Origin of the sequence: Shewanella sp. MM_2022_3 (genome assembly GCF_022557375.1) — a bacterium.
In the GTDB taxonomy this organism is placed as follows: domain Bacteria; phylum Pseudomonadota; class Gammaproteobacteria; order Enterobacterales; family Shewanellaceae; genus Shewanella; species Shewanella xiamenensis.
Genome location: NZ_JAKZGV010000009.1, coordinates 1 through 57,671, shown reverse-complemented (window position 1 = coordinate 57,671; position 57,671 = coordinate 1). Strand labels below are relative to the sequence as shown.

Annotated in this window: 44 protein-coding genes and 1 pseudogene (1 of these 45 running past the window's edge); 34 read left to right on the top strand and 11 right to left on the bottom strand. The window is 45.2% G+C overall.

All coding sequences use genetic code 11. From position 1 onward, the window contains the following. Window positions 1-621: the 5' portion of a GGDEF domain-containing protein gene (locus MMG82_RS07660; RefSeq protein ID WP_241406693.1), read on the bottom strand. It extends 393 nt beyond the left edge of the window; the window shows 621 of its 1,014 coding nt (coding positions 1-621); the start codon lies at window positions 619-621; its stop codon lies beyond the left edge, outside the window. A gap of 153 nt (window positions 622-774) precedes the next feature. On the opposite strand from MMG82_RS07660, the gene MMG82_RS07655 reads away from it, so the two are divergent. The 4 genes from MMG82_RS07655 (at window position 775) to MMG82_RS07640 (ending at window position 5,102) form a co-directional block, all read left to right on the top strand. Next, on the top strand, window positions 775-1,335 hold the full coding sequence (locus MMG82_RS07655; RefSeq protein WP_047540875.1) for a GNAT family N-acetyltransferase: 561 nt from the start codon (window positions 775-777) through the stop codon (window positions 1,333-1,335). A 125-nt stretch (window positions 1,336-1,460) separates the two neighbouring features. Continuing rightward, a complete protein-coding gene (locus MMG82_RS07650) occupies window positions 1,461-3,473 on the top strand; it encodes an EAL domain-containing protein (RefSeq protein ID WP_241406692.1) in 2,013 nt (670 codons plus the stop codon). Then, window positions 3,463-3,807 carry a hypothetical protein gene (locus MMG82_RS07645; protein WP_169547379.1) on the top strand — a complete coding sequence of 115 codons (345 nt, stop codon included), beginning with the start codon at window positions 3,463-3,465 and terminating at the stop codon, window positions 3,805-3,807. The genes MMG82_RS07650 and MMG82_RS07645 overlap by 11 nt, the downstream gene beginning before the upstream one ends. A gap of 323 nt (window positions 3,808-4,130) precedes the next feature. Continuing rightward, window positions 4,131-5,102, top strand: coding sequence for a sensor domain-containing diguanylate cyclase (locus tag MMG82_RS07640; RefSeq protein WP_235522154.1), 972 nt, complete (start codon window positions 4,131-4,133; stop codon window positions 5,100-5,102). A 150-nt stretch (window positions 5,103-5,252) separates the two neighbouring features. Here the strand turns inward: MMG82_RS07640 and metK are convergent, their stop codons facing one another. Beyond that, window positions 5,253-6,404, bottom strand: coding sequence for a methionine adenosyltransferase (gene metK, locus MMG82_RS07635; RefSeq protein ID WP_241406691.1), 1,152 nt, complete (start codon window positions 6,402-6,404; stop codon window positions 5,253-5,255). 476 nt (window positions 6,405-6,880) lie between these two features. Here metK and tkt point away from each other — a divergent pair, with 476 nt between their 5' ends. From tkt to MMG82_RS07610, 5 genes are all read left to right on the top strand, one after another. Beyond that, a complete protein-coding gene (tkt, locus tag MMG82_RS07630) occupies window positions 6,881-8,875 on the top strand; it encodes a transketolase (RefSeq protein WP_241406690.1) in 1,995 nt (664 codons plus the stop codon). A gap of 128 nt (window positions 8,876-9,003) precedes the next feature. Then, a complete protein-coding gene (gene epd, locus MMG82_RS07625; RefSeq protein WP_172587374.1) occupies window positions 9,004-10,020 on the top strand; it encodes an erythrose-4-phosphate dehydrogenase in 1,017 nt (338 codons plus the stop codon). A gap of 132 nt (window positions 10,021-10,152) precedes the next feature. Further along, the gene (locus MMG82_RS07620) at window positions 10,153-11,328 is read left to right on the top strand and encodes a phosphoglycerate kinase (RefSeq protein WP_047539863.1); all 1,176 of its coding nucleotides are present in this window, start codon (window positions 10,153-10,155) and stop codon (window positions 11,326-11,328) included. 197 nt (window positions 11,329-11,525) lie between these two features. After that, window positions 11,526-12,593 carry a class II fructose-bisphosphate aldolase gene (fba, locus tag MMG82_RS07615; RefSeq protein ID WP_011071213.1) on the top strand — a complete coding sequence of 356 codons (1,068 nt, stop codon included), beginning with the start codon at window positions 11,526-11,528 and terminating at the stop codon, window positions 12,591-12,593. 344 nt (window positions 12,594-12,937) lie between these two features. After that, a complete protein-coding gene (locus MMG82_RS07610; protein ID WP_239642771.1) occupies window positions 12,938-14,431 on the top strand; it encodes a helix-turn-helix domain-containing protein in 1,494 nt (497 codons plus the stop codon). On the opposite strand, the gene MMG82_RS07605 is transcribed toward MMG82_RS07610, so the two are convergent. Beyond that, window positions 14,409-15,887 (bottom strand): histidine kinase N-terminal 7TM domain-containing protein, encoded by a 1,479-nt coding sequence (locus MMG82_RS07605; protein ID WP_047539859.1) that lies wholly within the window; start codon window positions 15,885-15,887, stop codon window positions 14,409-14,411. The two genes, MMG82_RS07610 and MMG82_RS07605, sit on opposite strands and share 23 nt — an antisense overlap. A gap of 388 nt (window positions 15,888-16,275) precedes the next feature. On the opposite strand from MMG82_RS07605, the gene MMG82_RS07600 reads away from it, so the two are divergent. From MMG82_RS07600 to MMG82_RS07540, 13 genes are all read left to right on the top strand, one after another. Then, window positions 16,276-17,553: a hypothetical protein gene (locus MMG82_RS07600; RefSeq protein ID WP_047539857.1), complete on the top strand. Its 1,278-nt coding sequence runs from the start codon at window positions 16,276-16,278 to the stop codon at window positions 17,551-17,553. Between the two features lie 2 nt (window positions 17,554-17,555). Then, on the top strand, window positions 17,556-20,918 hold the full coding sequence (locus MMG82_RS07595) for a DUF1566 domain-containing protein (protein WP_241406689.1): 3,363 nt from the start codon (window positions 17,556-17,558) through the stop codon (window positions 20,916-20,918). A gap of 133 nt (window positions 20,919-21,051) precedes the next feature. After that, window positions 21,052-21,594 carry a DUF1566 domain-containing protein gene (locus tag MMG82_RS07590; RefSeq protein WP_047539853.1) on the top strand — a complete coding sequence of 181 codons (543 nt, stop codon included), beginning with the start codon at window positions 21,052-21,054 and terminating at the stop codon, window positions 21,592-21,594. 57 nt (window positions 21,595-21,651) lie between these two features. Further along, entirely contained in the window at window positions 21,652-21,849 is a 198-nt protein-coding gene (locus tag MMG82_RS07585; protein WP_047539851.1) for a hypothetical protein, read from the top strand. A gap of 63 nt (window positions 21,850-21,912) precedes the next feature. Beyond that, window positions 21,913-22,623 (top strand): DUF1566 domain-containing protein, encoded by a 711-nt coding sequence (locus tag MMG82_RS07580; RefSeq protein WP_047539849.1) that lies wholly within the window; start codon window positions 21,913-21,915, stop codon window positions 22,621-22,623. 71 nt (window positions 22,624-22,694) lie between these two features. Further along, the gene (locus MMG82_RS07575) at window positions 22,695-23,768 is read left to right on the top strand and encodes a hypothetical protein (protein ID WP_241406688.1); all 1,074 of its coding nucleotides are present in this window, start codon (window positions 22,695-22,697) and stop codon (window positions 23,766-23,768) included. Window positions 23,769-23,849: 81 nt separating this feature from the next. Continuing rightward, a complete protein-coding gene (locus tag MMG82_RS07570; protein WP_047539847.1) occupies window positions 23,850-25,049 on the top strand; it encodes a hypothetical protein in 1,200 nt (399 codons plus the stop codon). A gap of 66 nt (window positions 25,050-25,115) precedes the next feature. Next, entirely contained in the window at window positions 25,116-25,682 is a 567-nt protein-coding gene (locus MMG82_RS07565) for a hypothetical protein (RefSeq protein WP_241406687.1), read from the top strand. Beyond that, the gene (locus MMG82_RS07560) at window positions 25,666-26,214 is read left to right on the top strand and encodes a hypothetical protein (protein WP_241406686.1); all 549 of its coding nucleotides are present in this window, start codon (window positions 25,666-25,668) and stop codon (window positions 26,212-26,214) included. The genes MMG82_RS07565 and MMG82_RS07560 overlap by 17 nt, the downstream gene beginning before the upstream one ends. A 379-nt stretch (window positions 26,215-26,593) precedes the next feature. Further along, a complete protein-coding gene (locus MMG82_RS07555; RefSeq protein WP_037414718.1) occupies window positions 26,594-27,331 on the top strand; it encodes a DUF481 domain-containing protein in 738 nt (245 codons plus the stop codon). 240 nt (window positions 27,332-27,571) lie between these two features. Continuing rightward, the gene (gene nhaD, locus MMG82_RS07550; protein WP_047539845.1) at window positions 27,572-29,041 is read left to right on the top strand and encodes a sodium:proton antiporter NhaD; all 1,470 of its coding nucleotides are present in this window, start codon (window positions 27,572-27,574) and stop codon (window positions 29,039-29,041) included. A 165-nt stretch (window positions 29,042-29,206) separates the two neighbouring features. After that, window positions 29,207-29,953, top strand: a complete 747-nt coding sequence (locus MMG82_RS07545) for a winged helix-turn-helix domain-containing protein (RefSeq protein WP_047539842.1) — start codon at window positions 29,207-29,209, stop codon at window positions 29,951-29,953. A gap of 1 nt (window position 29,954) precedes the next feature. After that, entirely contained in the window at window positions 29,955-30,494 is a 540-nt protein-coding gene (locus tag MMG82_RS07540; RefSeq protein WP_169547384.1) for a hypothetical protein, read from the top strand. Window positions 30,495-30,556: 62 nt separating this feature from the next. Here MMG82_RS07540 and MMG82_RS07535 read toward each other — a convergent pair whose 3' ends face one another. Beyond that, entirely contained in the window at window positions 30,557-31,081 is a 525-nt protein-coding gene (locus tag MMG82_RS07535; RefSeq protein ID WP_037430318.1) for a hypothetical protein, read from the bottom strand. A 10-nt stretch (window positions 31,082-31,091) separates the two neighbouring features. Further along, window positions 31,092-31,913, bottom strand: a complete 822-nt coding sequence (locus tag MMG82_RS07530) for a hypothetical protein (protein WP_037414755.1) — start codon at window positions 31,911-31,913, stop codon at window positions 31,092-31,094. A 443-nt stretch (window positions 31,914-32,356) separates the two neighbouring features. Between MMG82_RS07530 and MMG82_RS07525 the strand changes: the two genes are divergently transcribed. From MMG82_RS07525 to MMG82_RS07515, 3 genes are all read left to right on the top strand, one after another. Further along, window positions 32,357-33,100, top strand: coding sequence for a helix-turn-helix domain-containing protein (locus MMG82_RS07525; protein WP_037414710.1), 744 nt, complete (start codon window positions 32,357-32,359; stop codon window positions 33,098-33,100). After that, on the top strand, window positions 33,093-33,623 hold the full coding sequence (locus MMG82_RS07520) for a hypothetical protein (protein ID WP_037414709.1): 531 nt from the start codon (window positions 33,093-33,095) through the stop codon (window positions 33,621-33,623). The genes MMG82_RS07525 and MMG82_RS07520 overlap by 8 nt, the downstream gene beginning before the upstream one ends. Before the next feature lie 85 nt (window positions 33,624-33,708). Beyond that, entirely contained in the window at window positions 33,709-35,109 is a 1,401-nt protein-coding gene (locus MMG82_RS07515; RefSeq protein WP_037414753.1) for a hypothetical protein, read from the top strand. Here MMG82_RS07515 and MMG82_RS07510 read toward each other — a convergent pair. The 5 genes from MMG82_RS07510 to srmB all read right to left on the bottom strand — a co-directional run bounded on the left by MMG82_RS07510 (window position 35,090) and on the right by srmB (window position 44,311). Beyond that, a complete protein-coding gene (locus MMG82_RS07510; protein WP_241406685.1) occupies window positions 35,090-37,327 on the bottom strand; it encodes a PAS domain-containing protein in 2,238 nt (745 codons plus the stop codon). The genes MMG82_RS07515 and MMG82_RS07510 overlap by 20 nt on opposite strands. A 133-nt stretch (window positions 37,328-37,460) precedes the next feature. Then, window positions 37,461-38,165 carry a TatD family nuclease-associated radical SAM protein gene (locus MMG82_RS07505; protein ID WP_037414706.1) on the bottom strand — a complete coding sequence of 235 codons (705 nt, stop codon included), beginning with the start codon at window positions 38,163-38,165 and terminating at the stop codon, window positions 37,461-37,463. A gap of 168 nt (window positions 38,166-38,333) precedes the next feature. Further along, a complete protein-coding gene (locus MMG82_RS07500) occupies window positions 38,334-41,540 on the bottom strand; it encodes an efflux RND transporter permease subunit (RefSeq protein ID WP_173944729.1) in 3,207 nt (1,068 codons plus the stop codon). Further along, the gene (locus MMG82_RS07495) at window positions 41,540-42,751 is read right to left on the bottom strand and encodes an efflux RND transporter periplasmic adaptor subunit (RefSeq protein ID WP_037414704.1); all 1,212 of its coding nucleotides are present in this window, start codon (window positions 42,749-42,751) and stop codon (window positions 41,540-41,542) included. The genes MMG82_RS07500 and MMG82_RS07495 overlap by 1 nt, the downstream gene beginning before the upstream one ends. A gap of 297 nt (window positions 42,752-43,048) precedes the next feature. Beyond that, complete coding sequence (gene srmB, locus MMG82_RS07490) at window positions 43,049-44,311, bottom strand: ATP-dependent RNA helicase SrmB (protein WP_037414703.1); 1,263 nt, start codon at window positions 44,309-44,311, stop codon at window positions 43,049-43,051. A 401-nt stretch (window positions 44,312-44,712) separates the two neighbouring features. Between srmB and MMG82_RS07485 the strand changes: the two genes are divergently transcribed. Both MMG82_RS07485 and MMG82_RS07480 read left to right on the top strand, forming a co-directional pair. Beyond that, window positions 44,713-48,039, top strand: a complete 3,327-nt coding sequence (locus tag MMG82_RS07485; RefSeq protein ID WP_241406684.1) for an MHYT domain-containing protein — start codon at window positions 44,713-44,715, stop codon at window positions 48,037-48,039. 2 nt (window positions 48,040-48,041) lie between these two features. Then, window positions 48,042-49,037: a two-component system response regulator gene (locus MMG82_RS07480; protein WP_047535039.1), complete on the top strand. Its 996-nt coding sequence runs from the start codon at window positions 48,042-48,044 to the stop codon at window positions 49,035-49,037. A 309-nt stretch (window positions 49,038-49,346) separates the two neighbouring features. On the opposite strand, the gene MMG82_RS07475 is transcribed toward MMG82_RS07480, so the two are convergent. Then, a complete protein-coding gene (locus MMG82_RS07475) occupies window positions 49,347-50,057 on the bottom strand; it encodes a methyltransferase (RefSeq protein ID WP_047538229.1) in 711 nt (236 codons plus the stop codon). Between the two features lie 569 nt (window positions 50,058-50,626). On the opposite strand from MMG82_RS07475, the gene brnQ reads away from it, so the two are divergent. From brnQ to MMG82_RS07440, 7 genes and pseudogenes are all read left to right on the top strand, one after another. Beyond that, on the top strand, window positions 50,627-52,042 hold the full coding sequence (brnQ, locus tag MMG82_RS07470; protein WP_241406683.1) for a branched-chain amino acid transport system II carrier protein: 1,416 nt from the start codon (window positions 50,627-50,629) through the stop codon (window positions 52,040-52,042). Between the two features lie 81 nt (window positions 52,043-52,123). After that, a complete protein-coding gene (xerD, locus tag MMG82_RS07465; RefSeq protein WP_169547393.1) occupies window positions 52,124-53,026 on the top strand; it encodes a site-specific tyrosine recombinase XerD in 903 nt (300 codons plus the stop codon). Window positions 53,027-53,177: 151 nt separating this feature from the next. Continuing rightward, window positions 53,178-53,903: a bifunctional protein-disulfide isomerase/oxidoreductase DsbC gene (gene dsbC / locus MMG82_RS07460; protein WP_037414691.1), complete on the top strand. Its 726-nt coding sequence runs from the start codon at window positions 53,178-53,180 to the stop codon at window positions 53,901-53,903. Between the two features lie 98 nt (window positions 53,904-54,001). Then, complete coding sequence (recJ, locus tag MMG82_RS07455; protein WP_172587379.1) at window positions 54,002-55,726, top strand: single-stranded-DNA-specific exonuclease RecJ; 1,725 nt, start codon at window positions 54,002-54,004, stop codon at window positions 55,724-55,726. 44 nt (window positions 55,727-55,770) lie between these two features. After that, a complete protein-coding gene (locus MMG82_RS07450; RefSeq protein WP_069453429.1) occupies window positions 55,771-56,100 on the top strand; it encodes a hypothetical protein in 330 nt (109 codons plus the stop codon). A 35-nt stretch (window positions 56,101-56,135) separates the two neighbouring features. Next, complete coding sequence (locus MMG82_RS07445; protein WP_241406682.1) at window positions 56,136-56,570, top strand: GNAT family N-acetyltransferase; 435 nt, start codon at window positions 56,136-56,138, stop codon at window positions 56,568-56,570. Window positions 56,571-57,115: 545 nt separating this feature from the next. Then, window positions 57,116-57,671, top strand: a pseudogene (locus MMG82_RS07440) (IS4-like element ISUnCu8 family transposase); the annotation flags it as partial.

Here is a 57,671-nt window from a genome sequence, read left to right as displayed (position 1 = left end):
AATCAATTCGAAGAAAAGAATCCCCGCATGGGCGCCAAAGCGTCGTCCAAGATTGAGTTGCCTAGGAGCCATCATCATAAAGCCGTAATGGTTGAGCATGCCGGTCTCTTGATCGCGCATTGATAGCGATTCGATTCTATGGTTTTGACATAACAGGGATAATTCCTGCTGAAGCAGGATTTGGAAAGGTTCAAGCATGGCGCTGTTGCTTAAAGGATCGGCCATATGGGGATTTAACACGCATAGTGAACCAAATTGACTGCCATCTGGCCATGCAATGGGGCGGGACAGAATGTATTGAATTCCGTCAAAATCTCTTGGAAGTTCATCGAGCATAAAGCGGCTTAAATTGAGATAATCTCCGTCTATGTTGCTATTTTTTAATGCTTCAAAGAGCGGGAAGTTATTTGGAAAAAGCGTGCCAGAAGTAAAAAGCGGCGTTTCGCTGACAGAACTGACGATCACTTCAAAACCCGATTGCGTTATCTGTAATACAAACACGTGGGTAGCGCTGTAGTAACTTTTTATTAATTCGCATTGTTGCATCCAACGACCTAAATTGACTTGAAGTAGATCGTTGTCAAGCACACTGATTTGGGAATTGATAGTCTCTGGCAGCATAAAATGGCGAGTGAATGACCTACAATTCAATAAGTGTGGGAAACAATAGCGTTATTAGCAAATTTTTTCCTAAAAAATAAAGTCTTTAGCATTTATTTAAGTATACTGACGCGCTTAAAATCTAGTGATAAGCTCAACTTGGACATACCTCTGATGCAAACGCGATTAGCAACTAAACAAGATGTTGATATATTGGCCGCGTTAGAGCGCCAGCATCTCAATGATGAGTTAATGTCTAATGGTGTCAATTTGGAAGGGCAAGCATTTAATCGTAATGAATTAACTCAGCTAATTGATAAGCATTGGATTGTGGTCGCTGAAATTAACGGACGCATTATAGGTTATGTGATTGCGGGACGTTGGTCGTTTTTTGAGATCTGGCCAATTTATCGCAATTTGTTGAAAAGATTGAATCGAATCAATGGCGATGGTCCTCAATTAACGGTGCAAAACAGCTGCCAATACGGTCCTATCTGGGTTGATAAAGCATATCGTGGCCAAGGCGTTTTTGAGGCACTTGTTACTCGCATTTACCGAGAAGTTGCGCCTAGTTTTACTTATCTGGTGACGTTTATAGCTGATGAAAATGAGCGTTCTTTGGCGGCGCATACTCGTAAAGCTAAAATGCAAGTTGCAGATTTTTTTACTTTTTCTGATAGGGATTATTATATTATGAGCGTTGATATTCGCTCATATGCACTCGCTCATCGTTAACTCGTTTTCCCGCCATATGTTACGTTGTTCTGCTTTCAAAAATCAGTATTTTTTAGGTTGATTGTGTCCTAAAAGATTGATCGACTATGTTTTATTAAATAGTTGTCAATAATAACCCTGATATCATGTTTGAACTTCGAAATTTTCTGGACAGAAGTTTTCTTATCTCTGTACGTGAGTCCTTCATCGCGTTATTGCCGTTTATTCTTGTAAACTCACTACTATCACTGGTTATAGCGTTATTAAGTAGTTGGATCCCGGAATGGCAAACAACGGCATTTTTTTATGGCTTAACATTTTTTTCTGTGCAGCTTGCAAAGATATTTCCGTTGCTTGCGCTTATTTCTCTTTCCTTCCATTTTGCCAAATATCTTCAGCTTTCAGCGATTGTTGTGTGCTCAATCTCCTTTAGCATCTTACTGGCTTTGCATGTGCCAACCACAGAGGAAGTACTTAGCATTGATTATGTTGATGTGGTTTTAGGTGATCCTCGGGTGGTTTTATTACCGATTTTAACGGCATATCTATTGCGCATATTGGTTACTTGGCGATGGCTAGACTTAGTAAAAGGAAAAGCATTGAGTCGATACTTAAAACAGCATCTGAATATTTTTTTGCCAGTAGTTATTTGTTTTATGGTTATATTGATGCTTGTTACTGAAGCATCTGCCTTACTTAGCTGGTTTTTTTCGCCACTAATTGATACTTTGCAAACCGCTAGTATTGGGATCCAATTGTTTATCCGTATTTTATTAACCCATGTGCTCTGGAGCTTCGGAGTGCACGGTGATAATGCATATCTACTATTAATTGGTGTCGATAATGGCTTGACTGAGGTTGTACCTAATCTAACTGCTAGTCAATTTATGGATTTGTTTATTCTTTACGGTGGCAGCGGGGCAACTTTATCGCTCATTATTGCTATTTTCATTAGTTCTAAAGACAGTGCAACACGCCATATTGCTAAGATTGCAACACCCTTTGCATTTTTCAATATCAATGAAATATTAATTTATGGTTTACCTATTATTTTCAACCCTAGATTATTATTGCCATTTATACTCTCGCCCATAGTGAATTTTATATTGGCCTATAGCGCCATCAGTATAGGTATTCTAGAATTTGATGCTCATAGCTTTCCTTGGATAACACCTCCATTTATTAATGCTTATATGGCGAGTGGGCATTTTAGTGCTGTAATATTTCAATGCTTTTTGATAGCTATCGGTGTGTTGATTTATCTACCATTTGTACAGCGATTTTCTTTAATGAGTGAACACTATGAGTTCGATCGTGAGCTTATCAAAAGGATTCAATTTCAAGCAGATATTGAGCTGATGAATGAAACACATTATCTAAAAAAACAGTCAGAGTCTTTAAAGGCTGAAATTAATTTAGAGAAAACCATCAAAGAGGTGTTAGCCGGTGAATTACAGCTTCACTATCAACCTAAGATTGCTTTAATTGATGGTAAAGTGGTTGGATTTGAGGCGCTTATTCGTCTTCGGGATGAGTATGGGGCCTTAAAAGGCCCTTATTTTATTGATGCGTTTCAACGTGCGGGCTATTCCCACATTATTGATCGTTTTGTAATTAATACCGTTGCAGAAGATCTTGCTCGTTGGGCATTAGAGGGCTTTTTTCCTAAGGTCAGTATCAATATTGACCCCAATAACATCACCGATAGTCAATTATTAGCGATTATGAATGATAGATTAGGTAGTGTTGCTCATCAGGTCGAAATTGAGATGTTAGAATCGGCATTCATGTTGGATTTAAGCCGCATTGATAGCAGTATCAAACAGCTTAAGCAGTGTGGTTTCCGTTTTTGGTTGGATGATTTTGGTACTGGGTTTTCGAGTTTAAGTCTACTGAGTCGAATTAATGTCGATGGTATTAAGCTAGATCGCAGTATTCTCGCCAATGCCAGTGAGCCTAAAGGTCGTACTTTATATCTGCAAATTTGCAAACTTTGTAGTAGTTTAGGTTTTAGCTTAACAGCTGAGGGTGTTGAAACCCGTGTTGAAGCCGAGTTTGTAAAAGAAGCTGGTGTTGCTTATGTGCAAGGTTGGTTATATGCCAAGGCAATGCCAGGACCCGATGCTAAAGCCTTTTGGTTGGAGATAAATGGTGAGTAAATCCTTGGTCAATATCTTGTTGACTAACTATGCCCAGACTAGTTTATCGGCGTGGGACAACCTGCGCGTATTATTATCCGAGTGTGCCTTGCAGCAATGTGAGGCCCGAGGATTTGAAGTCGATTGCGACGATAGTCGCCCCCATTATTGGTTACAGATTGAAGATTGTTGGCTCGATTGCGGCCGCACCAATGCTTACAGTGCGGCTATAGTATGTTTAACGCCTGAGGTCGTTCAAGGTGCAAGGATAATTGGCGAACAAGAGTGTGCACTGTTATCCGCTGCGCAGATAAATCTGCTGTGTATGCAAAACGCCCATTTTGACCACTGCTAAAACATAAACAATTCTGATATTCCTTAGAATAATAAATTCTGCAGTGGCTTTGTGTTTCTTATTTCGCCAAACGAGGGATTACGACACGTCATGCACTTTGCACTGCATAACATCGCGCCTAATTGTTATAAAAGTGGAAACGTCAACACGCCCTAATAATGGTAAACTTAGTTACTTAGTGTTCTTGATAATAACTTGCTCATTTGTTCATTAGTATTAAGTTATTTAGCACCTCTTTTTGAGTATTTATTCTTGGCGTATTGGGATTTGGCTGCTTTACTTAACCTACTTATTTATCAAATTTGTATTGTTTTTAGCGCGGGATGTACACTGCCATGGTGGATGATGATTGGTGTGATGGATCGCATTTTATCGAACATGCCAAATTTCTGGCTGCTCTTCTAGATTCTCTGGAGGATCAAATTTCGGTAATTGATAGTACAGGTGTCATACAATTTACCAATCTTTCATGGAATCGGTTTGCCGAGCAAAATGGTATGCCGAAGGGCTATAATTGGATTGGGACAAACTATATGAATGTGTGTGCAGGTTCTGATGAGCCGCTTGCACTAACCGCATTTGAGGGTATTCGCCGAGTTATTCAGCATGACCAAGAGCGATTTTCTATGGAGTACCCTTGCCATAGTCCTGATATCTTAAGATATTTTCTGATGCGAGTCGTCTCAGTTCAAGGCCAAGGCGTTGAACCCGGTTATTACGTTATTTCCCATGCCAATATTACTGAGCGTAAACTACTGGAGCTAGAGATAGCGGATTTATCTGAACACGATGCATTAACTGGCTTAGCCAATAGGCGGTTATTTAGTCGTTTTTTGCACAACGAGTGGCGTCGAAGTCAGCGAGAGCAAACCCCGCTTTCCCTTCTTATGCTGGATTTGGATAATTTCAAGGCATGTAATGATCACCTTGGCCATCAGATGGGGGATGATTCGTTACAGATGGTGGGAAGAGTGTTGAAGTCTTTCTGCCAACGTCCTGCTGACTTACCTTGCCGGTTTGGGGGAGACGAGTTTGCGTTAATCCTAGGCAATACGGATAGAGAAAATGCTCAACAGATTGCTGAGAAGATCTGTCAAGCAATTAAAGCATTGGATATTGTTATCGAGGGAGATACTCGATTGAGTGCGAGTGTTGGGGTTGCGACTCTCTGTGCAGGAATTCGTGATTCTGAAACTCTGTTACTTAGTGCAGCCGATGCGGCGTTATATGTTGCTAAGCGGGCTGGTAAAGACTGTTGCCATGGTGTGCATTTAGAGCCTTGTTTTACGGAATAATAGGAAGATAGTCTCAATACTAGACTCGTCACCTAATATTCGATTGTACTTATCATTTTAAAAAGTTAAAGGTTGTAACCTTTGTCATTGGAAACAAAAAACCGCCCTTAGGCGGTTTTTTTACAAGCGAAAGCATGGGGATAATGCAGATTATAGACCTGCATCGGCGAGCAGTGCGTCAGCTTTATCCGTCGCTTCCCATGGGAACTCGCTGCGGCCAAAGTGACCATAAGCGGCAGTCGCTTGGTAAATTGGACGAGCTAAGTTCAACATTTCAGTTAGGCCGTATGGGCGCAGGTCGAAGTGTTGACGGACTAACTTGATTAAGACTTCTTCAGATACTTTACCCGTACCGAAAGTCTCAACACTGATAGAAGTCGGTTCAGCTACACCGATAGCGTAAGACACTTGGATCTCACAACGGTCTGCCAGACCCGCTGCTACGATGTTTTTCGCAACGTAACGGGCAGCGTAAGCAGCACTACGGTCTACTTTTGATGGGTCTTTACCAGAGAATGCACCACCACCGTGACGCGCCATACCGCCGTAGGTATCCACAATGATCTTACGACCGGTTAAACCACAGTCACCCATTGGACCACCGATAACGAAACGGCCAGTTGGGTTAATGAAGTATTTAGTGTCCTTGCTCAGCCATTGTGCTGGCAGAACTGGTTTGATGATGGTTTCCATCACGCCTTCAATCAAATCCGCTTGGGCGATATCAGGGCTGTGTTGGGTAGACAGTACGATCGCATCGATACCAACAATCTTGTTGTCTTCGTAAGCGAAGGTAACTTGGCTTTTCGCATCTGGGCGTAACCATGGCAGAGTGCCGTTTTTACGCACTTCAGATTGACGCTTCACTAATGCGTGGGCATAAGTAATAGGCGCTGGCATCAGAATGTCAGTTTCGTTGCTGGCATAACCAAACATTAAACCTTGGTCGCCGGCACCTTGCTCTTTTGGATCGGCGCGGTCAACACCTTGGTTGATGTCTGGAGACTGTTTACCAATCGCGTTTAATACGGCGCAAGAATCGGCATCGAAGCCCATATCAGAATGGATATAACCAATTTCACGAACCGTTTTACGGGTCAGCTCTTCAATATCAACCCAGGCAGAGGTGGTCACTTCGCCACCTACTAATACCATGCCAGTTTTGACATACGTTTCGCACGCGACACGTGCTTTAGGATCTTGGGCCAGAATCGCGTCTAGCACAGCATCAGAAATCTGATCTGCAATTTTATCGGGATGACCTTCTGAGACCGACTCAGAAGTAAACAAGTGCTTTGCCATAGTAGGAAAATCTCGTTGTTAGCAATCAAACGTGTAGAAGCATCTACATCTAGACGGCTATTTTAGTGGAATTTCATCGCCATGACACCCCCAAAGCTAAATATTTCTGTACTTAGTGAGGTAAATCTCAGCTTTAAAATTTGAACTAAAAAGCATGTTAGTCATTTAACTGATTGAAAATAATTAATTAAAAGTGTTTAAAATCCATCTAATTCCGTTAAGGATACGCGGCGGCATTTCCTCTTTTCCACCGAGACGTGCTTTGGGGGAAATTGTACAGAGTATTGTCATAGCGACTTAAACTACGAATCATTGGCTTGAATAGTTCATCCTTAAGCCATTTTTTATCGCAAAAAGTTCTATTGGCGATGGTAAGGCGAGATTGTGATGAATTTTCGTTTGCGTCGCTTCGCTATGTAGGGGAAAATATGCGTCCAAATTGCCCGCTAGACCCCACAAATTAAGCAGGAGAGAGCATGTCTTCCCGTAAAGTACTCGCCAACGCAATCCGTGCGTTAAGTATGGATGCAGTTCAAAAAGCAAACTCAGGCCACCCAGGCGCCCCAATGGGCATGGCAGATATTGCTGAAGTGCTGTGGAATGATTTCCTTAAGCACAACCCGAACAATCCGAAATGGGTCGATAGAGATCGCTTTATCCTCTCTAACGGTCACGGCTCTATGCTGATCTACTCTTTATTACACCTCACTGGCTACGACCTGCCAATGGATGAACTGAAGCAATTCCGTCAGTTACATTCTAAAACCCCAGGTCACCCTGAATACGGTTACACCCCAGGTGTTGAAACCACCACGGGTCCATTAGGTGCGGGGATCAGCAACGCTGTGGGTATGGCGATTGCAGAAAAAACCTTAGCGGCACAGTTTAACCGTGAAGGTCACGAGATTGTTGACCACTACACTTACTGCTTCCTTGGCGATGGCTGCTTGATGGAAGGTATTTCCCACGAAGCGTGTTCTCTGGCTGGTACCTTAGGCCTAGGCAAACTGATCGCATTTTGGGATGACAACGGCATCTCTATCGACGGCCATGTTGAAGGCTGGTTTACCGATGACACGCCAAAACGTTTCGAATCATACGGCTGGCACGTGATTGCTGACGTAGATGGTCACGATAGCGATGCGATTCGCGCTGCTATCGAAGCGGCTAAAGCGGTCACCGATAAACCAACCATGATCTGCTGCAAAACCATTATCGGTTTTGGTTCGCCAAACAAATCTGGCAGCCACGATTGCCACGGCGCGCCATTAGGTGATGCGGAAATCGCCGCGGCCCGTGAATTCTTAGGCTGGCCACATGCGCCATTCGAAATCCCTGCCGATGTATACGCTGGTTGGGATGCTAAAGAAGTGGGAGCCGCCCGTGAAGCGGCATGGAACGATAAGTTTGCCGCTTACGCTAAAGCATATCCAGAACTGGCGGCAGAATATGAGCGCCGTGTACTGAAAGGTGAATTACCAGCCGATTTCGAAGCCAAAGCACAAGCCTTTATCCAAGAATGCCAAGCCAAAGGCGAAGGTATTGCGAGCCGTAAAGCGTCACAAAACGCGATTGCAGCCTTTGGCGCTATGCTGCCTGAACTGTTAGGCGGCTCAGCAGACTTAGCGGGTTCTAACCTCACCTTGTGGGCAGGTTCTAAAGGGATTCAAGACGATCCAGCGGGTAACTACGTGTACTACGGTGTGCGTGAATTCGGTATGAGCGGCATCATGAACGGTGTGTCTCTGCACGGTGGTTTCATCAACTACGGCGCGACTTTCATGATGTTCATGGAATACGCACGCAACGCTGTACGTATGTCTGCACTGATGGGCATTCAAAACATCTTCGTTTACACCCATGACTCTATCGGTCAAGGTGAAGACGGCCCAACTCACCAACCCGTTGAGCAATTAGCTAACCTGCGTATGACGCCAAACATGGCGGTATGGCGCCCATGTGACGCGGCTGAAACCGCAGTAGCGTGGAAAGCGGCTATCGAACGTCGCCATGCTCCAACATCACTGATCTTCAGCCGTCAAAACCTGAAGGCTCAAGCACGTACTGCTGAGCAATTAGCCAATGTGGCAAAAGGCGCTTACGTACTGCAAGACTGTGCAGGTACACCTGAGTACATTCTGATCGCTACTGGTAGTGAAGTGCAATTGGCGGTAGAAGCTGCTGCGGCCCTGACTGAACAAGGCAAACAAGTTCGCGTGGTATCTATGCCATCAAACACTGAGTTTGATAAGCAAGATGCTGCTTACAAAGAATCTGTACTGCCAAAAGCCGTAACTAAACGTATTGCTATCGAAGCGGCCCATACTGACTTCTGGTACAAGTATGTTGGTTTCGAAGGCACAGTTGTGGGCATGACTACTTTTGGTGAGTCTGCGCCAGGCAACGTGCTGCTGAAGCACTTCGGTTTCACCGTTGAAAATGTGCTGAACGCTGCAAAATCACTAGGCTAATTGTTTAGGTGATGGGATTACCGACAAAAGGTTAAACTTTTGAAAGGTTAATCTGTATAATGCGGCCTGCAATCGTTTGCAGGCCGTTTTTGTATATGCAGTATTGTTAAGAGGAAATAAAGACCTCAATGATCCGAGTCGCAATCAATGGTTATGGTCGTATTGGCCGCTCAATCCTTCGTGCTTTATATGAGTCCGGAAAACGCCAGCAAATCCAAATTGTCGCAATCAATGAGTTGGCTAAGCCTGAAGCCATTGTCCATTTGACCCAGTACGATACTACCCACGGTCGATTTCAGCCCAGAGTCAAATTAGTCGATGATCAGATGCTGATCGGCGATGACGCCATCAAAATTCTCCATGAACCTGATCCAGCCAAGCTACCTTGGCGCGAGATGGACATCGATATCGTCTATGAAGCGACAGGTGCCATTTTAGATCGACAAAGCTGCGAGGCCCATATCCACGCGGGTGCCAAACAAGTCTTAATCAGTCATCCTTCATCGGCCGATGTCGACGGCACTATCGTTTACGGTGTGAATCAAGACTTACTGCGCGCCGAGCATACTGTGGTCTCCAATGCTTCTTGTACCACCAACTGTATCGTGCCTGTGATTGATGTACTGGATAAACACTTTGGCGTGAAAAGTGGCGCGATTACCACCATTCATTCGGCGATGAACGATCAGCAAGTGATTGATGCCTATCATGATGACTTACGCCGCACCCGAGCGGCTGGGCAGTCAATTATCCCTGTCGACACTAAACTTGCCCGCGGTATTGAGCGGATTTTGCCGCATATGAAGGACAAGTTTGAGGCGATTTCGGTGCGCGTTCCCACGATCAACGTTACCGCTATCGATCTTTCGGTAACATTAGATAAAACAGTGGATATTGCGACCGTCAATCAAGTGTTAGAATTGGCCGCCAATGGACGATTTAACGGCATCTTAGGCTATACTGACGAGCCGCTGGTATCCTGTGATTTTAACCATGATCCGCGCTCCAGTATTGTCGATGGCACCCAGACTCGGGTGAGCGCAGGGCAGTTGGTTAAACTGTTGCTGTGGTGCGATAACGAGTGGGGCTTTGCCAATCGCATGTTAGATACCAGTTTGGCGATGATTGCAGCTAAACAAAGCTGAAGATAAGAATTGATACCAATGGGTTAAAGCGTAGTGGCCAATTCGACGGGATGTCGAGTGCCGAATCGCCATCTACACTAACCGATTGATGAAAAACCAGTTTGTTTTTTGATTATAAAAGGAAGCGTTACCATGGCAATTATCAATATGTCAGATTTAGATCTCCAAGGTAAGCGAGTGCTTATTCGTGAAGATCTCAATGTGCCTGTCAGCAACGGCGTCGTCACCAGTGATGCACGTCTGCGTGCCTCACTCCCTACTATCGAGTTAGCCCTTGCTAAAGGCGCGGCGGTAATGGTGATGTCTCACTTAGGTCGTCCAACCGAAGGTGAGTACAACAGTGAATTCTCCATGCAACCTGTAGTCGATTACTTGGCCAAAGCCCTGTCTTGCACCGTCCGTTTAGCGACCGACTATTTAGACGGCGTTGAAGTTGCGGTAGGCGAAGTGGTTGTGTTTGAAAACGTTCGCTTTAACAAAGGCGAGAAGAAAAACGATGAAGTGCTGTCAAAGAAAATGGCAGCCTTATGTGATGTGTATGTGATGGATGCTTTTGGCACGGCTCACCGCGCAGAAGCCTCAACCAATGGCGTTGGTTTATACGCGCCAATCGCCTGTGCTGGTCCATTACTGGCCCAAGAGTTAGATGCTTTAGGTAAGGCGTTAGATAATCCAGCGCGTCCATTAGTGGCAATTGTTGGCGGCTCTAAAGTGTCAACTAAGCTGACTGTGCTAGAAAGTTTATCCGGTATTGTGGATCAATTAGTGGTTGGCGGTGGTATCGCCAATACCTTTATCGCTGCGGCGGGCCACAATGTAGGTAAATCCTTATACGAAGCGGATTTAATTGATGAAGCTAAGCGCTTAGTGGCGAACGCCCAAAGCCGCGGTGGCGACATTCCTGTGCCTACTGATGTGGTTGTTGCGGGTGAGTTTAGCCCTACAGCTGCTGCGACCTTAAAAGCGGTCAATGAAGTAGGCGATAGCGACATGATTTTCGACATCGGTCCCGACAGCGCCGAAGCCTTAGCGAAAATCATTGAGTCTGCTGGCACTATCGTATGGAACGGCCCTGTGGGCGTGTTCGAGTTCGACCAATTCGGTGAAGGCACTAAGCGTATCGCGCAAGCTATCGCTGATTCTAAAGCCTTCTCTATCGCTGGCGGTGGTGACACCTTAGCGGCGGTCGATAAATACGGTATCGCCGATAAAGTCTCTTACATCTCTACTGGTGGTGGTGCTTTCCTCGAGTTCCTCGAAGGTAAAGAGTTACCCGCTGTAGCTATGTTGAAAAAACGCGGTGCCTAACATTGAGTTAGGTATTGCGCTGTCGCGGCACTGCGCCGCGACAGCACAAAAATGATAAAAAATTATAAAAAAACCGCTCCTTCTCTAAAGGGATTTACACATCACTAGAGCGATTGAGCATAAAAATCCATCCAAACGATAGCGACCTCGGTGACCCAGCGTTAATGTGAAGTCACCCTATTATTGGAGTTAAAAAAATGGCGTTAATTTCCCTACGACAACTACTCGATCACGCGGCAGAGCATGGATACGGTGTGCCAGCGTTCAACGTAAACAACCTTGAGCAAATGCGCGCCATCATGCAGGCCGCAGAAGCCACCGACAGCCCTGTTATCGTGCAAGCCTCTGCGGGTGCGCGTAAATATGCGCGTCCACAATTCTTAAAATACCTGATGACGGCTGCACTTGAGCAGTATCCCGATATCCCAGTCTGTATTCACCAAGACCATGGTACTGACCCTGATATCTGTCAGCGTTCTATCCAATTAGGTATGTCATCAGTAATGATGGACGGCTCATTAATGGCCGATGGTAAAACCCCTGCTTCTTACGAGTACAACGTTGATGTAACTCGCAGAACCGTAGCATTCGCCCACGCGTGTGGTGTGTCTGTTGAGGGCGAAATCGGTTGTTTAGGCAGCTTAGAAACCGGTACAGCCGGTGAAGAAGACGGTGTGGGCGCAGAAGGAGTATTGAGCCACGATCAACTGCTGACCAGCCCAGAAGAAGCGGCACGCTTTGTTGCCGATACCCATGTTGATGCGCTAGCGATTGCAATTGGTACTAGCCACGGTGCATACAAGTTCAGCCGTAAACCAACGGGTGATGTACTGCGTATCGACCGCATCAAAGAAATCCATGCCCGCATTCCTAACACTCACTTAGTGATGCACGGTTCATCTTCAGTGCCGCAAGAATGGCTTAAAATCATCAACCAATACGGTGGTCAAATTCCTGAAACTTACGGTGTGCCATTAGAAGAAATCGTTGAAGGTATCAAACACGGCGTGCGTAAAGTGAACATCGATACCGACCTGCGCTTAGCGTCTACTGGTGCAGTACGTAAATACTTGGCCGAACACCCAAGCGAGTTCGACCCACGTAAGTTCCTGAAAGCCTCTATGGAAGCGATGGCAGACATCTGTACCGTTCGCTACGAAGCCTTTGGTTGTGCGGGTCAAGCTTCTAAGATTAAGCCTTTGTCTTTACAAGCAATGTACAAAGCGTATCAATCAGGTGCCTTAGATCCTAAGATCAATCTGTAAGCTTTAAATCACTTTTCAAAGCCCGCTGATTAGCGGGCTTTTTTATTTTACTTTAATAAGTTAGCTACTTTTTATTATAACTTGAATGCGTTTTTTTCTGATACTTATGTTGGCTTTGGGTTTTGTATGTTAAGTATCTTTGGTGGGGTTATGTGATTTTGATCGAGTCAATTGGATTGCCAATAGTCGAAAAATCTTCACAATAACCGAGCTAAATTATCGATTTGTTGAATGGAATGTCTGGAGAAGTACTGTTGTCCTCATTTTTTGGGTTTCTGTTGCTGTTAAGCATCTTGGTTTTTTGTGTTTATCTAGTCAAACTCACGATAACTTACCAAGCAAAGGTGAAGTCATTTCAGACTGAACTTACTCAGGCTAATCAAATAATACAATCGCTTAGGCAACAACGTGAATGTGAACAGCGCACCTTTAGTCAGCTATTTACTGAAATAACAAAAAATGTCACTTGGTTAGCACCCTATATTGCCAACACTCAGACCCATACTGATGAGATGAATGTACTATTGCTGCGAATCAATCAGTTACTCGAGAGTACAAAGCAGTGGAATGAGTCATCTCGCCAGATGTTATCCTCACCATTTTTGTTGCAACCTTGGCTAAAAAATCAGTTAAGTTTCGAAAAGGCAAAAAGCCAACAACCTTTACCCATTCATATCAGTGAAATCCCCGATCTGCTTGTTCAAACCCATCTCGAACTGTTAGAAAAAGTCTTTAATAAGTTTTGTCAGGACGTCAGACAATCGACAGGCTTAGCTGGCTATGTACTTGAGATAGAGTCACAGCAAGGGCTTCGCTTAACCTTAACGGGTAACGTCGAGGCTACGCGGGAAGAATATGCCGATGACAGCTACCTGCTGCTAAAAAAACAGGTGGAAGAAAATGGAGGGGAACTCTGTTGCCTGCATAGCTCACAATCAATAGCGCAATATACGCTATGCCTACCAGCGACTGTCTATGAATTACCGCTATTTACGCCGGATTTCAGATATCTAAAGCACCATATTGCCGATGAAAGCAAAGCTAAAATATTGATCGTCGAGAGCGAACCAGAGTTTATGGATTGGCTTTATTACCACTTAGCGGCGGATTTTCGGCTCACTCTTTGCCAAACATGGCAAGGAGCGCAATATGAGTTAGATGAACAGGGCGCAGAATTAATCCTGTGCGATACCCAGTTAAGTGATGGCGATGCGGCCAGTTGGTTATCAACACTCAAACATCAGCCTGAATATGCCGCTATTCCGTTTGTGATGTTAACTGCGGTTGATGATCCGCAGCAGCGCTTACAGGCATGGCAGTGTTATGCTGATGATTATGTCAGCAAAAACAGCGATCCCGCATTATTGGTGGTGAGGTTAAATGCTTTAATTGAAAATAGGCGCCTTGTGCAGCAGCAAATGTTATCGCTTTCCTTAGCCACAAATTCTGTGCAAGAACCCTCTTCTGCACCTGTGCTAAGCACAACAGAAAGCCTCGATGAACAATTCGCTAAACGTTTAAGATGGGTGATTGATCTGCACATTACCACACAGGAATTGACGGTTGAGTTTGTTGCACAGCAGTTTCATACCAGTAGCCGCTCATTGCAGCGGCGGGTACAAAGCGTATTTGGCTTGTCATATTCTCAATATTTAAAGCAAACCCAATTACAAATCGCTAAGGATGCTTTAGTCGCAGGGCACAGCGTTAAAGAAGCGGCCTACTATGCAGGTTTTACCAGTCAAAATTACTTTGGCCGCGTCTTTAGAGCGGAATATGGGGTAACGCCCAGCCAATTTAAAAAGGATGCCAGTACTAAACCGCCAAACTTGGCTTAAGTTTTTTTAATTGCATGGCCTCACCTAAGAGGCGATCAATAACTTGTCGATCGCTTTCTTCAGAGAGGTGTTGAACACAAAAAGTGCTGATAGCAAGTGAGGTCAGTTGTTTGGCTTTATCTGCTAGTTGCAGCGCGAGTTGATTGGCATCCTCTAACCAATAGCGGGGTAAAATAATAATAAAAATATCGCCAATATAACGAGTTAATATGGCATCACTGGGTAAGTGATGACTGAGGATATGGCTTAGCTGTTTTAGGCGCATATCGCCAACAGTATAGCCGTGAACTTCATTCACTTTACGAAAGCCGACAATATCCAATACAACAATAGAAAGCGGCGTTAACTGGTGGCGACTTTCAATAATTTGTTGTTTAAGTCGGCAATGTAATGCATGGCGGTTATGGCAGCCCGTTAATGAGTCGGTATTGGCGATTCTTTCCATTTCTTCGAGCAGTTGCTCTTTTTCGGTGACATCGGACAGCATAATCACACTGCCAATCGCCATGGCGGCGTCTTTTCCCATGAGTGAACGCTGTATTTGGACTCTTTTACCATCGTTTAATCTGATCACCTTAGTTTGGTTATCAGCCACTAGCGATGGGTCAATAAAACTACTTAATGGTTGACCTATTTTCCCCGTCGATAGTGCTGGCAAGAAGATTTTTGCCTTTGGGTTATAGTCAATTAAGCGCGATTGCTCATCAATCACGATATAACCTTGTTCAACTTGGTGAAATATTTGATCCCGTGCAATGGGGGTGAGTTTAATTAAGTCATAACGAAACACGCTTATCGCAAAGGCGATAGTACAAAAGATAAAACCAAAAGTACCTATATCAAGGCCGTAGGGAGTATTGCCAAAAAGCGTCCAAATATAGTTCAGCCAAGTTAAAGTAATGCCGACCAGAATGAGTAAAATCTGTGGTCTTAATACTGGATGTGTATTTTGCATGCAGCGGATAAAAATAATCACACTCACGATAACGGCCAAATGAATATAGAGCGAATAAGCTAAGTACAGCCATCCTAAATGATTGGTCGTGACAGTGATGTTATCCACTTTTTCTAGCCCGACAATATTAAAGCCTAGCCCATGCAAATCATTGGTTAATTGGCCTAATAGCACTATGGCACTGATCGAAAGCAAACTGCTCACTAACCATAAAGGTGGCGAGGTTCGGGTCTGATAACTCACCGCAAACAAGACTACACAGGTAGGAATAAAGCAGGCACCTACAAATTCAATATTGAGCCAAAATTTAATTGAATCTAGCTCATGGCTTGTCAGTTCAAAAGCATAACCAAAGGCTTGAATCGCGTAAGCCAGCAGCAGCCCAATAAACCAAATCGTGACCGCTTGATAACGGATTTTAAGTGTTGCCCCGGCAAGGATGAGGCATAGCGCGGAGATAACGAACAATACCCAACTGAAAACCGTAAAATCAGCAAACATGCTAACGCCTTCTCAATACGCCGTAACCCATACATCAATCACACGCGGCTAACTGACGCATATCCGCTCAGTATCCATTTTTCTACAAATGCGCGCCTATCTTAACGTCATCAATACAAGAAAGAAATAAGCATAAAACAAAAGGCTGACACCTAAACCGCATTATTTATTCGCACTTTTACGCCAACTATTCGGACTAATACGCCAAGGTGATTGCGTTCAATCCCCCGCTGAGTTCACATACAAGTTCTTTATTTTTCAGTCGTTAATCTGTTATCGCGAGAGACCGCTATTTCAATACTCAATGTCAATGGGCTGTTGAGTATCACGATAGCACTTGGTGGACTTTGGCTTGGCAATAACAGATAAAGCAGAAAAGGGAATAACCGTGATTCGAGCGAAAAAACCAATTACACAGGCATTTTCAATAGCCTTGTTTGCCATGTTCAGTGGCGTACTTTCTGGCTGTGGCGGAGATGACGCAGGGGCTAATCCTTCACCAGAGCAACCGGATAATGGTGGTGGCGTTACTCGGGTCACTATCAGTTCGGTCGCCTCAGAGGGCGGCTCGATACTGCCCGTACAGCTTGAACTCAACAAAGGCGGTTCAGCCAGCTTTGTGATTAGCGCCAATCCTGGCTATTCCATTGACCAGATCACTGGCTGTGATGGTGAGCGACAAGGCGATATTTACCAGGTTAAAAATGTGCAGCAAAGTTGCCAAATTACCCCCACTTTTACGCGTAATCGCTATCAAATAGATACAAAGATCACGGGCAACGGCCAGATTATTCCGACGCAATTGCAACTAGAGTATGGTCAGCAAGGGCAATTTACTCTCACCCCACAAACGGGTTTTATCATCGCCAATGTGACGGGATGTGAGGGAAACTTAAGCGGCAATACCTATACCAGCTCACCAGTGACGAGTGCTTGTACGGTTAACGCTAGCTTTACCCCTGTTGCTTATACCGTTACCGCCAGTGCGAGTGAGGGAGGGATTATTTCGCCTGAAAGCCAACTGGTAAACCATGGTCAAAGCGCATCTTTTACCCTTACGCCTAATCCAGGTTATCGAGTCGATACAGTGAGTGGCTGCGATGGCACCTTAAAGGAGAATACCTATGTTATCCAAAGTGGCTCGGCTGATTGCAGCATAAAAGCCCATTTTGCATTAGCGGCAAATTTCACCAATGTACAGATAGGTACTCAAGCCTTAAGCCCTGAGCAACAGCAACAACCCTTGTTTTTAGTAAACGATGCCTACGCCAAATCCCTCGATAACAACCTAGCCGAAGCAAGTATCGCCACGTTACCCGAGCAAAATCAATTGTTAACGCTAATTGATCACACTGGCGAGCCTTTAATGCTAGGGCTAAAACTCGCCAATCAACCAACCACTGAGGTGACGGTAGAAAGCAGCGCAGTGGTATTTGTTTTAAGCAGCAACCATTTTTACGGTGCTGATTTTACCGACCGAGCTGAACTCAACCGCCGTATACGCGCGCATCAAACCTTCCCGCAATTAGTGAGTGAGCTTAGCGAGCAGTTACAAAACGGTAATCCTTGCCCAATGGATAGAAGCTGTAGCGCAGTGGCGGCGATCATTTCTGAGCGCATTGCCAGTTCTTTAAATGTTGATGGTTTATTGGTGGCGGGAGAATAAGGATGAAAGGGTTTAAACTCAAAGTCGCAGCCAGTATCGGTATGTTTGCCATCACCATGGCAATGGGAAGTGCACAAGCGCAAACGCAGTACCGTTTAAATGACAATATTAATTTCACCTTAGATGATTCAGGCAAATTGACCGTTAATAGCGGTTACCTCACCTATTATTTATTGCGCGGTTACGATCCTAAAACCGAATACCAAACGGGGCGTCATTTAGTGAGTGCTTCTAGTCAACGTATCGACTTTGATGTGGCCGATCTTGAACTCGATGGTTTTTTTCCTAAGGTTGAGTTAAAGCTGCCGCAGCGGAAATACGAAAGCACTGAGCTTGAATTACCTAAGGTACTGCCAACGGCTAACGGTTGGCAAAATGCTGAGCTGACCCTCAAAGGCATTAGTTTAGTGGGCTTGGTGAATGAGTATAATGATAATGAAAGCATGGAAGGAGAAGACTTTGCCGATATGGTCGCGCTATTGGCATTAAATACGTTAGTGGTTGTTGATATTGCCGCCAATACCGTCACTGGGGGGCCAATATCTACAGCTAAAAAACGCAACCAGTTTCAACAATCATTGGATAGGTTTGCCCATTTTGCCGATTATGTCAGAAATGCAAGAGATCAAAAGTTTTGGAATAAATACGCTGATTTTATTGACTATGTAAAACTTTCACGGGATATCCTTAGCAACTTTGTTGATGCTGCTAATATTAATGCGGCCGATTACCCTTGGCTGGAATATACCCTACACGACAGTGAAATCATTTTCACGGGACTCGAAAAACTGGAAGTTATTACCGGTGAGGTGGATGATGACTCACCAATAAAAGGCACCTTAAAGCAGCAATACCAGCGATTATTAAAAGCCGACATTGATGCAGGTAAAGTGTCAGGTGATTCCTATGATGAGTTAATCAAATTTGGCGCTAAAAAATTCACCGAAAGCCTCAAAGGTGCTGATCCGAAGACGGCCGAAATCATTATTGCTAAATATATTATGGAGCCAGTCGGGCAAGCATTAGCCGCTTATCAAAAGGGATTACGGCAACAATTAATGATCGCGCAAGCAAAGGGGCAAAAGGAGATCATTACATCCCTTGAAGCTCAAATTAAGGACCTAAACCAAGCGCGAGTCGTGATTTTGCTTTCCTCGTTAGTACTAAATTCGAGCGATATTTATCAAGATCTTAAAGCCGAACCGCAAAAAATGATCAGCACGATTTTTGAGCTTGGCGTAGAAGCCAGCGCCGAAATGGCGGAGCAAGTTTTTGACGGGGCCGACGGTGCAACCATATTAGCTAAATACGCACTGCAACGCATGACGGGAAGTGATGGCCGAGCACATATTTATCATGTCACTGGCAAACTTAGCCAAGGGGTCTCCATTGGTAACAGCATTGCCAACAAGCTATTGCCTTTTCTTTGGGATTTAGCTTGGGCACCGGGCAAAATGTCAGTTGCTTTGGTCGACGGCAAATTAAACCCGCTAGGAGCAATGCAAAGCCGTGTGGATATCTATCGTGTGGCAAATAATGGCGCGCGTGAATTAGTTAAGCAACTCAGTAATACCAATGTGATTAAAGATACGGTTATTGCTTTAGAACACCTTGAGCAGTTGGATATTGAGGTTGCACTCTCACGCCCAAATATGTTCGATACCACTCGTTCACCTTGGTTAATGAGTGGTAATGTGCCGCCTCAATCTCTCTATGAAGCCAAGATTATTGACACCAATCAGCGTGGCTATGCCAGCCGCTTTTTATGTACTCGCACCCTATTAAACGACTTGAAATATGTCGATTACCAAATAGCCAATACATCAATGGCTGACGCCTACGATACAAGATGTGGCGCTGGCGATTGGTATGCTAATACTTGGTTTAATGGCACTAAGTCAGGTGCAACCATTTATGAAGACAATGATAAATTAGCAAATAGCCTCAAGTTAAAACCCGAGCTAAGTGATGCTCAGGCGCTGATCAGCTACCAACATATTTATCGTGAGGGCGATAAACCCGTATTGGTTCTAATTGATGGCCACTCCACTAACGCGATTACCCACAAAATTAGTTTTGTGCCAGCCGTAAGCAATGTCGGTTTTGGCACAGTGCAAATGCCCGTCGATAACGGTGGCTATGTGATTGGGTTTGATGTCTCCCAAATAGTGCAGTCCAATCTTGACCCGATTGTCACCTATCGTTGGGACTTTGGTGATGGCTCAGCGGTGTTAGAAACCAGTTCTACCTTGGTCGAACATGTCTATGCCGAAGGTAGCTTTACCGTTACCTTAACCGTTGTCACCCAAGCGGGGATTGAAACCACGGTCAGCCAAACAGTTGCGGTGGGTGAGCGCCTACGTACGCCAATGCTTGAGCAACCGCGTTATCAAATTGAAACCGATGGCAGCGCCAGCATTACCCTCAATTGGCGCAATATTGAACAGAGCAGCGCAGTCAATCTGTATCTCGCCGAAGAAAGCTTTACCGACTTAAACGATATTGCCAACTACGCCAGTTTAAAAGGGGCAAGGCGCACATCGGTAAAAGGCGCAGTTGAGTACCGCTTTACCGGTTTAACGGCAGATACCGAGTATTTTATGGTCGCCACCACCCAAGGCGCACATAAAGAAAGCCCCTTAAGTAATCAAGTGCAACTCGTTACCCGCAGAGTGGCCCAGCCCACCGGCAAACTTAATGATACTGGCATCGACTGGTGCGCCGATGGTAGCAATAACTACTTGGATTGCCCTGTACAAGGTTATGAGGGCCAAGATGCCGAGTATGGCCGCGATGCGCTTGCGCGCAACGGCCAGTTGCAAAAAGTCGGTGGTGGCGCGGCAGGCTTTGATTTTACCAAGCTCGATAACAGCGGTAACGCATTACCCGAAAGCGCCAGCGAATGGAGTTGCGTGCGCGATAACCACACAGGTTTAATTTGGGAAGTCAAACAACCCGCGGGCAGCGGCGGCCTACGCGATGCCAACTATACCTACAGCTGGTATAACCCCGATAACAGCACTAATGGTGGTAATGCTGGCACGCAAAACGGTGGCACCTGCCAAGGCAGTGATTGTGATACTCAAGCCTTTGTTAATGCGGTTAATAGCCAAGGCTTATGTGGTGCCAGCGATTGGCGTATGCCGTCGGTCAATGAGTTACTTAGCATTGTCCATAATGGGCGCATTGAACCTGCGATAGAGCAAAGCTATTTTCCACATGGGAGTTCGAGTCGGTATTGGTCGTCATCGCCCGATGCCGACAATGGTAACATCGCGTGGAGCGTCAACTTCGGCTATGGTCGCGTCGGCAACGGCATTAAGTTCTACGACTTCCACGTTCGTTTGGTGCGAGCCGGACAGTAATAGGTTTTTGGCAAATAAGGAGAGGTGATGCGTTATTTGGCTCAGTTGTCTCACGGGCGTTGCGCATCCTCTTCCATTGTGCGGCTGCTATTGCCCGCCGCCGTGAAATGTTTTGTGATAAAGGATAGATATTATGCGGACAATCAATCATTACTGGCCACGGGCTTGGGTATTATTGGCGCTGCTGCTGGGCGTGAACGCCCATGCCAGCAGCTTATGTGAAGGTCGCGAAAACACGGCTATCGCAGCCACTACGCCAAGCACGGATTTTAGCGATAACGGTGATGGTACCGTTACTCACCATACCACCGGGCTTATCTGGCAGCGCTGCAGCCTCGGGCAAAGCTGGGATGGCACCGATTGCACTGGCGAGGCAAGAACCTACACTTGGGAACAGGCCTTAGTGGCCGCCGCGCAACATAGCTTGGCAGGATTCAGAGATTGGCGCTTACCGAATAAAAATGAGCTTGCCTCGATTGTCGAATACCGCTGCGTGGCTGCGATTAATAAACAAGCGTTTCCCAATACGCCATCAGCTGAGTATTGGTCGTCTTCGCCCAGTACATACACATACAGTAGTAGCTACGCGTGGTACGTCAACTTCGCCAGTGGTGGCGTCAGCTTCAACCATAAGGGCAGCAGCAGCCTCGTCCGTTTGGTGCGAGCCGGACAGTGATTGGTTTTTGGTGCTTTTGCCCTTATCGCCAGCCACTAAAGCCCTGTGGTGATTGCTATGACTAAAACGGCAAGCTTAGCTGAGCTACTTAAGCCGCCTAAACGCTCCCCGCGCTACCTAGGTTTTACCCAAACCCAGTGGCGCGGGGCGATTAAGGCGTGGTTGCGGTTGCTGCCATCGCTGACCTTTGGGGAGATTTATGGAGTGTTTTCGCTTAGCCGCTATACCCAAACGATTTGGCGTTGCTGGTGGTAGATATTGCGGATTATTTCACCAGCTAAAAGGTAGCCAAAACCTAATTAATAACAAGGATCGCTTATGAGTAGTCAACGAACCCTGACCGTATTATTTTTCTTATCTCTGTGCGGTTTTTTGTGTTTATCAAAACCGGTGCAGGCCAGTGATTATGTTAGTTGTTTAGCCGAAAAATTGCAGGGCATTACCCATGATGCCGCCGTAAAAGCGATCACTGAGGCATGCCAAGCCCAATATGCTAATAATACTGCCCCCAAGCCTGCCAGCGCTCCAGCTAAAGCCCTTATTGATGGGCGCTATCGAGATAACGGCAATGGCACCATTACCGATACCCAAACCAACCTTATCTGGATGCGTTGCAGTCTTGGGCAGCAATGGACAGGCAGCACCTGTGCAGGTTTGTCCATGGAAATGTCTTGGAATGAGGCACTGAAAACCGCGCAAAGTTTTAGCTATGCTGGCCACAGCGACTGGCGAGTACCAACTGTCGATGAGTTGGATACTCTGGTGCAATGCCCAGCAGGGCGTAAGCCTTCTGTACGCCCCAATGGTGAGTATGTTACTGATACAAATGGCTTCTGCAATGGCAGTGAATATAACAATCCCAAAATCAATATCATTGCCTTTCCAAACACCCCTAGCCGTGTTTTCTGGTCGTCTTCGCCCTATGCAGGCTATAGTGACCGTGCGTGGTACGTTGGCTTCAGTGATGGTTACGTCTACTACAGTAAGTACAACGGCCCCCGCGTCCGTTTGGTGCGTGTTGGACAGTGATTGGCTTTGGCTGTGCGTCTTTGTAGCGCATTTTAAGGGGTAAAAAGGCAGAGTAGATGCGGATGCTGCGAGTGAAACTAACAATACAGCTTGGATTGGTGTTACTTGGCGTATTGCTGCTTGGCGCTGTGGTTTACGCGCTGAGCATGCTAGAGCGTGGTGCGGTAATAGTGGGGGATAGTGATCCACTATCTCCCATGCCAGTGCCTTATTATTTAAACCTTAAAGAGGGCGAGTACGCCCGTCTCATCCCTCGGGCGCAGAAACAGTATGCGCTGGCACTGTGCCAAGGTGAAGACTATTGGCCCTTGCCTTATCTCGCTTACGATAACCTGTTATTGCAAGAAGTGCTGCAAAATCAAAATGAGTTTTCACAGCAGGACTATCTTAAAAGTCGCCTTGCATTACTGAACGAACGCTTTCGTTTTAAGCAGGATCGGCCTTTTTTACGTGGCGAGTTGCAAACGCTATTGCAAAGCAGCACTGCAGAGCAAAGCATCACCTTCAGTGCTTGGCTGAAAAACCGGATGGCAAAACAGCTTGAGCAGTTTCAGCAGTTGGATCATCAGCTAAAAGCGAGCCAGCCTTGGTGGCCGTGGGCGGATTGGCCAAGCGATAATCACTGCTTGCAATGGGCGATGCGGGTCAAGAATGATGACTCCCTCGATGCTGTGCCGATTTACCTTACCGACAATGGTGGTGGCAAAGGCATTGTGATTGATGACTTTTTTGCTCTGCTGCTAGAGCATCAAATCGATCAATACCTTGCGCGCGGTGATGTGCAAAGTGCCGCCAAGGTGTGGCCGCAGGTGATCCGATTTGAACTGCTCGATGCCCGCATATGGCAAGACAACATCATTGCGAATATCGATGAGTATTTGGGCTTTATTACGCTGTTTGGTTTAGATAAAACCGAGGCCGTGGCGTACGCCGAAACGCGGTTGCAGCAAATCGACGATATTGATTACTACCCTGACGATAAAGCCATCATGCAGCGCAGCCTAGCCTACTTACAGCAGAAGACGCGTGAATCACAGCCAGTGCCAATTTCTGCCAAAAATCAACATCGCTTGCGCTGTTATCAAGGTAAAGCGCCTTGCCTAACACTATGGCAGTTATATGAACAAAGTGATTTGCAGCGTTAGGTTTTTCAGCGTGGTGTGCCTACATATCCTAAAAAGATGACAACTCATCACTATTAATAATCCGTTTTAAGGCGGGAACACATGTACAAAAATATCTTTTTAATTTTTACTTTGATGCTAAGTGGGTGCTCTAGTCAGCATTCAATGGACGGGGTAACACAGCAAGATAAGCAAGCTGATGTTATTAATTTGCATGAAGATATTTTGGTGAGTGATGATGTTGAAGCATTAAGTAATATTCTTTTAAAATATCCTGATTCTCATCAGGCAGAAGAAATAAAGCACCGTTTGATTCATATTTATCGACAACAAAACTCTGCAAGTGGCTACCGTAATGCCTATAAATGGTCAAGTGATGAAGCTGATTTGCATGCTGCACTTAAATTACTGGATACTGAGTCTGGGTTGGCTTTTTTTATAAAAGAATGCATAAAAGATAAAGATATAAAAATGGCTAATTTAGCCTCTGTGAAGTTGCTTGTTATGTATAGAGTTAATCCTGTGTTAATCAGTAAGGGAAAAGTAATTGATGCGAATTATGATGCTGATGCTAGTAAAGCAAGAATAATGGATCATGATATTGTTTCAATTGTATCGGGTGAAAAAGAAATGATTGATTCAATTGATAGGCTGTTTGATTCTAATCTGATTGATAATGCATATCTTCATCGTGGTGGGCTAGATTACTTTTCATATGCATACAGTTATTTTTTACTGCTACAAGAGCTTAGTGAAAGTGAAAGTAAACTTAGTGAGTTGGAAAATATTCAGCTTGCATTAGTGATTAGAATCTTCTTGAATAGCAATTTGCTTAATGGAAAATATTCTCCAATAGAAACAGAACTGGAAATAGTGCCTATGGTTGTCAATTTCTATATTAGGCGAGACGATGAAATTAGAAAAGAGCAGGCTAGACGAGAAATAAAAGAAAAGCAATTTGAATTGGCCTTTTTAATTGGTGCAGGATTAGTTAAACATTCAATTAATAGTATGAGGCAAACACTAGGCGAGATTAACAGTCAGAATGAAGCTCAACGGACTATATCGAGAAATAAGGGGCCTTGGTTTTTAAAAGAGTTGTCATATTGTTCAGATGCATATAGTGGTAATATGCATAGTTATTTTTGTGATACCGTTTGTACAAATGCTAATGGTGATACTGTCAAATTGCAGTCAATTAGTGCACACAATTTTGAAAATACTGGGTGGTCAGGGTCTGATGCAAGCGGGACATTTGGATCGACATTGCAATATTATCAAAAAGTTTGTTCAAGTTTATGATTCAATATAGTGCCAGAGTATTGGAATCATATTGACTAAGAGCCACTATATACAGGGATTTTCGGTGTGATAAAGAGGTGTAATGCACTTTGGCAGGAATTAAGGTTTGGCTTGCTCCTGCTTGTGGGCTTATATGGATTTACCTATGCCGCAAAAGCCACGGAAGATCCCTTGCCAGCCGTACAGACAGAAGCTGTTTTTCCGTCTGTGCTCGATAGAAATACGCCTACATTTAAGCATGCTTTTAGCTTATTGCAACAACAGGGTGCTAGCTTGGATATTGCGTTATTTGAGCGCCATCCAGTGGAATATCAAGCGTATTTGCTCGGCAGTTACAGTGCGCAGGCGCAGCATTACCCGTTAGCGATTGAATGGTTTAATCGAGCCTATGCGGATGTAGATAAACTGAACGAGTTCAGTCAGCAAAGTTTGCTCTATCAGTTGGGATACAGCTATGCGCAGCGTGGTCAGTTAGCAGAGAGTGAACTGTGGTATCGCCGCGCGATAGCCAAGGGTAGTGCCGATGCGTGTGTTAATTTAGGTGCGAGTTATGAGCAGCTTCAGCAATATCAACAAGCCGAGGCACAGTATTTAAGCTGCCTTCCTGACAACGAAAGTGCCTTTCTTTATTAATCTCGGTACGCTTTATTACAATGGGTTAGTTAAGCAAAATAAAAATTTAGGCGGCCGTTATTGGCAGTTATCCGCTAAGCTCGATCCCTACGATAGCGATATTCAATATAACCTTGGCGTGTATTACCTCAATACCGAGCGCGACTTAGACAAAGCCCGCTACTACTTTAGCCAATGCAGTTGGCAAGAAAGCGAATGTGCCAGCGTGTTATCACATCCCTTACTAATTGGTCGCAGTGCGGAACAAGCGCATTGGCAAGCACTGCGCCAAGGCAGCGCGGTTGAGCAACGTCATCGTTTAGAAGACAGAGCCAAGCACTTGTTGCCCGTGCCTGTGTATTTTGACGATGAAACAGCAGAGATTTTGCTGCAAGTACAATTGAGCAATAACGGGTGGCAGAGTATTACCGCCACGACTCAAAGCCGAGAGCCGTTAGAAAAAGCCTGCACTTGGTTAAATCGCCTGATTTGGGTCGATACCTTTTCGGGGGCGAATGCGCAAACTTATCTGAAGCTAAATAGTGGTACGTGAATGTTACCCTTGGAGTGGCAATATCAGGGCTTGCGTTATCAAGTCCTTGAGCAAAATGGACGGTGGCAGTGCTCAGCGTATCTCCTTAAATCTAATGAGTAATTGGTATTAATATCAAGAGAGCTGCAAATAATAGTGGCGTTGTTTTTAGACCTCAAGTTTCGATAAAAACATATGATTTTGCTTATTCTGTTAAGGTTTAATGATGATGGACATTCCATGACATATTTTTAAACTGCTTATGTGGATTTGGTGATACTTAAGGGATTTATTGATGCCTTGGCTTTAATAGAAAAATCGATGAATTTTTATTTTTCAATCGTAAATGTTAGTATTGCGCAGATTTTTAGGGGATTAAACGGAACAGGAACGGATAAACATGAAGAAAGTACTGACCGCTGCACTATTGATGACGGCGCCATTTATGGCGAATGCGGGAGCCGATTTTGTTAAAGGCGATAAAACATTCGCGGGCGAAGCCGAGCTAGGTGCAACCTTAACCACAGGCAACACAGATACCTCATCTTACAAAGGTCGCTTAAACTTCAAACACGAATTAGGTGATTGGGAAAACCAATATCTTTTAGAAGGTTTATATAAAGAGGATACTGGCGAGGTCACGGCTAAGCGCTATTTAGCGGGGGCACAAGGCAACTATAAGATGACTGACCGCAGCTATCTATTTGCCAACGCTAACTACGAAGTTGACCCTTTTACCGGTTATGACTACACAGTATCTGGCGCAACGGGTTATGGTCATAGACTCTATGACACCAGCAAGACTTTCTTAGATGTTGAAATCGGTCCCGGTTATATCTATCAACGCCTCGATTCAGAGCAAGCTCTGTTAGAAGGCACAGATTCCAATGACAGTGTGGTTGCCCACGGTGTGATTAACTTCGAAACTGAAATCACAGAAACCTCAAAATTCCAACAGCGTTTTGTGGCCGACTATGGTGATAAATTAGATGCGCGGTCGGAAACCTCACTCACTGCGAATATTATTGGCGCCTTGGCAATGAAGTTTGCCATTATCGTGCGTTATAACAGCGAGCCGCTGGACAATAAAAAGAGCACCGATACCGAAACCAACATGACCTTGCTCTATTCGTTCTAATCAATGTGATTGATATCAACATAAAAGCACCGAGAGGTGCTTTTTTATTGGCTGTTTTTAGACTAACTTGAAACAAAGTTAGTTAAATCTTTATTAGTTTCGTCTGTAGTTATACAAAAATTAATGTTCTAAGCGCCTTTGGTTATCGGGAAATGCATAGAAAGTTGCGTTTTATCAAAATTTACAGAACCCGAGCTATGGTAATTTGCGAACTGATTTCCCTTGCAGAGATGAATTTAGATGAAATTACAGCGGTGGTTTAGAAACAGTGGAATGGCATTATTTAGCTTATTCTGTGTTGCAATATTGAGCGGATTCTCACCAGCAGTTTGGGCAATGACCGAAGGAACAGAACGGCTCGATTTAACCGCTGCATCAGTGGGGTATATTGCCGTATGCGTCTTCGTGCTTGCCTATATTTTGGTGATGGCCGAAGAGGCGCTGCACCTGCGTAAATCCAAACCCGTATTGGTCGCAGCTGGCATTATTTGGGGCATGATAGGTTTTGTGTATGTGCAAAATGGCATGTCAGAGGTCTCTGAAGCAGCCTTTAAGCATAATTTATTGGAATATGCCGAGTTATTACTCTTCCTATTGGTGGCGATGACCTATATCAACGCCATGGAAGAACGTAATTTATTCGATGCCATTCGCGGTTGGTTAGTGGGACGTGGTTTTAGCTTACGAACCGTTTTTTGGTTGACAGGCTTTATGGCTTTCTTTATTTCGCCTGTGGCTGATAATTTAACCACCGCATTATTAATGTGCGCTGTGGTCATGAAAGTTGGCGCTGGACAGCGAAAATTTATTACCCTCGCTTGTATCAATATCGTGGTGGCGGCCAATGCGGGCGGCGCATTTAGTCCATTTGGTGATATCACGACCTTGATGGTATGGCAAAAAGGGTTAGTGCACTTTGCCGATTTTTTCCATCTATTTATTCCTGCATTAGTCAACTTTGTCGTGCCAGCGGCAATTATGAGTATATTTATTCCGCATTATATCCCTGAGCCTGAAAAAGAGCAGGTTTACACTAAACCTGGCGCTAAACGTATTGTTGCGCTCTTCCTACTGACGATTGCTACTGCAGTATGTGCTCACTCTTTCCTTGGTATGCCACCGGTACTGGGGATGATGACAGGTCTTGGCTTCTTGCAATTCTTTGGTTATTACCTGCGTAAAACCTTTGATCGCTCCGTTGCTCGTGAACGAGCAAAGGCGGAGTTACGTCAGGATAAACAGCGTCTTCAACAGTTAGGTAGTGTCGTGCCGTTCGATGTGTTTAATCGGATCTCCCGTGCTGAGTGGGATACATTGCTGTTTTTCTACGGGGTAGTGTTATGCGTCGGTGGTCTTGGTTTTATGGGGTATTTAAGTCTCGTTTCTGAGGCCTTGTATTCCCATTGGGATGCGACCTTTGCCAACGTAGCCATCGGTTTGTTGTCTTCAGTCGTGGATAATATTCCGGTGATGTTTGCGGTGTTGACTATGAATCCAGATATGGCCTTAGGTCAGTGGTTACTGGTGACGTTAACCGCAGGGGTGGGTGGCAGTTTATTGTCCATCGGCAGTGCGGCAGGGGTAGCATTAATGGGGCAGGCGAGGGGGATTTACACCTTCGGATCACATTTACGTTGGACTCCTGTCATTGCGTTGGGATATGTGGCGAGTATTTTAGTACATATGTGGCTCAATGCTGCAATGTTCTAAAAACAAATGAAACATAATGTATCTTCGTTTGTTTTTAGCATTAAATTTTTTATTGATGTAATTCACAGATTATTCATCTAACGGGTGGAGATGTCCTCGGATTACTGCGTTATTAAAGTTCAAATTGTATACTCGGCTTCAAGTTAAGTAATGCTAGGAGCCGAGATGCAAATTGGTGATTGTTGGTTTGATGCCCAAGAACATTTGTTAGTCGATGCCTCTGGCTGTCGCTGGATACTGAGTAGCGATGAATATCAAGTACTGAGTGTATTGGCTAAGCACCGAGGTAAGGTGGTTTCCCGCTTTGAATTAACGCAGTTATTGTCATCCTATGTTAAGGGGGCCCGTCGGTGTGATGATACTCTCGATGATGTTATCAAGCGGTTGCGTTCTATATTAGGAAAAAAGCCATATTCTTTACTCGATACGGTACGGGGCGAGGGGTTTATTTTATATCCTTCATCAGTGTCGATTAATCATAAGCTGCTTGACTCCCCAACATATCAAATCAATCCGCTACAGTTCGCACTCATCATACTTGTGACCCTGATAGCCCTATGTGGGATTGGGGCTCATATTAGCCATCCAACGCAAATTGCACCAAATTATAGCCAGCAGATCCAGAAGCCAAATGGTTTGGCGTCAGAGGTTAAGTTCTACACTGGGCAATACTACTGTACGGAGATGAAGTCTCTCGTCGAACAAATGATGGGGCAAATTGAAGCGTGTGCCGTGTTTCCTTGGCAATCTGTGGCGGCGAATATTTCTATTGATCGCAAGTTAATCAGCTTTATTTTACGGGATAACCGTGAGAATGGGCTTAAGTTTCAGACGATAAAATTAATGTCTGACAATTTTATGAGTGATACATCGCAACCTGATTGGTTAACACTTGCGGGGATATGTAGCTAAGATGGCATCCAGCATTTTTGCGTTAAGCCGTTTAAAACCATGGCAACTCCTGTTAATCATTATGCTCGGATTGGGGGGGCTGCTATATGGATATGGGCAGAGTGTTAGCCATAAAAGTTTAAACTTAGATTGTCATGCTCAGTTATTCCAGCCACCGTTTTCCGATGCATCTTCGTCATTATTGCGCCATTCTTTATCGCTTTCGGTCCAAGTGCAGGGGCAAAAGGCGGCTTTAGATTATAGTTATGGCATTGATAATAAGGAGCTTGCGTCCATCAACTATTCTGGTGAGGTTAAACATTTTGACATTGGCACTATGACCTATCAATTTGATTTAGCTCAAGCGAATATCAAAATGGATCTGCTGCAAACAGAGCTCCCTGAGCCGATTCGAGAAGATGTGCAACGCTCAAGGGCAGCATTAATCGCGCTGGGAACCATGAGCTTTAATATGCAGATTGTGGATATTAATCGTATTGATGACTATACCCTGATTAAATTTATGCCCAGTGGTAATTTATGGGCGTGTAGTAGTCGCTAATAACAAAATAGGCACCCAAACTAGAGGTGGATGCCTATTTGATTAGGAGTCGATGAAAAGGATTACAACGGAACGACTGGAACTAAGGTCAGTTCATTATTGGCTTTGGTACCATAAATTTGAATCGCGACTTTAATTTGCGCCACGGCGCCACTTGGGTCCTGTTGCTGCCAATCAAGTCCTGCTATTTCAAACTGATACTGACCATTTTTTACCTCGGTTAATTTACCGCTGCATTCACCTTTGCTTTGGCAACGATAGCTTTGAGTGACATGCCAACGTTTCCATGCTTTAGCATTTGACGACGATTTATTCTTGTCAGGAAAGCCAAAATAGTAAATATCGTAGTTTTTAGCCGCAGTGATTGCCGCTTGTGACGCATCAGCCAATGTAAATAACAACGTGCCGGTATTGGGATCAAATTGCTTTACTGCCAGATTAATTTGCGTCGCCTCGTCAATACTCACGGTTTTTTCGACGGGCGGAGGTGGTGGCGGAGGTGTGATTTCCTCTGACTTGTTATCGTCACTACCACAGCCAGCAAGGGTAAACGAAGCTAGGGTTAACGCAAGTAATGGGTATTTCATCACTGCCTCCTTAATTAAAATGTCCAGTGTGGCAAGTGGTACATTCCATATCCGTTTTAACGCTTGCTGCCGAGCCTAATGTTCCAGTGCTGCCATGACAAACTTGGCAATCCTGAGCCTCAAGTGAAGGTTTACTACCTGGTAAGGCACCGATATTCTCTCCTTGATGGGCACGGTTTAGCAGTTCGACCAGGTAATACGCCATGGAAGCTGATAGGCGATAACAGCGTTCACCTTTTTTAGCAAAGGGTAGGCCTGATGCCCTAGACCAGTTACTAATAGAAGAGTGGCACAATACGCTCATGGCTTTTGATGAACTACCAACCAGAGCCGTTTTTTCTGCGGTTGAGCCTATGCCTGCAATAAATTCAGGGGAAGATAAAGGTAACGTTGTATTTTCATAATAACGGAATGTGTTGGCAATCACTGCGCTGTTTTGACCATTAATATCATCTAAGATATTGACTAACATACCGATAGCGTTGAGGTTTCCACATAAGGTGCCTTGGCCTGTGACCCCTGCAAAACCATAACCGGCAAGCGCGGTTGGGATAGTTTTAAACTTATCAGCATCGGCACTATTAGATTGCGCTAGCATAGTGACGACAGAGTGAAATACTTGGTGCATACAGCCACCACCTGTCTCGTAGGCGAGTTTGGCGGTTGCCATGGGGTCTAGTGGTGCGTATTTGAGTTTTTCGCCGAGCGCTAATTGATATTGACCGTCGGCATTGGTCGCCGCAAAGGCTGACGTACCCATTAATGTTGCGCCCGCTGCTGCTGTGCTGATACCGATAATACGAGTTAATGCTTGGCGTCGATTAATGCTCATCATAAATTCCTCTTTAGTAATTGCTTTTATTTATCAATCAGAAAACTGGGTTGATGAAAGCCATTCTAGGGAACCAAAAGATAAATAATGTGATTTGCCAGAGAGGATATTTCCCTTATTAGTGAAGACGGTGTCGTTGAATTTTTAATTGCTTTATAAGGTTGAATTTTGGGGAATAATTCGCTTTTTTAGATTGTAATTTGTGCTGACACACATTATTTGTGATATTTATGTAAATTTTTAAGCATTTATCAGCCCAAGTTATTGTCTGCAAATACCATTTACATCTGTGAACTAAAGCAGATTTTTATTTTATACACCCAACCTGCGGCTTATCTCACGAAATGTAATTATTTGCCGCCTTGGGTTAACAGGATCACAGTAATCATTAGAAGCCTTGCATAGACTTAATTCCATGATTTTATAGGCTTGGGGTTTTCTTTATGCAAGTGGGGAGCTGTTGGTTTGACAAAGAGCGTGGTTTGCTCGTCGAACAAGCTCGGAATGAATCTTGGCACCTTCCTCGTGCTGAGTTACAGGTGTTGACCTTATTGGTTGAACATCAAGGTAAACTGGTCTCAAAGCATGAGCTTAAGACTGGTGATGGTGAGCACCCACCGCTAACAGATACTTCACTCGCTCGCGCAGTATTTATGATCCGCTCTTTTCTTGGTCCGCAGTATGAAGGGCTGATTGAAACCGTCAAAGGCCAAGGTTATTTGCTACACAATACCCAAGGGCAGCGGTTAAAAAGCTTTCATTATCCTCGATTACAGTCACTACCTTGGTGGAGTGCGCTACTGGTTTTTGGTTTTATGCTGGCGATTTCGGGTTTTTATCTTAGCCGAATTGATCATAGTGTGCCGACTGAACCCTTGTTATCGACAGAACTTCCTTTGGCATCAGGACAACATATTCGCTTGCACCTTTACGCTAATTCTAAAACGAACAATACCATATTGTTTGAGTTAGGCGATCGATTGGGCCAGGGACTAAGCCGCTGCGGACAGAGTGATTGGTCCGAGGTTTATTCTTCTCTTTCACATGATAAACAAGTGCTTAACATTACTTTGCGCGGCCATAAGCTCGGGCAGTCCGTTATTCGAAACTTAAAGATAAGTGATTTTAGACGCCCTAAAGAGTTTATTGATGCACAGTGGCTACAGGAGATTGGGATCTGTGGCTAAGTGGCTAAAGTGGACGATAAATCTCACGATTCTCACTGCGCTGATTGTGGCTTGCGGGGTGATTTATCTGCAATCAGTCTCAAATAAGGCGGTGATCCTCAATTGCAGCTCCGAACTTTTTGACCGTCATGCTCAACGGGTTGAAGATGGTAAATACTATCTTTTAGTCGATGTGCTGATCTCAGCGGGCAATGCACAGATTAATTATCGATATTTTAACCTCGATGGCTCCAGTGCAGGCACCATTCTGATGCAGGGCGAAGTGCAAAATATGGAACTCAATCGTATGGCCTACAACGTGTCGGTTAAGACCAAGACAGAATCTGAGGAGGTCGATAAAAAACATTGGCCAGAGCATATGAAGTATCTGTCTTATATTAGTAGCTTACATTTTAGTGAGTCAGGCAGACATAACCTTAGCATTGAGGTGCTTGATAGTGACCCAGACCAAGACTACGCCGTGGTATTGTTTCAGCCCAGTAATACGGTTTGTGGTTGTCGAATCGTCAATAGCCGAATTTAATCAGTGAATTTAGCGCGCTTTCGGTTTAGATTGTATTTTCGATGGTGTTAATGCTGACTCTTTGGCTCCAATCATTAAGGTTTTTGTGTTTAAGATACGTGTCAAACAAGAAGAATCCCTGTCGATTAAGTTCAGCCACCAGATGGAAAAGGGCGATAATCGTCAGCTTGACCTCTATTTCTTTTTACCTAAGGAAATGGGCATAGGTGCGCACACCTTAAACGAAGAAGAATATTATCATAGCGCCATTGTTGGCCGCCGTTCTTACTATTCCGAAGGTTTGCATTTACCGCTCGTACAAGGCCGTTTTGCTAGTATGAATCGCCGCACTGTGGAAGAGTTTAGGCTGTACTTAAACTTGTTTGCCTACCAATTTGCGGTAGCGGTTGAAAACGATGTCAAAGAACTCAATCGGATTGCTGATGTTGAGCATTTTTATCTCGCACTCGATGAGTTGTGTGAACAGATAACCCAATTGCTGAAAAAGTTTCGCCGTAATGAACCAGGCGATGCTAAATGGAAATCCTATTTTGAAAATGCGGATAACTATCTGTCTTGGTTTTGTGAGCAGCAACTGCTAAAAGTATTAGCCCACGCTACCCGTACCAGTGACTTTTCCGACATTCAAGAGCGAGTGCTGACTCTTTGTCGAAATGAATCAGCCTATCGTGATGCCAATAACTATAACTCGGCACAGACAAAACAAGATCCTAATCGAATTTCGAATAAGATGCTGTTATTACGGCGTTTGATTCAGCAAGGGGTCGTACTTAAAGAAGAGTTAAAACCGCTGGGGATCGGCCTTAAAAAGTTCACAACGGGGCTTGCCACGGCATTAGTGATGTTGGTGGTGTCGGCGCTGATTATTGAGGCACAGGGCGTTTTTAGCGGTTTTACTATTGCCCTCGTATTGACCTTAGCGGTGATATACGGATTTAGGGAAATCTTTAAGGACGATGTGCGTAATGCTCTTTGGCGCTTTATCCAGCGTGGTCGGCCGCGGTGGAGCCGTATCTTAAGGGATACCACTAGCCAGGCTGTTATTGCTAAACAATTGGTGTGGTTGGAGTTTATGCGGCCACAGGATTTACCCGAAAAGGTCAATGAAATCCTAAAACACCGGCATAGCCAGAACAAAGTCGATGCCGAGATCCTCCATTACAAAATTGCGACTCGGGTAAACCAAGGCGAGTTTCAGGCGGGCTATTCAACAATTCAAGAGCAAGTCAACTTTAGTTTTGTGCCGTTTGCCCGCTACTTAGAGCGGGGCAAAGCCAAGATTTACAAGGAGCTTGAGGGCAAAATCAGCCATGAGTCGGTCGAGCGTCGTTACCAAGTTAATCTGATTTTAGTGCTACGTGATGGCCGTGAAGAGCCGGAATATGCTCGCTATAAAATCACGATGAACCGCTCTGCGATTATCGAAATCACCCAAAGCCAACTGCCAGATTCTTTTAATCCGCCCGTTAAGACGGCTGGCGAGTAAAAGCCTGGCCGATATTCTGGTCGTTATTTTGTTTTGCTCGTTTGAGTGCAACCTCGGCATTGCTGAGGTATTGCTCCAGACTTTGTCCTTCTTGATAGCTAGCTATGCCGATGCTGATCCCTTCACCTAAACCGTTGCTGTTAAGCTTTTCTATGGTATTAAGGGCAAAGTGATGTGCCGCTGTTGCATCGGTATCTGGAAGTAATAACAACAGCTTACCCAGTTGCCAATGGAGTATTTGGTAGTGGGTTGGTATCTCAAGTAATAGCTGAATTTCCACTTCTTGCTGGCGATTTTCGAGTTGATCGATATCGCTCATGTGGCTCAGTAATCCCTCTGGATTAATGTCCATCACGAGTAGACTCGAGTGGTTGCGGCTTTGGGGCGAAAGTGAAGCAAAATAGCGTTCTAAATCTGACAGGTGCTGCAAAATCGTGCTGCGATGTGGCACAAAACTGCGGGGTTCTGCGCCACGTTGGCCATCGATAGCTTGTTCTAAGGTGCAGATGATGTAATCAATCTCACCGTCAGTCGCGACATGCCCCTTGAGGGTGGCCTGTAAACAATTGGAGTGACGTAGATTGGGTGAGCAAAGAATCTGGCCTTGCCATTGGCCTTGCATGCTGATTTGGGCAGTGATCCGTTGCCATTGATTACCTAAATCGTTAGACAGCAATGACGCTAAATCATGATTCAGATCGCCGTTGAGTTGCATGAGCTGATCAAATACAGGATTAATTTTTATCAACTTACCATTGGCATCCGTCAGTGCCGTCGCCACCGTGGTATCACACAGCAGCTCACTTAAGAATGCTTGGTTCTGACTGTTAATAATGGCGCTGATATCTTCAAGCGTGATCAACATATGGGGTAAACCTCGCCCTAATCGCGGGGCTTGTCGTACGTTGACTCTTAGTGTTGAACCCGCTTCATTGTCGAGCGACAAGTGACCAGACCATTCACCCAATCGGTGCACTTGTTCGAGGATTTGCGTGTGCGTTAGATCATCGAGATTTAAGGCACGTTGCAGACTTCGATCGGTTAGTTCATCTTGGGGAACTCGAGTCGCTTCGGCCGCTTTAGGGTTGGCACTGATAATGCGCGCCTGTTCATTGGCTAATATATAGCCTATTTCACTGTTAAACAGTGAGTTTGCAACGTCAATGCTGTATTGGCGCGAGCGATACTGTAACCGATACATGTGGCTAAGTAGAATGACCCAAGCGGCCAGTAACGTCAGAACTAAAGATGCGACGATAACGATGTTCTGCCACTGCGAAAACTTTGAGGCAATATCGTCGTTACGGATATAAGAGAGTAAAAAATATTCCCGGCGCAGCTCGGGTTGGTTAGTGAGTTCAACTTTAAGGTAAACAAACGTCGCATCTTCACCGTGAAACTGGCCAAAGTTGCTCATCGACATTTCGCGCCATAGTGCCGGATAACTTTGGCGTAAACTCGCGCCTAAGGTATCTGGAATATGGGTTAACGGTGCAAGATCGCTCACCCCTGCATAGAGTAATCCTTGGGTATCCAGTACTAACATGGGGGATTTATTGCTTGAGAAAGCAGGTTTTATCGCCTCTAACATCTGTACCATTGAATTGTAGGTAACGAGATAACCTAAAGAGCTTTGATCGGGTTTTTCTAACCAGGTCATTTGATACATGTAGGGTTCGAGCATGCCATTGAGTGGCACAAACTCTAAAGGTGAGGTGAACACTTCTTTTCCACCAAAATTACGGCTAGAGCCAAGAAGGGCTGCGGGAAGTGCATCCTGACTAAAGTTAGCCGGTGTTGCAAATTTATAATTTCCCTGAGGGTCGAAGAGGGCAATCCCTAGTAGTTCGGGAATATGCTCAACGAGTTCTTGCCAACTTGCCTGTAATTTTTGCTCTGCTGCAGGAGTTGGATTTTTAAGATATTGATTGAGTAGTTCATCCTTGGCGAACAACTGAGTGCGAAACTGCTGAAAGGCAACCTTATCTGTGATCAGCGTGCCTATCGTTTGTAATTCGCTATATCTTTGAGTTGCCCATTCTTCCTGTAACCTACGCTCACCTAAGGTAATGATTAAATTAGTTAAAATTATCATACCTATCACAAGCATCGATAACTGACTCGCAACAGCCAACAGGCGTTGGTGAGACCAATGCAGCCCTTGGGTCAATGAAAGTAATGGTGCGAGTGGATGTAGGCTTGGTTTGTTCTTCAGCATGGGCCGATTTTGAGTTGATGATCTGTTAATTTGGCTATGTTAACACGAATGAAATGTTACGACAGTGGCAAGTTGCTCGGTGATGGCGTTATCCCGAGCAAGAGATTCATCTAGTGGAGAGTCAAGGAGCTTGCTAGCCGAGTGTGCCGAGTACTCTGTGTTTAAACTCGCAGCCAGTTGCGAGCACTTGCTCACGGCAAAGGTCGATATCTACTCCATCTAATCCTTCAATCGCTGAGACTTGCACTCGCTCAATATAGTGGGGTGCGAGGGCGATAAAGGCATTTACCGCGGCATAGGAGTCTGCAAGTTTAGGTCGGCAATGTTGGTTATAGGCCGCCTCATTATCGGCATTGAGTGAGATAGATAAGCCATCAACACATTCAGCCAGTTCGGGCAGGATGTTACGTCGATGCACAAGATTACCCAATCCATCGGTATTGACCCTAACTCGACCGCCACGACGTTTAATTTCCTTGGCGACGGCAAGCAGCGTTGGAAGATTCATGGTCGGCTCGCCATAGCCACAAAACACATATTCCTCAAAGTCTTCCACATTGCCTAACAGCGGGATAATTTCCTCCGGTTTGGGCTGGTGGGTTAGTGCTAATTGATATTCATGGATTTGCTTGCTGCCATTGTGTTTCGGACAAAAGACACAACGCAGAGTACAGCGGCCAGTGATGTTTAGATAACGGCTTTTACGAATGTCGTAGACCAAGGTTTCGGTTGCGCAGGTCTCATTGGTACAGACTTCTGCGGTAGTATGGCCATTGGCTAAGGTCTCAGTGGCGATGAGCGGTTCAGGTTTGGCTCTAGCAGTGTGTGAGTTTGGCATACAACGACTTTATTTGGGTCTAAGCGATAACTTAAGGTGAGTGTAACCAATGCCCATAGGGATAACTGCCACTTAGATCGCACTACGCGTTTTAGGATGGCGCACTGCAAAAGCAAAAGAGAGCCTAAGCTCTCTTTTTATGGGATTCGCATAGATTACAGACGATAACTAATCCCGCTTATAGTCTGACTCATGTATGGCATCCAAGGAGATACTGTGGCTCTCGTTGATATGCAATGGAGTGTCCTGCGTTTTTTTCGGACGCCACCACCAATGGTAGAAGCGGCTACCAACGCGCTTTGCATCATCAAGTATGATATACAGTAGCGGCACTAGGATTAAGGTCACCACAGTTGAGAATAGAATACCGAAGGCGAGTGAGGTCGCCATGGGGATCACTATCTGCGCCTGTAAGCTGCGCTCAAGAATAATAGGCACTAGACCGACAAAGGTGGTCAATGAGGTCAAGATAATCGCCCTAAAACGATAACATCCTGAATCGACCGCTGCTTGCCTCACCGATTGACCTTGTTCACGAGCTCGGTTAACAAAGTCAACTAAGATCAGCGAATCGTTCACCACGACCCCTGCAAGTGCAACGATACCACAAAGACTCAACACACTCATGGCAAGTCCTTGGATCAAATGCCCAAACAGGGCGCCGATAATCCCAAAAGGGATCACTGACATAATGATCAGTGGCTGGCTGTAGGATTTAAGCGGCACAGCCATCAAGGCATAGATGGTAAACAGTGCAAAGAAGAAACCTTGTATCAATCCGACCATGGCATTCTGTTCATCCAAACTGCCACCATCGAGAGCCGTTTGAATCTTAGGATATTTTGCCTGAAGTTGCGGCAAGTAATCTTTCTGGATTTCATTAACGACTTTAGAAGGTTCAACCTTGTTTTTATTCGCGTTAGCGTTAATGGTTATTGCTCGTTTACCATCGACACGGGTAATAGATGCATAAGATTCACCCTTTTCGACTTCAGCAACGGTGGAGAAAGGTACCGACTTACCTTGCGGCGTTCGGATCAACATATTCTCCAGATAGCCAACGGTACGGCGCTGTTCTAAGGGATAGCGAACCATGACTTTGATTTCTTCTTTATTACGTAAAATACGTTGTGCTTCATAACCGTAGAAGCCGTAACGGACTTGGCGTGCTAAATCGGATAAGGTTAAACCTAATGCTTCCGCCTCGGGGCGGATTTTTAAACGGATCTCATGGCTGCCCGAGGAAAAGTTATCGGCGATATCATACACTCCCTCGTAGGTCGCTAGCTTTTGCTTAAGTTCGCGAGCCGCAGCTGATAATTCTTCTAAATCGCTTGAGGTTAATCTAAAAGAAATATCGCCACCACCGCCGCCACCGTTACCTCTAGCGTTAAAGTCGAGTTTCTTGACTGACAATAACTCGGGCAATTGTTCACGCCACTCGGTAGCAATGGTTTCACCGTCGACATTCCGATCTTCACCCTTAGTCAGTTCGGCAAAAATAAAGGCAGAGGTGCGTGAGCTCATGTTGATAAAGCTGTGTTTCACTACTTCGCTGCCGTTATCTTTCTCCATTTTGGCGTTCATTTTGTACAGGGCTTCTTCAATCTCCTGTACCACTTTAAGGGTGTTTTGTTCTGAGCTTCCCTCATCCATTTCTAATTGAACTTGGATAAAGTCGGAAGGAATATCAGGGAAGAACACCCAGCGCACTTTCCCGCTTGCCACTAAAGCGACAGACAAAATCAGCACACCTATAAAGGCCGCGACAACGTTGTAGCGATGTTGGATACAGCGCTCAAGGAAGTTGCGGTAACTGTGGTGAATAAAGTGTTGAACACGATTGTTAAATTTTTCTTTAAAGCGCCCAAAGAAACCCGTAGGTTCCCCTGGCTTTTTAAACTTCATATGGGCCAAGTGTGCTGGGAGAATAAATTTAGATTCAACCAGTGAAAATGCCAGGCACATGATGACGATCATGCCGATGGATTTCCAAATAATTCCCATCGGACCTGAGACCATTAGCATAGGGATAAAGGCGGCGATGGTGGTTAATACCCCAAAGGTGGCGGGCATGGCGACCTTTTGCGCACCGCGGATCACATTGTCAATCGAATGTCCGTGGCGTTCGACCTCACTGTAAGCGCTTTCCCCTATAACAATTGCGTCATCGACCACTATCCCCAAGACCAAAATAAAGGCAAACAGTGTCAGCATGTTGATGGTCATGGAGAAAGGTTCAAGCGGCATGATCAGCATTGTACCGAGGAAGCACACGGGGATGCCCATCATCACCCAGAAAGCGAGTTTAAGATCGAGGAATAACGCCAAAATCACAAACACTAACAGTGCGCCATAAAACATGTTCGACATCATCATGTTTAAACGGCCCTTGAGGTAGTGAGTTAAGTCGCCCCAAGTATCCAATTGAGCATTCGCAGGTAAGGTTGCACGACGTTTCTCGACGTAGTCTTTTACCTGCTGAGCAATATCGAGCGCATTTTGATCGTTGACGCTGGTGACTTCGATAATCGCGGCGGGTTTGCCGTTAAAACGGGTGTACTCTAGACGCTCTTCAAAATCGTCCTTAATGGTGGCAACTTGCGGTAACATCACCCGGCTACCGTCGGCACGGGTAGTGACAACGATATTGGCAAAATCATCGCCCGTATAGGCTTGACCTTTAGTGCGCAGCAGAATGTCGCCATCTTCGGCGCGTATCGAGCCGCCTGGTAAGTCGATGGAGGAATTTTGTACCGCCGTTGCGACTTGTGAGAAAGTTAAGCCGTATTCCCGCAGCTTATCTTCCGAGACTTCGATACCGATTTCATAGTCGCGAACTCCCGTGACTTTAGCACGGGTTACGGCGGGGAGCTGGGTCAAATCATCACGCACCGATTTGGCTAGCTCCTTCATATCGTGCAGTGACATATCTCCGTACACCGACACCCAAATCACGTTGTTTTCGGGCTCGATTTTAAAGATTTGTGGTTTTTCGATGTTCACCGGGAAGGTGGAAATCGCATCCAGTCGTAACTTGGCTTCATCGAGTACGATTTGGACGTCGTAGTCGTCTTCCACTTCTACCGTAATTGAACCAACACCTTCACTGGCAACCGAGGTGACTTTTTTAATGCCGTTGATATCTTGAATGGCTTCTTCAATCTTGATGTTGATGCCTTCTTCGATTTCCTGTGGCGCAGCACCTGGGTAAGCAACGGTAATACTCAATAAATTCAGGTTGAAAGAGGGAAATACCTCTTTATTGATCAGCACTGTGCTAAACATCCCGCCAATCAGCAGTGCCCACATTAACAGGTTAGCTGCCACGCTATTGCGGGCAAACCAAGCTAAGATCCCTTTTTGCGTATCCATTATTTTACTCCAGTGGCCGCAAGACTCGACTCAGGAGCATCTTCCTTAGGCGTCTGCACTGGTTTTGTTTCTTCGCCTATCACTTTGACTAATTGGCCATTGGCCATGTTATTAAAGTGAGTGATAGCAACTCGCTCACCGGTTTTTAAGCTGTCCTTGATAAATACGTTTTCAAGATCGCTACGCACGACATTCACATGGCGCATTTCGACGATATTGTTATTGTTAATCAAGGCGACATGCTCATTGCGTACCACATGGCGAGGCAGTTTGACTATACCATCGACGGTGCGGCCCTTAATCACGGCGTTGACAAAACTGCCGTATTTCAGTGGTAAACTGCCTTGGGTTTTGTGCTCTCGCAGGTAAGGATCTTTTATCTCGGCGACGAGGTAAACCATGCGGTTATCGGCATCAATCACCCCTTCGCTGCGGATGATATTGCCTATCCAGGTATTTTCCTTGCCTGCCAATGAGGCGCTTAAGGTGACTTGGGTATCGGGATTATCGACGGATTCCAAATAGGCCAAATCATCGTTAGAGATAGGTAGGCGAATTTCTGCAATGCGGGTGTCATACAGTTCACCAAGATTTGTACCTAGGGTAACGTATTGTCCTAAGTCGACATTTCTTGCCTTGATAATGCCATCAAAGGGCGCACGAATAACGGTACGTTCTAAGTTACGCTGGGCGCGAGCTAAAGCCGCCTGCGCATATTTAACGTTAGCTTGTTCTTTTTTCAATTGAGGGATGCGCAAACCGAGTTCAGGCGGCAATCCTTTGTCGTAACCCTTAAACTCAATTTTGGCAACTTCGCCGCGGGCGATTTCCTCATTGAGTGCTGCGGTTGCTTGAGCCAATGTCGCTTCGGCTTGCATTAAGTCGGCTTCGTAATCTGAAGGTTCGATCTGGGCAAGTTGGTCGCCTTTTTTCACTATGCCACCGGCAACAAATTGAGGTGAAATCGTCAGCATCCGCCCTTGGACTTCAGTCACCAGTTGCGTTTTATATTTGGGCGTGACAACACCGTAGGAGGGTAAGTTAAGCGAAACTGTTTGTTGCTCAACCTGGGTGACATCCACTATCGGGATCGGCATTTCTTCGGGTTTCTGCTCAGGTGTCTCCTTGGTTTTCATCAGCAAACCAGCGCCAACAATAAAGAGCAGTAAGATAAAAAAAGGAGATAATCTCCTTAGTAAGGTTTTGATCATATGATTGTTACATCCGTGCTAAATCGCTTAATGCGCCTAAAGTATCAGAGTCAGGCTGCGCAATAAATTTATTTTTGTAAATAAAATGTGTCTAAAGATGATGCTATCGAGTTTGTGTCCTGTTACCGCGACGGTTTAGTTTGCTGAGGATACAATTGCGTAGGAGTAGAGTGTTTTTTGTCATATGGGGTTCCACCCCGTACAAAAATATTTGCTAGGTCAATGAGCATAAAAAAAGCCGCAATTTTGCGGCTTTTAGGCGGAAGTAAGTATCAGCTTACTCCAAGGTTAGAAAACCTAGGACTGTTTTTTGCGGGCAATTTTGCTAGCTTTTTTTGCCGCTTCTTTTTTGCTGGTTTTTTTCGCCGCTTCTTTGGCTTTTACTTTTGCCTTTTTCTTGGATGGAACTCGCGCCTCTTTGTGCTTAGGACGTAATTCCTCAATGATTCGGCGTTTAAGGGGTTGCTCAATATAACGCTCAATCTTACCAACGATGCGCATATCATGGGCCTCAGCCAGAGAAATTGCCGTACCTTTGGCACCCGCGCGGCCAGTACGACCAATACGGTGGATGTAGGTATCGGCTGAACGTGGCATATCGAAGTTAATCACGTGGGTGATATCATCAATATCGATACCGCGGGCAGCCACATCGGTCGCCAGCAATACATTCACTTCGCCCTTAGTAAAACGACTTAAAGCTTGGAAACGTTTCTTCTGTTCCATATCTCCGCGCATAAAAGCACAAGGGATGCCGGCTTGGAGTAACTGACCTTCGAGGCTAGAGACTACATCGCGAGTCTTCACGAATACGATGGCGCGTTTTACTTCTTCCTGTTTTAACAAGTGGCAAAGCAGGGCAAATTTATGGTCTTTATCATCGGCGAGATGGATCCATTGGTGGATCTTGGCTTTCTCTTTGCGCGGTGCATCAACATCGATTTCGATAGGATCATTAAGCACTTCGCGGGCAAAGCGGATAACACCACTGCCTTCAAGGGTGGCTGAAAACAGCATATTCTGCTTGCGGCCTTGGGCTTCGAGTGCGATGGCTTTAACCACGGCAGAGAATCCCATATCGAGCATACGGTCAGCTTCATCGATGATCAGTATGTCGACGGATTCTGCGCTGAATTTACCTTTATCTAAATATTCCATCAGGCGACCCGGTGTCGCGACCAGAATATCGATATTGCCCTTTAGCGCTTCTTCTTGAGGTGCATAGGGCACTCCACCCGTGATAATTGCAATATTTAGCCCTTGGTCTGTGGCTAAATGGCAGGCATAGCGGTGAATTTGGCTCGCCAATTCACGGGTTGGGGTAAGAATTAATACACGCGCTTGACCCGAGTAACGACGCGGGAAGTCGATTAAATGTTGTAGCGCGGGTAATAAGAAACTGGCGGTTTTACCTGTACCCGTCGGGGCGCGCGCCAAAATATCCCGTTGCTCTAAAGCATGCGGCAACGTTTCTTGTTGGATTGTGGTGGGCGTATTGTGCCCCATGGCTTTAAGTGACTCTAATAAGCTAGGGTCAAGCTGGAAATCTTCAAATTGCATGCGCAGCGTCTCGACGAATAATAGCCCAGCATTATAAAGCTTATGCCTGTTAACTTAAATAACTTAATCCCAATGGCTTCGCTTTTCGGTGACGGGGTTGATAGAAAGGCCTCTTTTACTCTGAACCCCACGGATAAATTCGCAGTGATAATGTGATTTGTCGCATTTTGAGGCAGACAATTGGTAAAACTTGTATAAGATAAAAGTGATTTTTGTAACAAATGTCTGGCGTTTATTCAGAGTGTTGGATGGATTGTATCCGCGTGGTTTGGCGTTTAAGCAATAAATCGATGCCATTTATAGACCATACTCATCATTTTATGGCCCCTAAGCGTTAGCCCTAGTTGAATTGGCAAACCATTTCGGCGTGATTCTATTTATTTAATATGGGCTTGAATATTATGATTTTTAATTGGTTATCATCTTTTTTTACTTCATCTCAAGATAGCCTGTTACTCAATGTTTATTACGACCCTTTATTGGTCGCTATTTCTATTTTTATTGCTATTTTTTCTGCCTTTATGGCGTTTCAAGTTGCGACACAAGCTGCACGAACCCAATCTAAATCGCGACAGCAAATTATGTTATTCACTGGCAGTCTTGTCCTCGGTGGGGGCGTGTGGTCAATGCATTTTATTGGCATGCTGGCCTTTAATTTATGCACTCCAGTTTCTTATCAGTTTGGTCTTACTGCCTTATCGGTGTTACCCAGTATTGCGGCCTCGTGGGTGGCGCTTAGCCTACTATCTCAACCACGTATTCGGTTTCCCCAAGTATTGATTGGCGGTGTTTTAGTGGGTGTAGGTATTGGGGTAATGCATTATGTTGGGATGGCTGCCATGGATATGGCGCCATTATTGCGTTACGACCCTCTAATATTTGCTCTGTCGATTATCGTTGCGGTGATTTTAGCCATTATTGCACTTTGGGTTCGTACCGGACTGAATCAGTTTATCTCATCCAGCATGAGCACTATTACGAGTAATTTTATTGCCAGTATCGTGATGGGATTGGCGATTGCAGGTATGCATTACACCGGTATGGCGGCGGCGCGTTTTGTTAAACCCGCTGGACTAGAGCTTAGCGAACAAACGTCTGAAATTTCGTTTTATCTTGCGCTCGGGGTATCGATTATTACCGTCGTCATTATCTGCTTAGTGCTGATTGTGAATGTGATCTTTAAATATAAAGATCTGTCTTTACTCGCTAAATCAAACGAAGATCGAATGCTGGCTATGATGGATACCGCAGTGGATGGCATTATCACCATCGATGGTCAAGGTATTATCGTTAGCGTAAACCAAGCGGTGACGCGTATCTTGGGGTGGCCCTCGACAGAGTTACTTGGTAGCAATGTCAAAAAAATTGTGCCCGCCTCCATTCGCCCCCAGCATGATAGTTATATCGCTCAATATGTTAAAACTCGTGATGCACAGATTATTGGTACGGGGCGAGAGGTGCTGGCGCAGCATAAAAATGGCCATTTAGTGCCCGTCCGCCTCGGAATTGGGCATATGATGCAAGGCAAATCCCATTACTTTGTCGGTTTTATTTCCGATCTCAGCCAGCGAAATGAGATGGAGCAAGAGCTGAAAAATAATGAGGCCAAGCTGAGATCGTTGATCAGTAATATCCCCGGGGTGGCCTATCGCTGTATGAATACTCAAGGCTGGCCCATGGTTTACATCAGCGATGCGGTATTTAATATCACGGGATACCCGGCTTCAGATTTTGAGCTTCCTAACGCTAAACGTTTATTCTCTTCGCTTTATTATCCCGATGATGTCGATACTATTTACGCACAAGCACAGCCACCAACCTTTTCGATGGAATACCGTATGATCCGTGCCGATGGTGAGGTGCGTTGGCTGTTTGAGCATGGAAATTATATTTTTGATGAGCAAAATCCAGACGGGTGGATTGATGGTTTTATCATGGATATTACTGAACGTAAGGTGATGGAGCAGGATCTGGTGGCCGCGAAGAATAATGCGGAACAAGCTGCCGCCGCTCGCTCAGCCTTCTTGGCCAATATGAGCCATGAGATCCGTACCCCAATGAATGCCATCATAGGTTTTAGCGATATTTTGTTAGAGTCATCCTTGGATTATGAGCAACAAAAGCAATTATCAACCATTAATCGTTCGGCCAAATCATTATTGCATTTACTCAATGATGTTTTAGACAGTGCCAAACTCGACAAAGGCAAGCTGGAACTTGAAACCCGCGTTTTTTCTTTAACGGCTGAAATCGACACTGTTATCTCAACCTTGTGGTTGCAGGCCCAAAAGCAGCATTTATTACTGGAAGTGGATATCGCGCCAACGATGGGAACCCACTTTATGGGGTCGCCTGAGCGGATACGCCAAGTGCTGCTCAACTTAATAGGTAATGCTGTTAAATTCACCGCAGAAGGAAAAGTGACCGTAAGAGTTTTCTCTCCGTTAGACAATCAAGTGACATTTGAAGTTATCGATACTGGGATTGGCATGTCGCCAGAGCAGCTTGAGCGAGTGTTTGATGCCTTTTCCCAGGCGGATGCCTCTATGAGCCGTAAATACGGAGGTACTGGCTTAGGTACTACTATCAGCAAACAATTAGTAGAGTTAATGGGCGGGCATATTGAGGTTGAAAGCCGCTTAGGTTTGGGCAGTACCTTCCGATTTACAATTCCTCTCATTCAAAGTGTTGAAGACTTGACTCTACCGAGTTATGACAAGGTGTCACTGCCTCCATTAACAATACTGGTAGTTGATGATATTCAACAAAATATTGATCTGCTTTCAGTATATTTAACTCGACATGGACATCGAGTGATTACTGCCCGTGATGGTGAGCAGGCTCTATTACGAATGCAAAGGCATGATATTGATATCACCTTAATTGACTTACAGATGCCAGTAATGGATGGCTTAACCGCAGCAAGGCGTAGACGCCAACAGGAGCTTGAATTCGGGTTAACCTACATGCCGATGATTGCGTTAACAGCGAGTGTGCTTGAGCAGGATAAACTCGAGACACAACAAGTAGGAATGGATGGTTTTGCTAATAAACCCATTGATTTTTATTTATTAAATGTCGAAATCGCCCGCGTATTAAACCTTGAACTGTCCACACAGTCATTCAATAAAAATGAGCCCGATCTCAATGCCATCATCGATGAGCAAAGAGGGATACAACTCTGGGGAAGTAAAGCAAAGTTTATCCAAGAATTAGAAAAGTTTATCGCTCAATGGCCCGAAAAGTCTCGGCAGCTTGAGCAGGCAATTAACCAATCGGATCGGGATGCGATTGTCCAGCAAGGTCATGGATTAAAAGGCATTTCTGGCAATTTAGGCTTATTCCGTTGCATGGCCTTGTTTGTGGCATTAGAGCAAATGGCTGACTCAGAGCCACAGGTTTTAGTGGCTAGACAGCAGTTATTCAATGAACTTGAATCAACCATAGTGCCGATCACTCGTTATGTGCAGCAACTCGCTCACTATAAAGACGTGCAGATATCTACTCCTCAGACTGATCCAAACCAAGCTTTACCGCATATTGATGCTTTAATTGCGGCAGTACAACACCACTCCTTTGAAGAAGCTGATTTAACCGCCATTGAAAATCTATCGGTCCATCAACCCATGGTAAACACCATTGTTGATGCCCTCGATAATTTTGATTTTGATATTGCCCATACTGAATTAATTAAGTTGCGGCTTGTCATTAGCTCAAATAAGGAATAGCTATGCAGATTGCGACTGACGATAAGAAGACCTTATTACTGGTAGACGATGAGCCAGTTAATTTGCGGGTTTTGAAACAAATATTGCATCAAGACTATCGTTTGATTTTTGCTAAAAGTGGTGAAGAAGCATTGCATCTTGCCAAGGTTGAGCTGCCGGCTTTAATTTTACTCGACATCATGATGCCTGATATGACGGGTTTAGAAGTATGCCAAGCACTTAAAAGCATGCCTGAAACCCTGCCGATTCCAGTGATCTTTGTGACTGCGCTTAACGACGAGCATGATGAGGCGGCAGGTTTTGACGTAGGTGGCGTTGATTACATAGTCAAACCTGTGTCACCAACCATAGTTAAGGCTCGCGTTAAAACCCATCTCTCCCTTGTGCAGGCAGATGAATTACGTCGAACACGTCTGCAAGTTATTCAACGCTTAGGTCGCGCCGCCGAATATAAGGACAACGAAACCGGCACCCATGTAATGCGCATGAGCCACTATGCTCAAATCTTGGCGTTGGCCTATGGTCTCAGTGAGGCACAGGCGGATGACTTATTACATGCAGCACCTATGCATGATATTGGTAAGATTGGTATTCCCGATAGCATTATGCTTAAGCCTGCTAAACTCACCAAAGACGAGTTTGCTATTATGAAAACTCACCCCCATATCGGTGCTGAAATTATCGGTGAAGCCGATTCTGAGTTGTTACGGTTAGCAAAATCAGTGGCACTTACCCATCACGAAAAATGGGATGGTACGGGTTATCCAAATGGCCTAAAGGGAAAAGACATCCCGCTTGAGGGGCGCATCGTTGCCCTTGCTGATGTGTTTGATGCGCTCACTAGCAAACGTCCTTACAAAGAAGCTTGGTCGATTGCAGAAACGATGGCCTATCTTCATGAACAGAGTGGCTCCCATTTTGACCCTGAGTTAGTGCAGTTATTTACCGAAAATTTAGATAAAGTGATTGAAATTAAAAATAAATGGATAGATAAGTAGCCATTGGTTTATCAGGCGTCTAACTAGGGCGTGTTGACGTTTCAGGGTTATTTTTGCAGCAATTAGGCTGGCTTTTATGCAAGGCAAAGTCCGTGCAGTGTAGTTATTCTACATAAACGGACGATAACGCGGCAGAAAAGCCAGCCAAATGCTGCCCGAAGGGTTCGTCTGGCAAGCCCTTGCTCTTACTTTCTGTCATAAGAGCCGCTCGTCATTTGAGTAAACTACACATCATTCCTCGTTTCGCGAGCACGTGCTTGCCAGAACGAACAAAATCTAATCTCGAAACGTCAACACGCCCTAGCATGCCTATAGCTTAAGATAGAAATCCTTTGTCAGTTCGACCATTTGATTCGTGTAACTTCCCTCTAATCCACGGATGGTGAATACGGTGTGCACGCACTGGCTCCCCTTTGTTTTACTCAATAACAGCAAAACGCGATTGGCGGCTTTATTCTCCACACTTTTAACCTGTACCTCTTGCCTGAGATAAAGTGCGAACTGATTTAGGCAGACTTTAAAGCGTATAAGACTTTGAATCGGCAATATAAGACTTGCAGAACCCTCAGGTGATAAGCATTGGGAGATTGCTTTTAGCAATGGCTCAAATCCTAAGGTATGGGTATGGCGCGCCATCGCTCTATGCTGGTCGTTCGCCTTGGGGCCATGTTCGAAATAAGGCGGGTTGCAGATGATATGATCAAAATATCCGTAATACTGAGTTTGCTGGCAAAAGTCTTGAATATCGCTATGGATAATACTGAGCCTGTCCGCCCAAGGACTTTGCACCATATTGAATTGGCATGCGGCGGCGGCTTTTTCCTCAAGCTCCACCGCGGTGATCTGCCCAAGGCTTCGCTGCGCTGCCATTAAACTCAATAATCCACTTCCGGCCCCTATATCTAGAATGTGTTTTGCCTGAGCAAGCGGTGCCCATGCGCCTAATATCACGCCGTCGGTGCTAACGGGCATGCCACAATTAAGATCATCAATGTGGAATTGTTTAAAGGTAAAAGCCATGAAAACTCATTTATCCGATGAATAAGGGAATGCGATTTAAGATCGTGGCTATTTTAAAGGGCGAGTTGTGCTTTCGCTAAGATTTTTATGGTTATGAGTCGGGCGCATTGATGTTTAAAGATTCGTCCTGAAACGCCAACATACCCTAATCGCTCTATTCTTCCAATGAGATCGCGTTTGTGTATTTTTGTGCTGTTTTGAGTCTAAGTTCACTTAATTGGCGGTTTAATTTATTACCTTGGTAACTCATTGTTAGCAGTTAATTAGCATTGGAACGCTTTTTTCGATAAAAACTATCTTACCTGTTGTATTGGTTTTTGAATTCTGATATTAGTTTCGCCCCCATTTTTAATCAATTTTATGATTAACGGATAGGTGAACGGGTTTTTAGGTGAATAAATCGGCAATGAAGCCAATTTTTAGTTCATTTTTGTTTATAAACTCAGCAGATATCGCACATATTTACCACGGAATTGTGTAAACATAGATTTGCACTCCGGATGGGCTTTGTTTTAGCTATGGCTAATCGACACATAATCACTTAAGTTTATTAAAAACAATAAGACAAGATGGGGCTTTCCGTGCAAGACAATCAGATGAGTGTTGGGGATACATTAGGCTTAGGTTTTATGACCTTCGCGTTTTTTTTGGGGGCGGGTAACTTAATTTTTCCTCCCTTTGCGGGGATGTTAGCTGGGGAGAACATGCTCCTTGCTATGTTAGGGTTTCTCATCACTGCCGTAGGTTTACCTTTGGTCGGGCTCATTGCTGTTGCTAAGGCTCAAGGTAAGGTTATGGCGATGTTGCCTGTGTTTGCGGCAACGGCATTAGCCATTGCGATTTATATCATCATCGGGCCTGCATTTGCAGCGCCGCGTACTGGTCTAGTGGCTTATGAAATCGGTGCTAAGCCCTTTATTGATAACACCACAGCAACCATTATGCTTGGCAGTTTATCGCTTAATCTGTCGCAACTAATTTATACCTTGTGCTTCTTTACTGTGACTATGCTGTTGGCATTGTTCCCCGGGAAATTACTCGACAGCGTCGGTAAAGTATTAACCCCTATCCTATTGTTATTACTAGTAGGTTTAGCCTTATCTGTGGTGTTTTTACCCGCTTCTGATGTTGGCGCGGCCGTAGGTGATTACAAAAACCATCCGCTGACTAAAGGTATTCTTGAAGGCTATAACACTATGGATACTTTGGCATCTTTGATGTTCGGTATGTTGATTATCGATCTGCTGCGTAAAAAGGGCATCGAGCAGCCTAGCGCACAGACTAAGTACCTTATTCGCGCTGCCTTTATTGCCGCAGCGGGTCTTGCCTTTGTTTATGTGTCATTGTTCTTTTTAGGTGCCACGGCGGGTGATATTGCCGCAGGTGCTAAAAATGGCGGTGAAATTTTAACTAACTATGTGACCCGTGAGTTTGGCAATTTAGGCACTGTGTTGTTATCGGCAGTGGTAACGCTAGCCTGTTTAACTACGGCGGTGGGATTAGTGAGTGCGTGCTCTGAGTTTTTCAATGAGCTAATGCCAAAGCTGTCTTATCGTTTTCTGGTTATTATATTAAGCGCTATCTGTGCTGTGATTGCGAACGTTGGGCTGTCACAACTGATTAATATCAGCATTCCGGTATTAATGACGGTTTACCCTGTGGCTATTGCACTGGTCGCGGTAACCTTTTTAACTGAATATTTCCCTCGTCCGCAGTTTGCTCACCGTGCGACCCTGTCTGTGGCACTCCTGTTTGGCATCTTTGACGGTATGAAGGTTGCCGCAAAAAGCCTCACGGGCGAAGACGGTAAAGGCGTGACTGAAGCGGCGCAAAGCTTTATCGATCTGGTCAGTGGTATGTCTCCCACCCTGTCTCTCCTACCGCTGTATGAAGAGGGAATGGCGTGGTTATTGCCAACCTTAGTGGTCATTGTGCTGTGTTTAATGATTCGCGGTGGCGGTGCAAAAGCAGTCACTGCCGCCTAAATAAAGGCGACTGCCAGTCGCGGAGAAATTAAGTTAATATCAACGGCGTATCTACCATACGCCGTTTTTTATGGAGTTTTCGTGGCTAAAACCTATCAGTGTGATCCGCTTATTGATGCATTTCTTGATGATCTTTGGTCTAGTAAGGGCTTAAGTGACAATACCTTGAGTGCCTATCGCACCGATTTACGCCATTTTGATCGCTATCTGCAAAGCCAAGGATTGGGTTTGTGCGATGTGGGTCAAGCTGACGTCCGTGCTTACTTAGCTTATCGGGTCGAGCAACAATTTGCCCGCACTAGTAGTGCACGTTTGCTGAGTAGTTTACGGCGTTTTTACACCTATTTATTGCAGACCAAGCAGATTGCAGGCGATCCCATGGCACTGATTGAATCGCCTAAGTTAAGTCGGCATTTACCTGATTCTCTAAGCGAGTCACAGGTTGATAGGTTACTGGCTGAGCCCAATGTGGACGACCCCGTTGAATGCCGTGATAAAGCCATGCTGGAGTTGTTATATGCCACCGGACTGCGGGTGAGCGAGCTGGTGGGATTAACCATGGAGCAGATGAGCTTGCGCCAAGGCTTAGTGCGGATTGTGGGTAAGGGCGGTAAAGAGCGTTTAGTGCCAATGGGTGAGGTAGCAATAGCCGCCGTAGAACATTATTTAACTTCAGCGCGGCATGAACTCTTAGGCTATGTTCAATCTGACGTGGTGTTCCCTTCAAAGCGCTCGCAGATGATGACGCGGCAAACCTTTTGGCATCGTATTAAGCTCTACGCGAGCCGAGCTGGAATTGAAACTGAACTTTCACCCCATACCTTGCGTCATGCCTTCGCCACCCATTTACTCAACCATGGCGCCGATCTTAGGGTTGTACAATTACTTTTAGGCCACAGTGACTTATCGACAACTCAAATCTATACCCATGTGGCCCGAGCGAGATTACAAGAGTTACATCAGCAGCATCATCCACGGGGATAGGCTTTGTGGATCACAAAACCGTGAATGGTTGAATTTAGTTACAGTATAAATTTGCATTCTATTTGGCTTGTCTGTAACTTTTTGCCCCCATACAGGGTCTATTAACCTGACCCATATGTCGCAGTAGCGATTTACTTAATAGGAAGTCCCCATGAAGTTGACCCGAGCATTATCTTTAGTTTTCGCGCTTGTTGTTGCGCCTCTGGCCAGCGCCGCAACGGCGACCACTCCAGACACTGCTGCGATTAAGCAAAAACTCAGTGAAATGTTAGATGTTGAAGTGATTTCAATGCAGGATTCGCCCATCGAAGGTTTATATCAAGCTATGACTAATCGCGGCGTGCTCTATATCAGCCGTGATGGTTCAAAAATGTTCCACGGTAATTTATACGATCTTGATAAAGGGATGAAAAACCTGACTGAAGCGGCACTTGCAGGCCCTCGTTTGGCGATGATGAAGCCGCTTGAAGATCATATGTTGGTGTATAAAGCGAAAGATGAAAAACACGTTGTAACTGTGTTTACCGATGTGAGCTGTGGTTATTGCCGCAAGTTACATAGCCAAATGGCCGAGTATAACAAGTTGGGTATTACCGTACGTTACTTAGCCTTCCCACGTGCGGGTGTGCCATCTGCCAATGCCGATGAAATGCAGGCCATTTGGTGTGCTAAGGATCCATTAAAAGCCATGACTGAAGCCAAGGCGGGTAAAAAAGTCTCTGCCGCGACCTGTGATGCTAAAATCGCCGAACAATACGAATTAGGTACCAGCTTTGGTGTTAACGGCACGCCTGCTATCGTGTTAGAAGATGGCAATATGATCCCAGGATATCAACCACCTGCGGATTTATTACGTACTTTAGAAGCGCGCCAATAGCTGCAATTCGGCTAAACTTATCCCATTACCATTAAAGGTGAGCCTAAAGCTCACCTTTTTGTTATCTTAGCCCCATGATTGTTTAAGAGTTTGTTCCCTTGATCCATAAAATAATCCGTCGTCCAACTGTTGATGATAGCCATTTACCCGCTCACCTTCCGCCGCTGTTAAGACAGCTCTATGCTCGCCGTGGAGTCATGTCCGCCGAGTGTGAACTGGTACTTAAAGGCTTGTTAAGGCCCGATACCATGAAGGGCTTAGATCACGCCGCCAAGTTGATTGCCGATGCGATGCAGCTTGATAAGTCGATTCTGATCGTTGGCGATTTTGATGCCGATGGCGCCACCTCGACAAGTGTGTGTATCCTCGCGCTACGAATGATGGGCGCGAGTAAAGTCGATTATCTGATCCCTAATCGCTTTGACTACGGTTATGGCCTGAGTCCTGAGATTGTCGCCGTGGCGGCAACCAAACAGGCAGAATTACTTATTACTGTTGATAACGGTATTTCCTCCATTGAAGGCGTTGCTGCCGCCAAGGCCTTTGGCATGCAGGTGGTGATCACCGACCATCACTTACCCGGCTATGAGTTACCGGCGGCCGATGCCATAGTGAATCCCAATCAGCCCGGTTGTCAGTTTGCCAGTAAATCCATCGCTGGCGTCGGGGTCGCCTTTTATCTGATGACGGCGCTTAGGGCAGAACTGCGCGCTCGTCACTGGTATCAAGCTCGCGGTATTGCCGAGCCTAACCTTGGCACTCTGCTGGATATTGTCGCCCTTGGCACTGTGGCCGACGTGGTATCGCTCGATGCCAACAATCGTATTCTGGTCGAGGCGGGATTGCAGCGGGTACGCAGTGGCCGTTGCCGTGTGGGCATTACTGCTCTACTTGAAGTCGCAAAACGTAATCCAGCTCGGATTGTTGCCTCTGATTTTGGTTTTGCCGTAGGGCCAAGGCTCAATGCCGCCGGCAGGCTGGATGAAATGGCGCTCGGGGTCGAAACCCTGCTGTGCGAAGACATCATGTATGCAAGGCGGATGGCGGCAGAGCTCGATAGCCTCAACCAAGAGCGACGCGAGCTTGAGGTGGGGATGCAGCAAGAGGCGCTGAAAAGTCTTGAATATCTAAAGCTTAATGAAGAACAGCTCCCATGGGGTATCGCCCTTTTTCAAGAGGATTGGCACCAAGGGGTTATTGGTATTCTGGCCTCGCGAATTAAAGATAAATACCACAGACCCGTTATCGCCTTTGCCGACGCGGGTAATGGCGAAATTAAAGGTTCGGCGCGCTCCATCAAAGGTTTGCATATGCGTGACTTGCTGGAGCTAGTTAACTCACGCCATCCAGGGCTTATCAGCAAATTTGGCGGCCACGCAATGGCGGCAGGTTTAACCTTAAAATCCGGTGGCTTTGCAACCTTTGCCAAAGCCTATGATGATGCGGTGCGTGAACAATTAAAGCCTGAGCAGCTTACGGGGGAACTATGGTCCGATGGCGAGTTAACGCCGACGGAACTTACCCTCGAAATCGCCCAGTTACTGCGTAATGCCGGACCTTGGGGCCAGTCCTTCGAGGAGCCATTATTCGATGGTTATTTTAAGATTATCCAGCAGCGAATAGTGGGAGAACGCCACCTTAAATTAGTGCTTGAAACCCCATGTAGTACCCTGATGTTAGATGCGATTGCCTTTAATGTGGATTTACACACTTGGCCCGATGCGACGATTCAACATGCGCGTATCGTCTATAAGCTCGATGTGAACGAATATCGCGGTAATTTCACCCTGCAGTTGATGGTCGAGCAAATTGAGCCGATGTGATCCGCGCTGATAGCGGGTAAATAGAGGTGAAAAGGAATTTTAGATTGAAGTCATTATCAGACAAAAAGATTCGTCAGTTACTTAAGCGTTTTGCTTGGATATATGCGGTTTGCCTTTGTATTCCCTGGATTTCGGCGGTTTTGACTACAAAGGCTCAGGGCCAAACCTTGATTATTGGCATTTGGCCCGCGGCCTCATTATTTTATTTTCTTGCTTATCGCCACTTGGCTAAGTCCTTTCGATTTGAGATCAATCGCCATCTTGCTTTTAGCTATCACGGTGGTGGTTCCTTTGCTGGAGCCATGTATTCATTAGCAAAAGTGGTGTTGCTGGGTATGGTGTTGATGATATTTATGAGTGCAAAACATACCTAGATTAAGCGGTATTTAACGATAAATTGGAGCGATAAATGGAATATCGAGTCAGTAGTGAGCTATCGGAAATGGATTTTGATGTTATCCATGGTTTTATTGCCAACAGCTATTGGGCGCAGGGCATGCCTGCCGCGCTGCTGCAAAAGGCGCTGAGCAACAGTTTATGTTTTGGAGTATTTGATAAAGATAATCAACAGCTTGCCTTTGCCCGCTTGATCACCGATAAAGCCACCTTTGCCTACCTTGCCGATGTGTTTGTCCTCGAATCTCACCGCGGCTTAGGTTTAAGTAAGATGATGATGGCAGCAATTATGGAACATCCTGATCTGCAAGGATTAAGGCGCATAATGCTCGCCACCCGCGATGCCCATGGACTCTATGCTCAGTTTGGTTTTAAAGCGGTCGATACACCAGAAACCCTAATGCAAATAAGGCTTGAGAACCCATACCCAGATTTATCCAGTAAATAGGCATGGTGCTCAATAAATGATTTCCTAGGGGATGTGACGAAGTGGAATGTCCATTTGATAAGTATGGGTGAATCAAGGTGAAAGGATTAAGAGCTTTTATAAGGGTTGCTTATTTATCATTCTTGTATGTCATTTACCTGACTTTAGGGGGCATTCTTTTTGCGCTGCTTCGAACTGTGATGAGTGAGTTTGGAAATTTCACTGAGTTCATTCATATTTTTCTCACTATGACTATCGTAATAGTGATTCCTTTTTGCTTATTCGGTTTGGTTTTAGACTTCTTTAGGATCAGAGCATATTGTGTTTTGGTTCGGAGGTTAAATATGAAATACAGTTATTTCTTATCTCTGGACACTAAAGAGCAAGAAGCTTTAGCTCGTTCTTTGTGAAGAGTGTTATTTCTCTAAGACAACAAAAAGCCAGCATAAGCCTGTCTCTCATACACAAATCCCTGAACAATGCTCAGGGATTTTTTTTGAACTCATTCCCCGCATTGTGATCAGATCGTCTAGGGCTAAATATTCGAGGCGATTATGATGAAGATGATGGATCCAGAGCAGTGGGCGCAATGTCAATTTGGGCACGCAAACCTCAACGACCCAAGACGTACACAAAGACTTGTTTCACTGGCTACCTCAATTACCCAACAACCCGGAGTTGCCGTGTCCAGACTTCCCTTATCCCCCGCTGAGATTGAAGGGGCCTACCGATTTATCCGCAATGAGAATATTCAAGCCAGTGATATTGCTGAAGCGGGTTTTCAAGCCACCGCGCAGCAAGCTCGAGAGCATGACATCTTGTTAGCACTAGAGGATACCACCTCGCTGACTTACAAGCATGACAGTGTCAGGGAGGAGTTAGGTCATACCAATCAAGGGGATAAAAACCGTGCCATTCTGGCGCATTCAATCTTGCTGTTTTCACCGCAAAGCCAGCAAGTCGTTGGGCTGATTGAGCAACAGCGTTGGACGCGGGATATCACTAAGCGCGGGCAACGCCGCCAACATGCTACTCGCCCTTACGAGGAAAAAGAGAGCTACAAATGGGAACAAGCCTCCGCCAATATGTCTGCCCGTTTAGGCGAGCATATCAACAAGGTGA

Coding starts and splice junctions, on each gene's coding strand:
- MMG82_RS07655 (WP_047540875.1), top strand. CDS start 775: ATGCAAACGCGATTAGCAACTAAACAAGATGTTGATATATTGGCCGCG.
- MMG82_RS07650 (WP_241406692.1), top strand. CDS start 1,461: ATGTTTGAACTTCGAAATTTTCTGGACAGAAGTTTTCTTATCTCTGTA.
- MMG82_RS07645 (WP_169547379.1), top strand. CDS start 3,463: ATGGTGAGTAAATCCTTGGTCAATATCTTGTTGACTAACTATGCCCAG.
- MMG82_RS07640 (WP_235522154.1), top strand. CDS start 4,131: ATGTACACTGCCATGGTGGATGATGATTGGTGTGATGGATCGCATTTT.
- metK (WP_241406691.1), bottom strand. CDS start 6,404: ATGGCAAAGCACTTGTTTACTTCTGAGTCGGTCTCAGAAGGTCATCCC.
- tkt (WP_241406690.1), top strand. CDS start 6,881: ATGTCTTCCCGTAAAGTACTCGCCAACGCAATCCGTGCGTTAAGTATG.
- epd (WP_172587374.1), top strand. CDS start 9,004: ATGATCCGAGTCGCAATCAATGGTTATGGTCGTATTGGCCGCTCAATC.
- MMG82_RS07620 (WP_047539863.1), top strand. CDS start 10,153: ATGGCAATTATCAATATGTCAGATTTAGATCTCCAAGGTAAGCGAGTG.
- fba (WP_011071213.1), top strand. CDS start 11,526: ATGGCGTTAATTTCCCTACGACAACTACTCGATCACGCGGCAGAGCAT.
- MMG82_RS07605 (WP_047539859.1), bottom strand. CDS start 15,887: ATGTTTGCTGATTTTACGGTTTTCAGTTGGGTATTGTTCGTTATCTCC.
- MMG82_RS07595 (WP_241406689.1), top strand. CDS start 17,556: ATGAAAGGGTTTAAACTCAAAGTCGCAGCCAGTATCGGTATGTTTGCC.
- MMG82_RS07590 (WP_047539853.1), top strand. CDS start 21,052: ATGCGGACAATCAATCATTACTGGCCACGGGCTTGGGTATTATTGGCG.
- MMG82_RS07585 (WP_047539851.1), top strand. CDS start 21,652: ATGACTAAAACGGCAAGCTTAGCTGAGCTACTTAAGCCGCCTAAACGC.
- MMG82_RS07580 (WP_047539849.1), top strand. CDS start 21,913: ATGAGTAGTCAACGAACCCTGACCGTATTATTTTTCTTATCTCTGTGC.
- MMG82_RS07570 (WP_047539847.1), top strand. CDS start 23,850: ATGTACAAAAATATCTTTTTAATTTTTACTTTGATGCTAAGTGGGTGC.
- MMG82_RS07555 (WP_037414718.1), top strand. CDS start 26,594: ATGAAGAAAGTACTGACCGCTGCACTATTGATGACGGCGCCATTTATG.
- nhaD (WP_047539845.1), top strand. CDS start 27,572: ATGAAATTACAGCGGTGGTTTAGAAACAGTGGAATGGCATTATTTAGC.
- MMG82_RS07545 (WP_047539842.1), top strand. CDS start 29,207: ATGCAAATTGGTGATTGTTGGTTTGATGCCCAAGAACATTTGTTAGTC.
- MMG82_RS07540 (WP_169547384.1), top strand. CDS start 29,955: ATGGCATCCAGCATTTTTGCGTTAAGCCGTTTAAAACCATGGCAACTC.
- MMG82_RS07535 (WP_037430318.1), bottom strand. CDS start 31,081: ATGAAATACCCATTACTTGCGTTAACCCTAGCTTCGTTTACCCTTGCT.
- MMG82_RS07530 (WP_037414755.1), bottom strand. CDS start 31,913: ATGAGCATTAATCGACGCCAAGCATTAACTCGTATTATCGGTATCAGC.
- MMG82_RS07525 (WP_037414710.1), top strand. CDS start 32,357: ATGCAAGTGGGGAGCTGTTGGTTTGACAAAGAGCGTGGTTTGCTCGTC.
- MMG82_RS07510 (WP_241406685.1), bottom strand. CDS start 37,327: ATGCTGAAGAACAAACCAAGCCTACATCCACTCGCACCATTACTTTCA.
- MMG82_RS07505 (WP_037414706.1), bottom strand. CDS start 38,165: ATGCCAAACTCACACACTGCTAGAGCCAAACCTGAACCGCTCATCGCC.
- MMG82_RS07500 (WP_173944729.1), bottom strand. CDS start 41,540: ATGGATACGCAAAAAGGGATCTTAGCTTGGTTTGCCCGCAATAGCGTG.
- MMG82_RS07495 (WP_037414704.1), bottom strand. CDS start 42,751: ATGATCAAAACCTTACTAAGGAGATTATCTCCTTTTTTTATCTTACTG.
- srmB (WP_037414703.1), bottom strand. CDS start 44,311: ATGCAATTTGAAGATTTCCAGCTTGACCCTAGCTTATTAGAGTCACTT.
- MMG82_RS07485 (WP_241406684.1), top strand. CDS start 44,713: ATGATTTTTAATTGGTTATCATCTTTTTTTACTTCATCTCAAGATAGC.
- MMG82_RS07480 (WP_047535039.1), top strand. CDS start 48,042: ATGCAGATTGCGACTGACGATAAGAAGACCTTATTACTGGTAGACGAT.
- MMG82_RS07475 (WP_047538229.1), bottom strand. CDS start 50,057: ATGGCTTTTACCTTTAAACAATTCCACATTGATGATCTTAATTGTGGC.
- brnQ (WP_241406683.1), top strand. CDS start 50,627: ATGGGGCTTTCCGTGCAAGACAATCAGATGAGTGTTGGGGATACATTA.
- dsbC (WP_037414691.1), top strand. CDS start 53,178: ATGAAGTTGACCCGAGCATTATCTTTAGTTTTCGCGCTTGTTGTTGCG.
- MMG82_RS07445 (WP_241406682.1), top strand. CDS start 56,136: ATGGAATATCGAGTCAGTAGTGAGCTATCGGAAATGGATTTTGATGTT.